Source organism: Paracoccus limosus (assembly GCF_009711185.1).
Taxonomy (GTDB): domain Bacteria; phylum Pseudomonadota; class Alphaproteobacteria; order Rhodobacterales; family Rhodobacteraceae; genus Paracoccus; species Paracoccus limosus.
In genome coordinates this window covers 1-55691 of sequence record NZ_WMIF01000022.1, presented here as the reverse complement: position 1 = coordinate 55691, position 55691 = coordinate 1, and the positions used below count along the sequence as shown (strand labels likewise).

Annotated in this window: 53 protein-coding genes and 1 pseudogene (1 of these 54 running past the window's edge); 27 read left to right on the top strand and 27 right to left on the bottom strand. The window is 66.2% G+C overall.

The features are described 5' to 3' along the window. Positions 1-1287, top strand: the 3' portion of a protein-coding gene (locus GL279_RS14520) for a peptide chain release factor 3 (RefSeq protein WP_155065362.1). It extends 309 nt beyond the left edge of the window; the window shows 1287 of its 1596 coding nt (coding positions 310-1596); its start codon lies beyond the left edge, outside the window; its stop codon occupies positions 1285-1287. On the opposite strand, the gene GL279_RS14515 is transcribed toward GL279_RS14520, so the two are convergent. Both GL279_RS14515 and GL279_RS14510 read right to left on the bottom strand, forming a co-directional pair. Next, on the bottom strand, positions 1284-2108 hold the full coding sequence (locus GL279_RS14515; RefSeq protein ID WP_155065361.1) for a transglutaminase-like domain-containing protein: 825 nt from the start codon (positions 2106-2108) through the stop codon (positions 1284-1286). The two genes, GL279_RS14520 and GL279_RS14515, sit on opposite strands and share 4 nt — an antisense overlap. Then, positions 2108-2530 carry an OsmC family protein gene (locus tag GL279_RS14510; RefSeq protein ID WP_155065360.1) on the bottom strand — a complete coding sequence of 141 codons (423 nt, stop codon included), beginning with the start codon at positions 2528-2530 and terminating at the stop codon, positions 2108-2110. Before GL279_RS14510 ends, GL279_RS14515 begins: the two co-directional genes overlap by 1 nt. A gap of 163 nt (positions 2531-2693) precedes the next feature. On the opposite strand from GL279_RS14510, the gene copM reads away from it, so the two are divergent. Beyond that, a complete protein-coding gene (gene copM / locus GL279_RS14505) occupies positions 2694-3050 on the top strand; it encodes a CopM family metallochaperone (protein ID WP_155065359.1) in 357 nt (118 codons plus the stop codon). Positions 3051-3183: 133 nt separating this feature from the next. On the opposite strand, the gene GL279_RS14500 is transcribed toward copM, so the two are convergent. Next, positions 3184-4320, bottom strand: coding sequence for a deoxyguanosinetriphosphate triphosphohydrolase (locus GL279_RS14500; protein WP_155065358.1), 1137 nt, complete (start codon positions 4318-4320; stop codon positions 3184-3186). 72 nt (positions 4321-4392) lie between these two features. Between GL279_RS14500 and GL279_RS14495 the strand changes: the two genes are divergently transcribed. Both GL279_RS14495 and xth read left to right on the top strand, forming a co-directional pair. After that, complete coding sequence (locus tag GL279_RS14495; protein ID WP_155065357.1) at positions 4393-4728, top strand: HesB/IscA family protein; 336 nt, start codon at positions 4393-4395, stop codon at positions 4726-4728. 38 nt (positions 4729-4766) lie between these two features. Beyond that, positions 4767-5552 carry an exodeoxyribonuclease III gene (gene xth / locus GL279_RS14490; protein WP_155065356.1) on the top strand — a complete coding sequence of 262 codons (786 nt, stop codon included), beginning with the start codon at positions 4767-4769 and terminating at the stop codon, positions 5550-5552. A gap of 133 nt (positions 5553-5685) precedes the next feature. On the opposite strand, the gene GL279_RS14485 is transcribed toward xth, so the two are convergent. The 4 genes from GL279_RS14485 to GL279_RS14475 form a co-directional block, all read right to left on the bottom strand. Further along, a complete protein-coding gene (locus GL279_RS14485; protein ID WP_155065355.1) occupies positions 5686-6039 on the bottom strand; it encodes a hypothetical protein in 354 nt (117 codons plus the stop codon). Next, a complete protein-coding gene (locus GL279_RS19595; protein WP_281348986.1) occupies positions 6039-6167 on the bottom strand; it encodes a hypothetical protein in 129 nt (42 codons plus the stop codon). Before GL279_RS19595 ends, GL279_RS14485 begins: the two co-directional genes overlap by 1 nt. A 2-nt stretch (positions 6168-6169) precedes the next feature. After that, entirely contained in the window at positions 6170-8026 is a 1857-nt protein-coding gene (locus GL279_RS14480; RefSeq protein ID WP_155065354.1) for an extracellular solute-binding protein, read from the bottom strand. A 271-nt stretch (positions 8027-8297) separates the two neighbouring features. After that, positions 8298-8882 (bottom strand): outer membrane protein, encoded by a 585-nt coding sequence (locus GL279_RS14475; protein ID WP_155065353.1) that lies wholly within the window; start codon positions 8880-8882, stop codon positions 8298-8300. 236 nt (positions 8883-9118) lie between these two features. On the opposite strand from GL279_RS14475, the gene GL279_RS14470 reads away from it, so the two are divergent. Continuing rightward, complete coding sequence (locus GL279_RS14470; protein ID WP_155065352.1) at positions 9119-9901, top strand: 3-hydroxybutyrate dehydrogenase; 783 nt, start codon at positions 9119-9121, stop codon at positions 9899-9901. Here GL279_RS14470 and GL279_RS14465 read toward each other — a convergent pair. The 6 genes from GL279_RS14465 to GL279_RS14440 form a co-directional block, all read right to left on the bottom strand. After that, entirely contained in the window at positions 9898-10386 is a 489-nt protein-coding gene (locus GL279_RS14465) for a dihydrofolate reductase (protein ID WP_155065351.1), read from the bottom strand. The two genes, GL279_RS14470 and GL279_RS14465, sit on opposite strands and share 4 nt — an antisense overlap. Further along, complete coding sequence (locus tag GL279_RS14460) at positions 10383-11198, bottom strand: thymidylate synthase (protein ID WP_155065350.1); 816 nt, start codon at positions 11196-11198, stop codon at positions 10383-10385. Before GL279_RS14460 ends, GL279_RS14465 begins: the two co-directional genes overlap by 4 nt. Positions 11199-11270: 72 nt before the next feature. Beyond that, positions 11271-12440 carry a glycosyltransferase gene (locus GL279_RS14455; RefSeq protein WP_155065349.1) on the bottom strand — a complete coding sequence of 390 codons (1170 nt, stop codon included), beginning with the start codon at positions 12438-12440 and terminating at the stop codon, positions 11271-11273. After that, positions 12437-13333 (bottom strand): glycosyltransferase family 2 protein, encoded by an 897-nt coding sequence (locus tag GL279_RS14450; RefSeq protein ID WP_155065348.1) that lies wholly within the window; start codon positions 13331-13333, stop codon positions 12437-12439. Before GL279_RS14450 ends, GL279_RS14455 begins: the two co-directional genes overlap by 4 nt. Then, positions 13323-14378 (bottom strand): glycosyltransferase family 2 protein, encoded by a 1056-nt coding sequence (locus GL279_RS14445; protein ID WP_155065347.1) that lies wholly within the window; start codon positions 14376-14378, stop codon positions 13323-13325. Before GL279_RS14445 ends, GL279_RS14450 begins: the two co-directional genes overlap by 11 nt. A 265-nt stretch (positions 14379-14643) precedes the next feature. Next, complete coding sequence (locus GL279_RS14440) at positions 14644-15351, bottom strand: sugar transferase (protein WP_246175327.1); 708 nt, start codon at positions 15349-15351, stop codon at positions 14644-14646. Positions 15352-15924: 573 nt separating this feature from the next. Here GL279_RS14440 and GL279_RS14435 point away from each other — a divergent pair. Next, positions 15925-16800, top strand: coding sequence for a sulfotransferase (locus tag GL279_RS14435; protein ID WP_155065346.1), 876 nt, complete (start codon positions 15925-15927; stop codon positions 16798-16800). A 6-nt stretch (positions 16801-16806) separates the two neighbouring features. Here GL279_RS14435 and GL279_RS14430 read toward each other — a convergent pair whose 3' ends face one another. Genes GL279_RS14430 through GL279_RS14410 form a run of 5 tightly spaced genes read right to left on the bottom strand, consistent with a single transcriptional unit; the run spans position 16807 to position 22099 of the window. Further along, the gene (locus GL279_RS14430) at positions 16807-17727 is read right to left on the bottom strand and encodes an SMP-30/gluconolactonase/LRE family protein (RefSeq protein ID WP_155065345.1); all 921 of its coding nucleotides are present in this window, start codon (positions 17725-17727) and stop codon (positions 16807-16809) included. Positions 17728-17731: 4 nt separating this feature from the next. After that, on the bottom strand, positions 17732-18694 hold the full coding sequence (locus GL279_RS14425) for an ABC transporter permease (RefSeq protein ID WP_155065344.1): 963 nt from the start codon (positions 18692-18694) through the stop codon (positions 17732-17734). Beyond that, positions 18691-19620, bottom strand: coding sequence for an ABC transporter permease (locus GL279_RS14420; RefSeq protein ID WP_155065343.1), 930 nt, complete (start codon positions 19618-19620; stop codon positions 18691-18693). Before GL279_RS14420 ends, GL279_RS14425 begins: the two co-directional genes overlap by 4 nt. Next, positions 19617-21077 (bottom strand): sugar ABC transporter ATP-binding protein, encoded by a 1461-nt coding sequence (locus tag GL279_RS14415; protein WP_155065342.1) that lies wholly within the window; start codon positions 21075-21077, stop codon positions 19617-19619. Before GL279_RS14415 ends, GL279_RS14420 begins: the two co-directional genes overlap by 4 nt. Positions 21078-21088: 11 nt before the next feature. Next, positions 21089-22099 (bottom strand): ABC transporter substrate-binding protein, encoded by a 1011-nt coding sequence (locus GL279_RS14410; RefSeq protein ID WP_155065341.1) that lies wholly within the window; start codon positions 22097-22099, stop codon positions 21089-21091. 229 nt (positions 22100-22328) lie between these two features. Between GL279_RS14410 and GL279_RS14405 the strand changes: the two genes are divergently transcribed. Both GL279_RS14405 and GL279_RS14400 read left to right on the top strand, forming a co-directional pair. After that, entirely contained in the window at positions 22329-23564 is a 1236-nt protein-coding gene (locus GL279_RS14405; RefSeq protein WP_343039819.1) for a GAF domain-containing sensor histidine kinase, read from the top strand. Then, positions 23561-24268 (top strand): response regulator transcription factor, encoded by a 708-nt coding sequence (locus GL279_RS14400; protein WP_155065340.1) that lies wholly within the window; start codon positions 23561-23563, stop codon positions 24266-24268. Before GL279_RS14405 ends, GL279_RS14400 begins: the two co-directional genes overlap by 4 nt. On the opposite strand, the gene GL279_RS14395 is transcribed toward GL279_RS14400, so the two are convergent. After that, positions 24265-25251 (bottom strand): GntR family transcriptional regulator, encoded by a 987-nt coding sequence (locus tag GL279_RS14395; protein WP_155065339.1) that lies wholly within the window; start codon positions 25249-25251, stop codon positions 24265-24267. The two genes, GL279_RS14400 and GL279_RS14395, sit on opposite strands and share 4 nt — an antisense overlap. A gap of 102 nt (positions 25252-25353) precedes the next feature. On the opposite strand from GL279_RS14395, the gene GL279_RS14390 reads away from it, so the two are divergent. From GL279_RS14390 to eutC, 14 genes are all read left to right on the top strand, one after another. Continuing rightward, complete coding sequence (locus GL279_RS14390; protein WP_155065338.1) at positions 25354-26409, top strand: Ldh family oxidoreductase; 1056 nt, start codon at positions 25354-25356, stop codon at positions 26407-26409. Between the two features lie 111 nt (positions 26410-26520). After that, positions 26521-27297: a FadR/GntR family transcriptional regulator gene (locus GL279_RS14385; RefSeq protein WP_343039820.1), complete on the top strand. Its 777-nt coding sequence runs from the start codon at positions 26521-26523 to the stop codon at positions 27295-27297. Positions 27298-27340: 43 nt separating this feature from the next. Continuing rightward, positions 27341-28312: a sialic acid TRAP transporter substrate-binding protein SiaP gene (locus GL279_RS14380; RefSeq protein ID WP_155065336.1), complete on the top strand. Its 972-nt coding sequence runs from the start codon at positions 27341-27343 to the stop codon at positions 28310-28312. A 59-nt stretch (positions 28313-28371) separates the two neighbouring features. Next, a complete protein-coding gene (locus GL279_RS14375) occupies positions 28372-28944 on the top strand; it encodes a TRAP transporter small permease (RefSeq protein WP_155065335.1) in 573 nt (190 codons plus the stop codon). 4 nt (positions 28945-28948) lie between these two features. Next, the gene (locus GL279_RS14370) at positions 28949-30355 is read left to right on the top strand and encodes a TRAP transporter large permease (RefSeq protein ID WP_155065334.1); all 1407 of its coding nucleotides are present in this window, start codon (positions 28949-28951) and stop codon (positions 30353-30355) included. 75 nt (positions 30356-30430) lie between these two features. Beyond that, on the top strand, positions 30431-31492 hold the full coding sequence (locus GL279_RS14365; RefSeq protein WP_155065333.1) for an L-idonate 5-dehydrogenase: 1062 nt from the start codon (positions 30431-30433) through the stop codon (positions 31490-31492). After that, entirely contained in the window at positions 31489-32688 is a 1200-nt protein-coding gene (uxuA, locus tag GL279_RS14360) for a mannonate dehydratase (RefSeq protein WP_155065332.1), read from the top strand. Before GL279_RS14365 ends, uxuA begins: the two co-directional genes overlap by 4 nt. Further along, complete coding sequence (locus GL279_RS14355) at positions 32685-34064, top strand: mannitol dehydrogenase family protein (RefSeq protein ID WP_155065331.1); 1380 nt, start codon at positions 32685-32687, stop codon at positions 34062-34064. Before uxuA ends, GL279_RS14355 begins: the two co-directional genes overlap by 4 nt. Continuing rightward, the gene (locus tag GL279_RS14350) at positions 34064-35161 is read left to right on the top strand and encodes a mannitol dehydrogenase family protein (protein WP_246175326.1); all 1098 of its coding nucleotides are present in this window, start codon (positions 34064-34066) and stop codon (positions 35159-35161) included. The genes GL279_RS14355 and GL279_RS14350 overlap by 1 nt, the downstream gene beginning before the upstream one ends. Beyond that, positions 35158-36168: a zinc-binding alcohol dehydrogenase family protein gene (locus GL279_RS14345; protein WP_155065329.1), complete on the top strand. Its 1011-nt coding sequence runs from the start codon at positions 35158-35160 to the stop codon at positions 36166-36168. Before GL279_RS14350 ends, GL279_RS14345 begins: the two co-directional genes overlap by 4 nt. 30 nt (positions 36169-36198) lie before the next feature. After that, positions 36199-37752, top strand: a complete 1554-nt coding sequence (locus GL279_RS14340) for a UxaA family hydrolase (RefSeq protein ID WP_155065328.1) — start codon at positions 36199-36201, stop codon at positions 37750-37752. A 92-nt stretch (positions 37753-37844) separates the two neighbouring features. Further along, complete coding sequence (locus GL279_RS14335; protein ID WP_155065327.1) at positions 37845-38492, top strand: HAD family hydrolase; 648 nt, start codon at positions 37845-37847, stop codon at positions 38490-38492. A gap of 113 nt (positions 38493-38605) precedes the next feature. Then, a complete protein-coding gene (locus GL279_RS14330) occupies positions 38606-39988 on the top strand; it encodes an ethanolamine ammonia-lyase subunit EutB (RefSeq protein WP_155065326.1) in 1383 nt (460 codons plus the stop codon). Further along, complete coding sequence (gene eutC, locus GL279_RS14325) at positions 39985-40770, top strand: ethanolamine ammonia-lyase subunit EutC (protein ID WP_155065325.1); 786 nt, start codon at positions 39985-39987, stop codon at positions 40768-40770. The genes GL279_RS14330 and eutC overlap by 4 nt, the downstream gene beginning before the upstream one ends. Here the strand turns inward: eutC and GL279_RS14320 are convergent. Next, positions 40767-41018, bottom strand: coding sequence for a hypothetical protein (locus GL279_RS14320; protein WP_155065324.1), 252 nt, complete (start codon positions 41016-41018; stop codon positions 40767-40769). The two genes, eutC and GL279_RS14320, sit on opposite strands and share 4 nt — an antisense overlap. A gap of 130 nt (positions 41019-41148) precedes the next feature. Between GL279_RS14320 and GL279_RS14315 the strand changes: the two genes are divergently transcribed. Together GL279_RS14315 and GL279_RS14310 are read left to right on the top strand one after the other, a co-directional pair. Then, positions 41149-41916: a M48 family metalloprotease gene (locus tag GL279_RS14315; protein WP_246175325.1), complete on the top strand. Its 768-nt coding sequence runs from the start codon at positions 41149-41151 to the stop codon at positions 41914-41916. 254 nt (positions 41917-42170) lie between these two features. After that, complete coding sequence (locus GL279_RS14310) at positions 42171-42512, top strand: hypothetical protein (protein ID WP_155065323.1); 342 nt, start codon at positions 42171-42173, stop codon at positions 42510-42512. Between the two features lie 67 nt (positions 42513-42579). On the opposite strand, the gene ilvN is transcribed toward GL279_RS14310, so the two are convergent. The 3 genes from ilvN to GL279_RS14295 all read right to left on the bottom strand — a co-directional run bounded on the left by ilvN (position 42580) and on the right by GL279_RS14295 (position 45928). Continuing rightward, on the bottom strand, positions 42580-43140 hold the full coding sequence (gene ilvN, locus GL279_RS14305; protein WP_155065322.1) for an acetolactate synthase small subunit: 561 nt from the start codon (positions 43138-43140) through the stop codon (positions 42580-42582). A gap of 21 nt (positions 43141-43161) precedes the next feature. Further along, positions 43162-44919 (bottom strand): acetolactate synthase 3 large subunit, encoded by a 1758-nt coding sequence (locus GL279_RS14300; RefSeq protein WP_155065321.1) that lies wholly within the window; start codon positions 44917-44919, stop codon positions 43162-43164. 181 nt (positions 44920-45100) lie between these two features. Beyond that, on the bottom strand, positions 45101-45928 hold the full coding sequence (locus GL279_RS14295) for an arginyltransferase (protein ID WP_155065320.1): 828 nt from the start codon (positions 45926-45928) through the stop codon (positions 45101-45103). A 237-nt stretch (positions 45929-46165) separates the two neighbouring features. Here GL279_RS14295 and GL279_RS14290 point away from each other — a divergent pair, with 237 nt between their 5' ends. Then, positions 46166-48985: a [protein-PII] uridylyltransferase family protein gene (locus tag GL279_RS14290; protein WP_155065319.1), complete on the top strand. Its 2820-nt coding sequence runs from the start codon at positions 46166-46168 to the stop codon at positions 48983-48985. 821 nt (positions 48986-49806) lie between these two features. On the opposite strand, the gene GL279_RS14285 is transcribed toward GL279_RS14290, so the two are convergent. Both GL279_RS14285 and carA read right to left on the bottom strand, forming a co-directional pair. Beyond that, the gene (locus GL279_RS14285; RefSeq protein ID WP_155065318.1) at positions 49807-51921 is read right to left on the bottom strand and encodes a glycosyltransferase; all 2115 of its coding nucleotides are present in this window, start codon (positions 51919-51921) and stop codon (positions 49807-49809) included. Positions 51922-52014: 93 nt separating this feature from the next. Beyond that, positions 52015-53184, bottom strand: a complete 1170-nt coding sequence (carA, locus tag GL279_RS14280; RefSeq protein WP_155065317.1) for a glutamine-hydrolyzing carbamoyl-phosphate synthase small subunit — start codon at positions 53182-53184, stop codon at positions 52015-52017. A 190-nt stretch (positions 53185-53374) separates the two neighbouring features. Here carA and GL279_RS14275 point away from each other — a divergent pair, with 190 nt between their 5' ends. Continuing rightward, complete coding sequence (locus GL279_RS14275; RefSeq protein WP_155065365.1) at positions 53375-53866, top strand: GatB/YqeY domain-containing protein; 492 nt, start codon at positions 53375-53377, stop codon at positions 53864-53866. Between the two features lie 175 nt (positions 53867-54041). Here GL279_RS14275 and GL279_RS14270 read toward each other — a convergent pair whose 3' ends face one another. Continuing rightward, entirely contained in the window at positions 54042-55178 is a 1137-nt protein-coding gene (locus GL279_RS14270; protein ID WP_155065316.1) for an alpha-D-ribose 1-methylphosphonate 5-triphosphate diphosphatase, read from the bottom strand. Positions 55179-55356: 178 nt separating this feature from the next. Here GL279_RS14270 and GL279_RS14265 point away from each other — a divergent pair, with 178 nt between their 5' ends. Next, positions 55357-55548 carry a hypothetical protein gene (locus GL279_RS14265; RefSeq protein ID WP_155065315.1) on the top strand — a complete coding sequence of 64 codons (192 nt, stop codon included), beginning with the start codon at positions 55357-55359 and terminating at the stop codon, positions 55546-55548. 21 nt (positions 55549-55569) lie between these two features. Here the strand turns inward: GL279_RS14265 and GL279_RS14260 are convergent. Beyond that, positions 55570-55691: pseudogene (locus GL279_RS14260) on the bottom strand (IS5/IS1182 family transposase); the annotation flags it as partial.

Genomic DNA, 55691 nt, shown 5'->3' with positions numbered 1-55691 from the left:
CTGACGGCGGTCGATGCGGCGATCATGGTCATCGACGGCGCCAAGGGCGTCGAAAGCCAGACGCAGAAGCTGTTTGAGGTCTGCCGGCTGCGCGACCTGCCGATCCTGACGTTCTGCAACAAGATGGACCGCGAATCCCGCGACACGTTCGAGATCATCGATGAGATTCAGGAAAACCTGGCCATCGACGTGGCGCCGGTCAGCTGGCCCATCGGCATGGGCCGCGACTTCGTCGGCGCCTATGACCTGCTCAACGACCGGCTGGAGATCATGGACCGCGCCGACCGCAACAAGGTCGCCGAAACCGTGCAGATCAGCGGTCTGGACGATCCGAAGCTGGCCGATCACGTCCCGGCCGAGCAACTCGCCAAGCTGCGCGAAGAGCTGGAGATGGCGCGCGAGCTTTTGCCGGCCTTTGATCGCAAGTCCTTCCTTGAAGGGCATATGACGCCGATCTGGTTCGGCAGCGCGATCAACAGTTTCGGCGTCAAGGAGCTGATGCAGGGCATCGGCGAGTTCGGCCCCGAGCCGCAGCCGCAGAACGCCGCCGAGCGTCAGATCGCGCCCGAGGAAAAGGCCGTGACCGGCTTTGTCTTCAAGGTGCAGGCCAACATGGACCCCAAGCACCGCGACCGCGTGGCCTTCGTGCGGCTGGCCTCGGGGCATTTCGAACGCGGGATGAAGCTTCTGCATGTGCGGACGAAAAAGCCGATGGCGGTGTCGAACCCGGTGCTGTTTCTGGCCGCCGACCGTGAACTCGCCGAGGAGGCTTGGGCCGGCGACATCATCGGCATCCCCAACCACGGCCAGCTGCGCATCGGCGATGCGCTGACCGAGGGCGAGGTGCTGCGCTTTACCGGCATCCCGTCCTTCGCGCCCGAACTGTTGCAGACCGTGCGCGCGGGCGATCCGATGAAGGCCAAGCATCTGGAAAAAGCACTGATGCAATTTGCCGAAGAGGGCGCGGCCAAGGTCTTCAAGCCGATGATCGGCTCGGGCTTCATCGTCGGCGTCGTGGGGCCCCTGCAATTCGAGGTGCTGGCCAGCCGGATCGAGATCGAATACGGCCTGCCGGTGCGCTTTGAATCTAGCCAGTTCACCAGCGCCCGCTGGATCGCCGGTCCGAAGGACAAGGTCGAGGCCTTTGCCCAGACCAACAAGCAGCACATGGCGCAGGACCATGATGGCGATCAGGTCTATCTGACCCGGCTGCAATGGGACATCGACCGCGTCAGCCGCGATCATCCCGAACTGCGTCTGACCGCCACCAAAGAGATGATGGTCTAGCCCGGCACACCCTCTGCCGTCACCTCATCGGTCCAGACGGTGAATTCGGTCAGCCGGTGCGGACCAAAGCTCGAAATCATCGCGGTATCGGCGGCGTCGCGGCCAAGACCCAGCACGATGCGGCCGATCCGCGCGGCATTGTTGCGCGGATCGAAGGTCCACCAGCGGCCCGACAGCCAGACTTGCATCCACGCGGCGAAATCCATTGGATCGGCAGATTTCGGCACGCCGATATCGCCAAGATGACCAAAGACATAGCGCGCCGGGATGTTCAGGCCACGGCAGAGCGCAATCGCCAGATGGGCATAGTCGCGGCAGACGCCCTTGCGTTCGTTATGGGCGCCCTTGGCGGTGCGGAACACATCCGCATCGCCATAGCCAAAGACCAGATGATCGTGAACGAAATCGCAGATGGCCTGCACCCGGCCCCAGCCCGGCGTCACATTGCCGAACAGATCCCACGCCAGTTCTGCCAGTAGATCGCTCTCGCAATAGCGACTGGGCGTCAGATAGGTCAGCGCCGCGTCGGGCAGATCGGCAACCGGCACCTCCTCGGCGGCCCGGCAGACCGGATCGGGCAGCCCGCTGTCGGCGATGATCGCATCGCTTTCCAGCACCAAGGCCCCGCCCGGCGCGGTCAGGCGGGTGCGCAGATTGCCGAACAGATCCAGATGCACCGCATGCGCCAGCCCCGGATCTGTGCGGAACCGCTCGGGGCCGCGCAGGTCCAGCCGGCGCTCGGGGCGGGCGGTCAGCTGCAGGATCAGCGGCAGCGGGCCGTCGCTTTCGATGCCGATGCGATATCCATAGCGGATCAGCATCAGACGATGGTGACATCCAGTGAGATCTCGGCGTTCAGCAGCTTGCTGATCGGGCAGCCTTTCTCGGCCTTGTGGGCGGCTTCCTCGATGGTGGCGTGCTCGCCTTGACCCGAGATCGTCGTGCTCAGATGCGCGGTCTTGACCGCAAAGCCGTCGCCGTCCTTGTCGAGCCCGATCTTCGAGGTGGTCGCGATGCTGACATCGGTGACGCCAGCCTCGGCCAGAATCGCCGACAAGGCCATGCTGAAGCAGGCCGCATGCGCCGCGCCGATCAGCTCTTCGGGATTGGTGCCGGGGGCGCCCTCGAACCGGGCCTTGAACCCATAGGGCAATTCGTTCAATGCGCCCGATTTGGTCGAAATCGTGCCCTGACCGTCCTTGAGGCCGCCTTGCCATTTGGCCGAGCCGGAATTGGTGATCATCGCCTGTCTCCTCATGGGTGATATGCCGGTCAACGCGGCCCGGCCCGGCCCGGTTCGCCCCGCACGCAGATTTTAGCCAAAGTGACGCCACTGCCCCGCCGGGCGCCTTGCATCCCTATGCCGAAGCGGCTTCCATCATCCCGACCCGAGCAAGGAGAGACCGATGACCCGTTTGCTTTCGCTGGCCGCCCTCGTGCTGCTGCCCAGCCTCGGCTGGGCCGAGGATGCGCATATGAACCACGACATGGCCAAGGTCGGTGCCGCCACCGGCTCGACCGCGGCCTATGAGGCGGCAACGGCCCGCATGCACAAGGACATGGTGATCGGCTACACGGGCGATGCCGATGCCGATTTCATGCGCGGCATGATCCCGCACCACCAGGGCGCCATCGACATGGCCAAGGTCGAGCTGGAACATGGCAAAGACCCCGAGGTGCGCAAACTGGCCGAAGAGGTGATCAAGGCCCAGACCGCCGAGATCGAGATGATGCGCAGCTGGCTCAAGACGCACGACAAGTAATGACAACGCCGGGGAAGCGGGGCACCCGCCGCATTTCTTTCGTGCCGAAATATCCTGGGGGAACGCCGGATCGCCCCGTCGAGGGGCGGGCCGGCGTGGGGGCAAAGCCCCCGGCCAACCTCGCCCGCGCGCCTCAGCCCAGCAGCCGTTCCGCCTCGTGGATGGCAAAGCGGTCGGTCATGCCGGCGACGTAATCGACCACGACCCGCGCCCGTCCGGTCTCGTCGCCCGCCGCCTCGGCCGCCGCGAACCAATGCTCGGGCATCTTCGAGGGGTCGTTCAGGAACAGCGGGAACAGCCCGTTCAGCATCTCGGTGACACGCTGGCGCTCGACCACGACCGAGGGCGCGCGATACATGCGCTGGAACAGGAACAGCTTGATCGCCTTGAGGTTCTGATACAGCGGCTTGGAAAAGCGGATGATCGGCCCGTCCATATCGCGGATTTCCTGCGCGCTGGTCGGGCGCAGGCTGGCCAGCCGGTTCTGCGCCACGGCGATCACATCCTCGACCATGACGCCAAAGACCCGGCGCAGCGCCTCATGCCGGCGCCGCATCGGGTCCAGCCCCGGATGCAGCCGGTCCACTTCGGCAAAGGCCTCGCCGATCACCGGCAGCTGCGCCAGATCATCCTCGGTGAACAGCCCCGCCCGCAGCCCGTCGTGCAGGTCGTGGTGGTTATAGGCGACATCATCGGCGACGGCGGCCACCTGCGCCTCGGCGCTGGCATTGGTATGCAGCTCCAGATCCCATTCGGCATTCACCTCGGCCAAGGCATAGGGCAGCTCGCCCGTCACCGGACCATTGTGCTTGGCGATCCCTTCAAGGCTCTCCCATGTCAGGTTCAGCCCGTCGAAATCGGCATAATGCCGCTCCAGCCGGGTGACGATGCGCAGCGCCTGCGCGTTGTGATCGAACCCGCCATAGGGCGCCATCAGCACCGCCAGCGCGTCCTCGCCGGTATGGCCAAAGGGCGGATGCCCCAGATCATGCGCCAGGGCCACGGTCTCGGCCAGATCGGGGTTCAGCCCCAGCACGCCCGCGATGGTGCGCGCCACCTGCGCCACCTCGATCGTATGGGTCAGCCGGGTGCGGTAATAATCGCCCTCGTGTTCGACAAAGACCTGCGTCTTGTGCTTGAGCCGGCGAAAGGCCGAGGCATGGATGATCCGGTCCCGGTCGCGCTGCCATGGGCTGCGAAAGGTCGACATGCGTTCGGGCCAACGGCGGCCGCGGCTGTCTTCGGGCTGGCAGGCATAAGATGCCGTCATGGGGGCGCTTCCTTGCGAGGTCTCGGCTGGAACCCTATATTCAGCACCAGACGACGAAAACCGGAACGCCCCATGAACAACGCCCTGAACCTGCCCCCGAAGGTGACCGAACGCGCCTTTGCACGCTTGGCTGAAATCAATGCCGATGGCCCGGCGCGGCCGTTGCGCGTGGCGGTGGCCGGCGGCGGCTGCTCGGGCTTTCAATATGACATCCGTCTGGATGAGCCGGCCGAGGACGATCTGCGGCTTAGCGGCGCCGGCCAGACGGTGCTGGTCGATCCGGTCTCGCTGCCCTTTCTGGCCGGGGCGGTGATCGATTTCAGCGACGAGCTCATCGGCGCGCGCTTCACCATCGAGAACCCGAACGCCACCTCGTCCTGCGGCTGCGGCACCTCTTTCTCGATCTGATCTGGCCTTGGCCCGGCGGGGCGGCTAACTTGCCGCCCATGAAGATCGCGACATTCAACATCAACGGCATCCGTGCCCGTATCGAAACCCTGACCGGCTGGCTGGCCGAGGCGCAGCCCGATGTCGTGGTCCTGCAAGAGATCAAGACCCAGGACGAGGCCTTCCCGCATGAGCCGATCGCCGATCTGGGCTACAATATCGCCACCCATGGCCAGAAAAGCTTCAACGGCGTCGCCATCCTGTCGAAATACCCGCTTGAGGACATGATGCGCGGCCTGCCGGGCGACGGCAGCGACGAACAGGCCCGCTATATCGAGGCGACGGTGGTGGGCGAACGCGCCGTCCGCATCGCCGGCCTCTACCTGCCCAATGGCAACCCGCAGCCGGGGCCGAAATTCGACTACAAACTGGCCTGGATGGAGCGGCTGCGCAACCATGCCCGCAGCCTGCGCGACAGCGAGCTGCCGGTGGTGATGATGGGCGATTACAACGTCATCCCCGAACCGCGCGACGCCGCCCATCCCGAAAAGTGGCGCGACGACGCGCTGTTTCAGCCCGAAAGCCGCGCCGCCTTCCGCCGCATCCTGAATGATGGTTGGGTGGATGCGATCCGGCTGCGCCATCCCGACAGCCTGCGCGGCCCCTTTACCTTCTGGGACTATCAGGCTGGCGCATGGCAGCGCGACAATGGCATCCGCATCGACCATATCCTGTTGTCACCGCAGGCCGCCGACCTCCTGGTCGATCTGGGCATCGACCGCGACGAGCGCGCCAAGGACAAGCCCAGCGATCACGTCCCGGTCTGGGCCGTGCTCGAAGCCTGAGCCGGGGGCTCTAACGGCGCCCGAACCGGCCGCGCCTTCTTTCGTGTGAAAATATCCTGGGGGAACGCTTTCCGGCCCCCGTCGAGGGGGGCGGGAAAGCGTGGGGGCAAAGCCCCCGCGCCAAGGCCCGCCGTCAGCGCGGATCGTTCAGATCGCCATCGCCTTCGATCTCGTCGTCATCGCCAAAGCGCGCGTCATCGTCATATTCATCCTCGCCCTCACCGACATATTTCGCCGAAAGCGCGATGGAATGGCCGTCATGCACCGGGTCCATCACCACGTCCGAGGGGATCTCGCCGGCCAGCCATTCGCGGATCTCGTCCTTGGTCTCGGCGATCTCCTGCCCGGTCACTTCCGAGATATATTTGATGAAGGCGCGCTGGTCGCCGTCGATCTCGTCCAGTTCATCCTCATCGGCCTCGGGCCATTTCTCGGTGATCGCGTCATAGAAGGCCGACCAATTGGCCTGAACGTTGCTCCAGCGCATCAATACCCCCCTCCGCCAATATTGCCTTGCACCATGCGCGAGGCGCCCGAGATGTCCTCACCGACACCCGCGACGGTATTGCAGCCAGCCAACGCCAGAATTGCTGCAAGGGTTGCGATCTTGATCACGTTCACTTCCTTTCCTCATACCACCAGGTTTCCGGCATGAATCCGGGCCAGTCGCCGTAAAGCGGTGTCTTTTCAGGATAATGCAGCTTGGTGCTGTGCGCCAAGCGGGAAACCCGCGAAAAACTGACCGGGATCACGTAGCGTCCGGCGGTCAGAATGCGGTCCAGCGCCCGCACCGCTGCGCGGTAATCCCCGGCCGAGCCGGCGTGGCCCATCTCGGCGATCATCGCCTCGGCTGCGGGCGAATTCATGCCCATCCAGTTCTTGGTGCCGGGCTTGGTCACGCCGTCATGGCCCCAGTAAAGCATCTGCTCATTGCCCGGAGACAGGCTCAGCCCGCGCTCATACCAGGTCATGTCGAACTGGTAATTGTTGGTGCGCTCGACATATTGCGCCGGGTCCAGCAGCGTCACCTGCGGCGTGATGCCCAGATTGCGCAGCGTCTCAACAAAGATATCGACGATCTGGCGCATCTCGGCGTTCGAGCGCATGGCGCTGCCGGCCTGGTTCAGCAGGATCTCGAAACGGAAAGGCGTGCCTGCGGCATTTTTCAATACGCCGTCCTGCACCGTCCATCCCGCCTGCGCCAGCAGGTCCAGCGCGGCGCGGATACTGGCGCGGTCGACGGCGCGCGGACCGCCCGGCGGCAGGCTGTAGCCTTCGAGCGTGCCGGGCGGCAGGTCGGCGGCATAAGGCGCGAGCAACTCGGCCTCGCGTCCGGTTGCCGGACCCGGCTCCATCGCCAGATCCGAGTTCGAGAAATAGCTGGTGATGCGTCGGTCGGTGCCGCCCGAAAGCGTCTGGTTGATAAAGCGGAAATTGAACGCCTCGATCATCGCCTGCCGCACCCGCCAATCGGCAAAGACCGGATTGCGGGTGTTCATCACCAGCCCCATGATCCCCGAGGGCCGTTCGTTTGCGATCTCGGACTTGACCACGCGTCCCTCGCGCACGGCCGGGAAGGTGAAGTCGCGGTCCCAGCGCGCCGCGATCAGCTCGCGCCAGACATCGGTTTCACCTGCCTTGAAGGCCTCGAACATGGTCGAGCTGTCGCCGAAATAGTCATAGCGGATCACGTCGAGATTGTTCAGGCCCCGGTTCAACGGCAAATCCTTGCCCCAGTAATCGGGGTTGCGCCGAAAGGTGATTGAACGCCCGGCATCGACGCGGTCGATGACATAAGGCCCCGAGCCCACCGGCGCCATCAGGCTGGATTGGCTGAAATCCCGACCCTGCCATTGCGCCTTTTTCAGGATCGGCCGCATGCCCATCAGCATCGCCAGTTCGCGGTCGGGCGTGTTGAAGGTAAAGCGCACCGAGCGCGGGCCGGTCTGCTCCATCTTCGCCACCTTGGACCAGACAGCGGTATAGCGCGGATGGCCCTTGGTCCCGAGCGTCTGATAGGACCACAGCACATCCTCGATAGTGACGGGTGATCCGTCTGAGAACCGCGCCTCGGGGCGCAGGGTGAATTCAACCCAGGAGCGGTCGGGCGCGGTCTCGACGCTTTCGGCTAGAAGGCCGTAAAGCGTGAAGGGTTCGTCCAGGGACCGCATCATCAGCGGCTCGGCCACCAGCCCGGGCTGGGTGAACAGCGGCCATGCCGGGTTGCCCATCAGGATCCACGGGTTGAGCGAATCGTAACTGCCCGACTCGGCCAGTCGAATCGTGCCGCCCTTGGGCGCGTCCGGATTGGCATAGGGCAGGTGGTCAAAGCCCGGTGCCAGCGCAGGTTCTCCATACATTGCAATGGCATGCATTGGTTCGGCGAGGCTTGCCAGCGGCATGGATGCAACACCCAGACACAGCGCCAGCGCCCGCCAAATCGCGGAATCGTTAGCAAATTTGTAGAATCGCATGCTCGATGGCCCTGTTTTCCGGGTCGCTTGGTTTGTTGCCTGTCAGATTAACCGCGGCTTTACCACGGTGCAAACTTACCCGTTGGACTCTCTGGGGGAAAAGCGTATAGATAACTCACTGCTCGATAGGTTTCTTGCCTGTATGAAACCTGCCTCATGACTTGCGCCCGCCTTGTGCGGGCGCTTTTTTTTGTCCCCACGACAGGCCTTGCAGACAAAGAAAAACGCCCCCGGAATGCGGGGGCGTTCTTTGACAAGATCGGGTCGCGTATCAGAAGTGATAGGCGGCGCGCAGCTGCACCAGATTGGTGTCCAGATCGGCGCCATCGACGTTCGCCACATCCTTGAAGTTGGTGCGCGAATATTCCGCACCCACGGTGACGCGGTCGGTGACCTTGAAGTCGGCGCCGATGCCATAGGTCAGGCCGGTTTCCGAGAGGTCGTCGTCTTTCAGATGCGCGGCGCCCAGGGTGACGTAGGGCATCACGCGGCCAAGGTCATAGCCGGCGCGGGCGCGCAGGCGGACCAGATCGCCCTTGCTGTCCGAGTCCTTGGGGTCGACGCGGTCATAGGACAGCTCGCCGCCGAGGACGTATTTGCCGAAGTCTTTCTGATAGCCGCCGTGGACACCAAAGGCGTCGAAATCGGCGTCGGCCGAGTCGCCTTGGTATTTCAGCTTGGCATTGCCCTTGCCCCACTGACCACCAGCGTAGAAGCCGGACCAGTCGACATCGGTGACCGGGGCGACGGGTTGCTGGGCGATCACGGGCGTTTCCACGACCGGGGCGACATAGCCGCCGGCATGGGCTGCCGAGGCTGCGGTGACAGCGATAGCTGCATAGGCTGCGAGTTTCATGTGAGTCTCGTTTCTCTTCAAAGGTAGCCCCGCTTAGGCCCGCCCCACCGCAGGGGAAAGCCGGGCGGGATCACAAGCGCGGTCACGCGGGTTCAATCGGGCGTGACGCCCTGCGTGAGCATTTCGTGAACCCGGCGTGAGCGGGCGGCCCCGCTTGCTGGGCACGCGCGCGGGCCTTGTGTCGCCCCGTCATATTCCCCATGCTGCGCGCGCAAGATCACGTCGGGAGGTTGGCGATGTTTGAAAAATTCCTGCAAGGCAAGGTGGCGGTGGTGACCGGCTCGAACTCGGGCATCGGTCTTGGCATCGCCGAAGAACTGGCGCGCGCGGGCGCCGATCTGGTCATCAACAGCTTTACCGACCGCGATGAGGACCATGCCCTGGCTGAAAAGCTGGCCAAGGAACACGGCGTCAAGGTGCGCTATATCCAGGCCGATATGTCCAAGGGCGAGGAGTGCCGCGCGCTGATCGAAAAGGCCGGGCAATGCGATATTCTGGTGAACAACGCCGGGATCCAGCATGTCGCGCCGATCGATGAATTCCCGGTCGACAAATGGAACGCGATCATCGCGATCAACCTCAGCTCGGCCTTCCACACCACGGCGGCGGCGTTGCCGATGATGCGCAAGGCCGGCTGGGGCCGCATCGTCAACATCGCCTCGGCGCATGGCCTGACCGCCAGCCCGTTCAAATCGGCCTATGTCGCGGCCAAGCATGGCGTGGTGGGCTTTACCAAGGTCACCGCGCTGGAAACCGCCGAGGAAAAGATCACCGCCAATGCCATCTGTCCGGGCTATGTGCTGACGCCCCTGGTCGAGGCGCAGATCCCTGATCAGATGAAGACTCACAACATGGGCCGCGACGAGGTCATCAAGAAGGTGATGCTGGACCGCCAGCCCTCGCGCGAGTTCGCGACAGTCGAGCAGATCGGCGGCACCACGGTGTTCCTGTGCTCGCCGGCAGCGGATCAGATCACCGGCACGACCATCTCGGTCGACGGCGGCTGGACGGCGCTTTAACGGCGCCGCACCAGTTCGCGATAGGTCGCCGCAGGCGTCCCCTCGGCGCCGCCCGTCAGCGGGCGGCGTGTCAGTTCCAGCCAGTCGCTTTCGTCGAAGGCCGGAAAGAAGGCGTCCGCACCCTCGATATCAAGATCGACCTCGGTCACCAGCAGCCGATCGCTCAGCGGCAGCATGTCGCGATAGATCGCCTGTCCGCCGATGCCCGAAATCCGGGTATAACCCTGCGCCTGTGCCAGCGTGATCGCCTCGGCCACGCTCGGCGCGACATGCTCGGCCAGCCCGGTGTCGCGTGACACCACGATGTTCAGCCGGTTCTTCAGCGGCTTGAACGGCAGGCTGTCCCATGTGCGCCGGCCCATGATGACGGCGCTGCCCAAGGTCTCGCGCTGGAACAGGCGCAGATCCTCGGGGAGGTGCCATGGAATGGTCATGTCCCGACCGATGGCGCCATTGCGCGCGCGTGCCACCACCAGCGAGATCATACCGCCACCGGTGCCTTGATCGTGGGGGCGGGGTCGTAATTCAGAAACTCGAAATCCTCGAAGCGGAAATCAAAGATCGAGCTCACGTCGCGGGTGATGCGCAGCCGGGGCAGGGCGCGGGGTTGGCGCGCAAGCTGGGTTTCGACCTGTTCCAGATGGTTCAGATAGATATGCGCATCGCCCATGGTATGGATGAAATCGCCCGGTGCGTAGCCGGTCACATGCGCCAACATATGCGTCAGCAGCGCATAGGAGGCGATGTTGAAGGGCACGCCCAGAAACATGTCGGCCGAGCGCTGGTAAAGCTGCAGCGACAGACGCCCGTTCTGTACCCGCACCTGCCACAGCGTATGGCAGGGCGGCAGCGCCATCCGGTCGACCTCAGCGGGGTTCCAGGCCGAGACGATCAGCCGCCGCGAATCCGGGGTCTCGCGGATGCGGCGTTCCAGTTCGGCGATCTGGTCCAACTCGCCCACGATGACGCGGCCATTCTCTTCACGCAGGCGCGGCCAGTGGCGCCATTGATGGCCATAGACCGGGCCAAGGTCGCCGTTATCATCGGCCCATTCGTCCCAGATGCTGACGCCATTCTGTTTCAGATAGGCGATATTGGTGTCGCCCGACAAAAACCACAGCAGCTCATGCACGATGGATTTCAGGTGCAGCTTCTTGGTGGTGACCAGCGGAAAACCCTGATCCAGCGAATAGCGGCTTTGCATCCCGAAATGCGAGATGGTGCCGGTGCCGGTGCGGTCGGTCGAGTGGCTGCCCTCGGTCAGCACTGTGCGCAAGGCATCAAGATATTGCCGCATGATTCACTCCTGCCGGTTCGGGACGCATCCGGGACTCAGGGGATAGCAGGCGCAGCCGCCAAGGGCAAAGCCTCAGCGCCCCAGCAGCGCGGGCGCCAGCATCGGCAACAGATCGGCCGGCGACTGCACAAAATCATCCGCGGGACGGGCCAGCAGCCGCGCGCGCGCCTCGGTCAGCGCCGGGACGGGCAGGCGGTCCAGAAGATCGGCCAGCAACTGCGGTTCCGGTGCGGCGATGGTCCAGCCGATGCCGGCCTCGCGGATGCGCTTGCCGGTCTGGGTGCTGTCCAGCGCGACCGAGGGGCAGCCGCACCAGCTGGCCTCATAGATGCGGTTCGGCAGCAGCCAGTCCGAATTGGTGCCGCGCTGCCACATGTCCTGCGCCCAGACCAGATCACAGGCGGCATAGGCCTCGGGCAGGCCGGTCGGATAGGCATAGGCGCCGGTCCAGACGGCGTTCGGGCGCCGGGCCAGTTCGGCGTGGAAATCCTTCAGTGCATGGTCATGCAGCGCGCCGGAAAAGCGGACTTGCAGGCGGTCGCCCATCAGATCGGCGGTGCGCAGCAGCAGTTCGACCGAGGCCTGACAGCGGATCGAGCCGACGAGACCGATGGTGATCGGCCGGTCCGGGCGCGGCGCAGGCTGCGGGCGCAGCAGATGCAGCGCCGGGTCCAGCCAAAGCTTGTTTTCCACCAGCGCCACCGGGCCTTGATAGCCCTGCACCGGGCGGAAGTAATTCTCGGTAAAGCCGGGCGAGGACACGGTGACCAGCGCGGCATTGGCCAGCACCCGCCGCTCGGCCAGACGCATGATCTGGCCCTTGCGGCCCGGCGCGGTCATCAGGTCGTGAATGTCGAGGCATTCATAGACCAATGGTGCCGGACGCTTGCCCGCGCGCAGCGCCGCCAGACGGCGGGCGGCCAGCGCGATCAGCGCCAGATCCAGATTGCGCGCGATGATCAGATCGGCATCGGCCAGGGCGCGCCATTGCGTCATCGCCCGGCGCACGGCATGGCCAAGCCCCAGCGCCCGGCCCTTGATGTCCTGATGCCGCACCAGCCCCAGTTCGACATTCGGCCATTCCGGGGTGAACTCGGGGCTGCCCTCGCGGCGCTGGCAGAATGAGGTGACCTGACAGCCGATGGCACGCAGCGCCCGGATGCGGCGGATCTGCGATGCCTCGGCCACGTCGAAGCCAAAGACCGCGACGCGCAGGCCGGTGGCGGGCAGTTGCGCGTTCATGCCGGGTCGCGCCCGTAAAGCTGGGCCTGCTTGCGCCCGGTCAGCAGCGCGGCGCAGACCCCGCGATGCAATTGCCCGCGCAGATACCAGAAATTGCGCTTGGTCTCGTTTCCGCCGGCCAGCACCTGCCGCAGCGTGCAGTAGCTGGCCTTGCTGCCAGCGCGCAGGAACAGCGACGCGCGCCCCGCCAGCCCTTGGGCGGTCACGGTATGGGTCTGGCCCATGCGGAAACGCCGGTTGGCCTGCCATTGCAGGGTCTGGCGCACAGCTGGCACGGTTTCGCGGGTGACCGCCAGGGGCGCTGCGACCATCTCCATGCCCAGCCGGTTCAGGCGCAGGAAGAACTCAGTGTCCTCGCCGCCGGTGGTGCCGCGCTGGATGTCATAGCGCTGATCCTGCCAGGGCATGCCCTTCCAGCGGATCGCCGCGTTGCCGCTGTTGGCAGTAGGCACACGCTCGGTTTCCGGGAAGGTCGAATGCAGATCGACCTCGCGCACCCATTTCGGGGTTTCTGGCGGATAGTCGGCCAGCACCTTGCCGATGGCGCAACTGGCGCCTGCCGCCTGCGCGGCGGCCAGCAGTTCGGCCAGCCATTGCGGATCGGCGCGTTCGTCATCGTCGATGCTGGCGAACCAGTCGGCGTCGGTCGCCGCATCCAGACAGGCATTGCGCGCGATCGAGATATTGCGCGCCGGCGCGTGGATATAGAGACAGGGAAAGGGCAGGGCGCGCGCCGCCTCGGCCACCACCTGCCGGGCGCTGTCGGTGTCGTCATTGTCAGCCACCACCAGCCGCAGCGAGATGCCGTCAAGCCCCGTCAGCCGGCCCAGCGAGGCGATGGCCTCGGCCACTTCGGGACGGCGAAAGGTGCACATGGTGATGTCAACGCGCATGGTCGGATTCCTTGCGCAGGATGCCCGAGAGGAAACCCGCCCCCCATGGGATATGCATGGCGGCCAGCGCCGGCCCGGCCCAGAGCCCGCACAGGCTGCGGTGCCGCAGAGCCATCGCCAGCGACGATCCGATGAGCACGGTAAGGTAAAGCGCGGGCCATGCCAGCCCCAGTGCGACCATGCCATTGCTGCCCAGAAGCAGCCCCAGCAGCGCCAGCAGCAGGCCGCCACCCAGCAGGATCAGGTTCACCGCCGGCGCGATCTGGCGCAGGCGCGGCGTCATCGCGTGTTTGCGCACGGTGCGCGCACGGCCCCGACCATAGTTCCAGTATTGCCGCGCCAGCGCGCGCGGCGTCGGGCGCATCCAGTAATCCAGCCGCAGATCGGCATCCAGCCAGATCCGGCCGCCGGCCAGCCGGATGCGGTGATCCAGTTCGGCATCCTCGTTATGGCTGAAGCTGGCATCATAGCCGCTGACGCCCCGGAACCATTCAAGGCTCATGGCGCAGTGATGGCCGTGATCGACCTCTTGCGACAGGCGCCCGCCGCGATGCGCCGAGCCGCCCGAGCCGACCTTGGTGTCGACGATCCATGCGGCAGCGCGCTGGAAACAGGTCTGACCGCGCGAATCCATCGGCACCACGACCGAGGCAAACTTACCCGCCACCAGTGCCTCGGCCGCGTGCATGGCATAGCCCGGCGGATAGACGGCATGGGCATCGGCGCGCACCAGCACCCGGTGCTGCGGCCGGGCGCAGAGCGCAACCGCGCGGTTGATGCCGGCCGATTGCAGCCGCTCGGGGTTGTCGATCAGGCGGATATTGGGGAATTTCTGCGCCAGCCGGGTGACGATGGCGCGGGTGTCGTCGCTGCTGCCACCATCGGCGACGATGATATCGGCCCGCTCCAGCCGCGCATCCCCCGTCAGCAGCGAACGCAGGCAGGCGTCGATCGCCTTGGCCTCGTTCAGGGCGGGCACGACGATCAGGATCTCGGCACCCGTCAGGCGTGTATCGGCCTCGGTAATCCGGTCGGGATGGTTCATTGTGCAGATATCATCGCGAGACTGGCGCGACGCCTTTGTTCATGCTTAGATTGAGCCATGATGGTCGGGATTATTCTCTTGGGCATGTGTGCCGGGCTTTTCGCGGGCCTGTCAACATGGCTGCTGTTCGGGGCGGGATGGCTGCTTTCCTTGGCAGTCTTCATCCTGGCCGCGAACCTTGCTGTCTGCGCCATCGCTGTTCTGGTGACGCTGCGCGACGACCGCAAAAGCCGCCGCCGCCGGCAAGGAGATGTCCCGGGGGCAGCTATTTCCCGTTGGGAGCAACGACGACCTTCACGGTCCGGATCAGAATAGACAGATCGCCGGTCAGCGAATGGTCGCGGGCATAATCGCGGTCCAGCCGGACGCGCTGTTCGTAGGAAAGGTTGTTGCGGCCGCTGACCTGCCATGCGCCGGTCACGCCGGGACGCACGGTCTGATAGGCGCCGGCATGATCGCCATAACGCTCGGTCAGCTCGGTCGGGGTCACCGGGCGCGGGCCGACAAGGCTCATGTCGCCGCGCAGGACATTCCACAGCTGGGGCAGTTCATCAAGGCTGGTGCGGCGCAGGGTCTGGCCCAAACGCGTGATGCGCGGGTCATTGTCCAGCTTGTGATGCTCTTCCCATTCCGCGCGGGCGGCAGGGTCGCGCTCCAGCAACTCGCGCAGCCGGGTTTCGGCATCCGGCACCATCGAGCGGAATTTGAAGCAGCGGAAGTGGCGGCCGTCGCGGCCCACGCGCTCGTGACCAAAGATCACGTTGCGGCCCTGCATGCGCACCAGACAGGCCACGAGGCAGATCACCGGCAGCAGCATCGCCGCCACCAGCAGCGCGCCGGTGACGTCAAGGCTGCGCTTGCCATAACGAACATAAAGATTGTTCGGATAAATGCCGCCGGCATCCCTTGCTTCTGCGGATTTCATCCGCCGCTCGATCGACTCGGGCTTGGCTTTGACGGCTTCCGACAACATAGCACTTACCTCGCGCTGCTTTACCCTAAAACACGACCGGCTCGCACGAGATTTTCGATACGGGCCGGATAAATAACAAAGTTTGTGGGCCAAAGTTCTTATTTTGCGTCCGACATGTCAATCACACGGGGCAGCTGCAGGGGCGGTTCGGCGGATTTCTGCTGCGGGTGCGAAAGCGCGCTACTGTGTCGCGGGTAGGCACATTCCAAAGTTGAGTGAGGCATGGGTGTGCCATCCGGGCGCCAGCAACCGGCAGGCGCAGAAGCATAAAAATTTAGAGAATTTTAGCTAATTGCCGTTGCGATTCGCCGATGAGATAACAACCAAAAGTAGAAGACCTGTCCATTTGAGGGTCGGCGGAATATTGCCGATATAAAAAGGTTTATAGGCGGAAATCCGTTCACGGAATAGTTTTGGCGCCGTGAGATGAACGTGTTAGTTTGTTAGGAAGCAAGGGGAAAAGCGGTCCCGGCGGGGGGTGCCGTCGATCACGCCCAGCTCAATCAGCAGCAGCCTGTGACGTTGCGTCACATGTGATTCCGACAGGAATTTACCCGGTCGAAAGGACAGGCAGTGCATCAATCTTTGGCTCTTTGCGCAAGCGGCGATGAGCGCACCTCGGCGGCAGTGGTCGATTTCATCGTCATCGGCGCCATGCGCGCGGGCACTACTATGTTGAATGACCTGCTGGCCCAACACCCCGAGATTGCGATGGCCCGGATGAAGGAAACAGATTTCTTCATCGATACCAAGAATTATCGCCTTGGAACTGATTGGTATGGCTCGCAATTTGCGCCCGGCGCACGGTTGCGTGGCGAGGTCAGCCCCAATTACAGCAAGGCGCGCGACTTTCCCGACGTGCCGCGCCGCATCCATGGCCATTGCCCCGCTGTGCGGCTGGTCTACATGCTGCGCGACCCGGTCGAACGCGCCCTGTCGCATTACGCCCATGGCTGGAGCATGGGGCGAATCACCCTGCTGCCCGACCAGCTGATCGGCGGGCCGCAATACGAAGGCATGGTCGATGCCAGCCGCTATGCCAGGCAGCTGGCGCAATATCACCGGCATTTCCCGGCCGAGCAGATCCTGATCCTTGATTTCGAGTCCTTCCGCGCCGATCCGCAGCCGCATTACGACGCCTTGCTGAGGCATATCGGCGCGGCGCCGATGCCGGTGCCCTCGGCCCGGCGCCAGAACGAAAGCAGCGAGCTGGCGCGGGTGCCCAAGCCTTTGCTCAAGCTGGCGCAGGGGCCGTTGCGCCCGGTTCTGACCCGTGTTTTCAACCCGGCCGTGCGCGGGCAGTTGCGCCGCCTGATGGCGCGTGGCCCGGCCCGCACCCCGCCGGAATTCACCCAGAAGTTGCGCGATCACTTGTGCGACGACCTGACCGAGGATGCCGCGACATTGCGCGCCATGACCGGCCAGGCCTTTCCCGATTGGAGCGTCTGACCGGGATCAGCCCGGCCAGCCGGCGGCGCAGGCATCGACCGCCAGCATGTAAAGGCTGCTGGTCGCGGTGATGAACAGTCGGTTGCCACGCGGGCCGCCAAAGCACAGGTTGGCCACCACCTCGGGGACAAGGATCTTGCCCAGCAGGGTGCCATCGGGGGCAAAGACATGCACCCCATCCGCCGCCGAGGACCACAGATTGCCATTGCCGTCGCAGCGGATGCCATCGGGCAGGCCGGCGTCGATACGGGCGAATTCGCGCCCGTTCGCCAGCCCCTCGCCGGTGACGTCATAGACCCGGATCACCGGCGGCACGGCGGCATCATGGCTTGCGCCGGATTCCGCGATATAGAGCAGCCGCTCATCGGGCGAAAAGCACAGCCCGTTCGGCTGGGCAAAGTCGCGGCAGACCGCCACGGCCGCGCCGCCTTCGGGCGGGATGCGCCAGACATGGCTGCCGGGCTGTTCGGGATCGGCCTTGTAGCCTTCGAGGTCCGACAGGATGCCGTAGGTCGGATCGCTGAACCAGACCGAGCCGTCGGATTTGACCACCACGTCATTGGGCGAATTCAGCCGCTTGCCATCGGCATGGCTGGCCAGCGTGGTCAGGCTGCCGTCGGCTTCGGTCCGGGTGACGGCGCGCAGCCCGTGGTGACAGGTCAGCAGCCGGCCCTGCGGATCGCGGGTATTGCCGTTGGAATAGCCGGAATCCTCGCGAAAGATGCTGCAGCCAGTCTGCGCGGTCCAGCGGATCATCCGATGCGCCGGGATGTCCGAGAACAGCAGCATCTGCGCCGCCGGGAACCATGCCGGCCCCTCGGCCCATTCAAAGCCCTGACCGATCTGTTGCAGCTGGGCATTGGGGTGGATCAGGGCACGAAAGCGCGCGTCGCGCTGGTCATAGATGGATGGTTTCACGCAGGACATGGGCTCAGCCCTTTCTGCCGCTGGCGGCGGCGACGATGGCGATGATGATGACCCCGGTCAGCAGCAGGCGCACGCCGGCCCCCAGCCCGTAAGAGTTCAGCATCGAGACGATCAGATACATGAAGAGCGCGCCGGCCCAGATGCCGGGCACGTTGGAGTTGCCCCCGGCGATGGACGAGCCGCCGATGACGGTGACGGCGATGGACATCAGCAGGAACTCGGCCCCCATGTTCAGCGCGGCCCCGCCCGAGAAACAGGCCAGCAGAAAGCCGGTCAGCCCCGCCATGGTGGCGCAGATCACATAGGTCATCGCGCTGATGCGGGCCACCGGGACGCCGGCCAGACGCGCGGCGCGCGGGTTCTGCCCGATGGCCGAAACCCTGCGGCCAAAGCCCGAGCGGTTCAGCAGCACCCAAAAGCCAACGCTGACCGCCAGCGCCGCCCAGGCAAGGTTCGGCATGCCAAGAAGCGCGCGGCCGGTGGTGAAATCGGCCAGAACCTCTGGCGGCTTGATGCGCAGCCCGCGGTTCGACCAGATCGCCAGCGACTGATACAGAAAGCTGGCCGAAAGCGTGGCGATGATCGGCGGAATGCGCAGCAGCCGGATCAGCGTGAAGTTCGCCACACCCACGGCGGCGCCGATCAGCAGGGCCGCGGCAAGTCCCGCCAGCACGATCAGCGCGACCGGCCCGGTCATACCGCCCATCAGCTTCAGCGACAGCGTGGCGGCCAGCGTCATCGTGGCCGGGATCGACAGGTCGGTATTGCCCGGTCCCATGGTGATGACCAGCATCTGGCCCAGCCCGGTCAGCACCGAGAAGCTGCCGAATGTCAGTGCCGCGACCAGCAGCGCCATGCCGCCGCCTCCGCCGCCGACCGACAGCGACCATGTCGCCAGAAAGGCCGCAAAGGCCGCCATCCACGCCCAGAACCAGGGCGCGCGGTGCAGGGAAAGCATCTGGGTCATGCGCGTTTCTCCGCCTGACGCACCAGCAGCCGCGCGGCCAGCACCAGGATCAGGATGGCGCCCTGCGCACCGATCTGCCAATCGGGCGACAGGCGCAGAAAGGACAGAAAGCTGCCGGCCAGCGTCAGCGTCAGCGCGCCGATGACGGCGCCGACGGGCGAGATGCGGCCGCCGGTGAACTCGCCCCCGCCCAGGATCACCCCGGCGATGGACAAGAGCGTGTAGCGCAGCGCGATATTGGCATCGCCCGATGTGGTCAGCCCGACCAGCGCCATGCCCGACAGCACGGCAAAGATCCCGGCAAGCCCATAGGCCGAGGCGCGCAGCGCCACGGTCGAGCGACCCGAGCGGGACACCGCGCGCGCATTGCCGCCCAGAGCCCGCAGCCGGACGCCAAAGCTTGAGCGCATGATCAGCAGATGCGCGACGGTCGCGATCAGGACGCTGGCGACGATGGCCATGGGAAACAGCGGGGGCTTCGATTTCATCAGCCAGACCAGCCAGCCGGGCGCGGTGCCGCCGGGCGAAGGCAGGATCAGCACCGCCGCGCCGCCCCAGACAAAGGACATGCCCAATGTGACGACGATGGCGGGCAGCTGCCGGATCTCGATCAGCGCGCCCAAAGCGGCATAGGCCAGCACGCAGCCCGCCAGAAGCAGCACGCCAAGGGCCGGATTGACCGGCAGGATTGCGGCGGTGATGCAGGCGGCCAGACTGACAAAGGCGCCCATCGACAGGTCGATGTCATTGACCATGATGATGATCATCTGCGCGATGGTCGCCAGCGCGATCGGCACGGCAAGATTGAACAGCAGGTTGATGCCGACATAGCTCATGGCGCGCGGTTGCAGCCAGAACACGGCGACGATCAGCACGACCAGCGACAGCACCGGCAGCGCAAGGCGCGGGTTGATCAGGCGGGTCATGCGGCGGTCTCGCCGAATTCGAAACTGGCGGCCAGCACGTTTTCCTCGGTGATCTGGTCACCTTCCAGCTCGGCCGAGATGGCGCCGTCGCGGAATACGAACACGCGGTCGCAGTTGCGGATCTCGTCCATTTCGGTCGAATACCACAGGAAGGTGCGGCCCTGCGCGGCCTCTTGGCGGATCATCTCATAGACCTCGGTCTTGGTGCCGATATCGACGCCGCGCATCGGATCGTCCATGACGATCACCGGCGCCGTGGTGGCCAGCGCGCGGGCGAACAGCGCCTTTTGCTGGTTGCCGCCCGAAAGCGACAGGATCGGGTTGCCCATATCGGGGGTGCGGATGCCGATGCGCTTGCGCCAGCTTTCGCCGATCTCGGTCTCGCGGTGCTGGTCGATCAGGCCGGAACGGGTCAGCCGGTCCAGCATCGCCAGCGACAGGTTGCGGCGGATCGACCAGACCGGCATGACGCCGTCGCGGCGCCGGTCGCCGGCGACAAAGGCCGCGCGCGGATCTGCCGCGCCACGCCAGTCCGAACTTTGCGACAGGTAGAACCGCGCCAGGGCCTCGGCCTGACCATGGCCGGCCAGCCCGGCCAGCCCGACGATCTCGCCCTTGCGGGCCTCGATGCCTTCGGGGGTGCGCAGGATGGCCTTGGCGCGGTCGCCCAGATTGCGCGGGGCTGTGGCGGCACTGCTGTCAGAGTGATCATCTGCCGCGACATGGCCCATCGCATCGACAAGGCTCTGGCGGGTAAAGGCATCGGCGGGACGGTCGGCGATATTGCGCCCGTCACGCATCACCACGATGCGCGTCGCCACGTCAAAGATCTCGCCCATCATATGCGAGATGAAGACGACCGCGCCGCCCTCGGCGCAGAAACGCCGCACATGGGCCAGCAACTGCGCCGCGATCGAGGCGTCCAGCGATGAGGTCGGCTCGTCCAGCACCACCAGCCGGGCCGGGGTCGCGCCTTCGGAAAAGCCGATGGCGATCTCGACCATCTGCTGCTCGGCCAGCGTCATGTCATGGACCAGCGCCTCGGGGCGGATGCGATGGCCGGGAAAGACTGCATCCAGCGCCCGGCCGATGCGCCCGGCGGCGCGGGCGCGCCAGCCCGGCCCGGTCAGGTCGCGCTGCACCACGGACAGGTTTTCCAGGACAGTCAGGTTCGGGCAAAGCGTGCCCTCTTGCGAGATGGCGCGGATGCCGGCCGCCAAAGGCCCCTCGGCGCCCGGATAGTCGACCCGCCCCTGCGAGGGTGCAAAGAGGCCGGTGATCAGGTTCACCAGCGTCGATTTCCCGGCGCCGTTATGGCCGACCAGCCCAAGACATTCGCCCGGGCTGATCAGCAGATCCACATGGTCCAGCGCCTTGACCGGCCCGAACGCCTTGCCGGCGCCGTCAAGCCGCACGATGGCCGGTGCCGGGGCGTTTGCCCCGGTCCGGTTGGTCATCTGCGTCCCCATTACTTGGTTCCGGCGATCACTTTCTGGGCGTCTTCCAGCGTGTAATCCACGTTGGTGACGCCGCCTTCGGGCGTGTCCTTCAGTGCCTGATCCAGCGTGTCCGGCGTGACCGACAGGAAGGGAACGGTCAGGTCCTTGGGCACATCCTTGCCATCCAGAATCTGCTGCGCCACCCAGAAGGCCAGCGTCGAGACGCCGGGCGCGATCGAGGTCGAGACGGTCTCATAGCCGTTCTTGGCGCGCTGCTCGCCCCACCATTTCAGCTCGTCCTGACGGTTGCCCATGATGATGATCGGGGTCGGACGGCCGGCGGCGGCAAAGGCCTGCGCCGCGCCATAGCCGTCACCGCCCTGCGTCACCACAGCCGCAATCTCGGGCAGCGAAGGCAGGATGCCCGCGACGGCCTTTTGCGCCACATCCTGCGCCCAGTCGCCGTTCACGCTGCCGACGATCTTGAACTTGGGATTGGCCTTGACCGCCTCTTCGATGCCGGCGTGGATCTGGTCATCGACCGAGACCCCGGCCAGACCGCGGATCTCCAGCAGGTTGCCGCCCTCGGGCAGGCGCTTTTCCAGATAGGCGATCTCATTGGCGCCCATCTTCTTGAAATCGACCGCGACGCGCCATGCGCAGGGCTCGGTCACGACGCCGTCGAAGGACACGACGGTGATGCCGGCATCGCAGGCTTCCTTGATGGCGCCGTTCAGCGCGGTGGGCGAGGCCGAGTTGATGACGATGGCGTCATAGCCTTGCAGGATCATGTTCTGGATCTGCGCGGCCTGTTCGGTCGCCTGATTCTCGGCGGTGGTAAAGGCATCCGCGCCGCCGACCACGCCATCGGCGACCGCCTTGTCGGTCACGCGCTTCCAGCTTTCCAGCATCGCCTGACGCCAGCTGTTGCCGGCGTAGTTGTTCGACAGCGCGATGCGCTTGCCCGAGGTGTCGGCCAAGGCGCCGCCGCCCATGGCCAGCACCATGGCGGCCGTCACAAGCAATCCCTTGCGGGTCATGTTCTCTCTCCCTGTCAGTGCAAGGCGCTCTCCCCAGCGCCCTTTCTCGGGGGCAAGCATAGGGGGCAGGGACGGGATCATGCAAAGTCCGCGGGGTGGTCATTCCTGCAGGTCTCCGCGAGTCGTTTGCGGGAACCCGCAAGCGCCGCCCGCATTGACTTGGCCGGTGTAGCGGTGTTGTGGCACAAGGATCGCAACGCGATCAGGGGCCGTGGGGAGGCGGCGCGCCGTGCAAGCCAGTCCTGACACCCCGCCGGCCGAGCTGCCCGAGCTTGACCCGCCCGAATTCGACCCGGCACCGCTGCTGCCGCATCTGTTCCGCATCTCGCGCGCGCTGGCGGGGCGGCTGGATTTCCTGTCGGCGATACAGGCCGTCGCGCAAGAGATGCGGCTGTTTCTGCCCTATGACCATCTCGATCTGTGCCTGCTGCGCCATGACGGGCGACTGTCGGCGGCCTATGAGACCGGGATCGACACCGCATGGGGCCGCTCGGGCGTGGTCGATGTCCAGCGCAGCCCGATCCGCGCCCTGCTTTGTGGCGAGGTCGGCCATCTGCTGACCGATGATGCGACGCTGGACCCGCGCTTTCACTTTCCGGGCGCGCTGACCGATCCGATCCATGACCACGACCTGCGCGCGCGGGTGCATGTGCCCCTGGTGGTGGCCGATGGCATTATCGGCGCGCTCAGCATCTCGCGCTTTGCGGCGGGGCGCTATGGTGCGGCGGATGTGGCGGCGGCGCGCTATGTCGCCGATCTGATCTCGCCCTATGTCTTTGCCCTGCGCGAGGCCGAGCGGTCGCGTCAGGCCGCCATCGTCGAGGCCGAGGCCCGCGCCCGCGAAGAAGGGCTGCGGCTGGGCGCGCGCGACCTGACGCAGGCTCTGGAGCAGGAACGCCAGCGCATCGGCATGGATCTGCACGACCAGACGCTGGCCGATCTGTCGCGGCTGATGCGCGATCTGTCGCGGCCGCGCCTGCTGGATGCCGAGGCGGTGCTGGCGCGGCTGGACGATTGCGTGGCCGACCTGCGGCGCATCATCGACACCGCCGTGCCCTCGATCCTTGAGATGTTCGGCTTTGCCCATGCCGTCCGGGTGCATCTGGAACGCGCCGGCGGCAGCGCACTGGTCGAGGTGCGCGACGAAAGCCGCGGCGCGCTTGACGCGCTGGAGCCGGTGGCGCGGATCGCGTTGTTCCGCATCGTGCAAGAGGCGATCAACAACGCCGGCCGCCATGCCCGCGCCAGCCGCATCGACGTGCGCATTGCCGCCGAGCCGCGGCTGCGCATCACCGTGGCCGATGACGGCTGCGGCCTGCCCGAGGAAGTCCGCCGCACCCGCCGCAAGGGCGGGTTGTCGCATATGCGCACCCGCGCCCAGTTGATCGGCGCCCGGCTGTCGGTGCGCTCGGGGCGGACCGGCACTAGCGTCTCGGTCAGCCTGCCGCAGGGAGATCAGCCATGAAGGTGCTTCTGGTCGAGGACGATCCGCTGCACGCGGCCTTTCTGCGCGATGCAGTTGATCAGGCGCTGCCCGAGGTCGAGCAGGTGCTGACCGCCGAAAACGGCCGCGAGGGCGAGGCCATGGCCCGCAAGGGCGTTGGCGCCGTGGTCATGGACCTGCAGATGAAAGAGCGCAACGGCATCGACGCGGCCCGCACCATCTGGTCCGAACGCCCCGAGACCCGGATCCTGTTCTGGTCGAACTATGCCGATGAGGCCTATCTGCGCGGGCTCAGCCGCATCGTGCCACCCGGCTCGCCCTATGGCTATGTGCTCAAGACCGCGCCGGTGCAGCGGCTGCATCTGGCGATGCGCGCCGTGCTGATCGAGGGGCAGGTGCTGGTCGACCGCGAGATCCACCGCCTGCAACAGCGCCAGTCGCGCCCGGCGCTGGCGCTGAACGAAAGCGAATATGCCGTGCTTCTGGACATGGCGCTGGGCCTGCCCGACCGCGAGATCGCGCGCAGGCGCGGCATGTCCGAACGCACGGTGCAAAACCGGCTGCTGTCGCTTTACGACAAGCTGGCGGTCGATCTGCAGAACGCGGCGCTGGGCGTGAACAAGCGCAACCGCGCGGTGGCCTGCGCGCTGATCAGCGGCGCGCTGAACGTCGAGGCGCTGCGCATCGCCGAACGCGAGATGCAGGACTGGCTGACGCGGGGCTAAAGCCGGGCGATCCATGGCAGCGGTGCGGGAGCGGGCATGTCCTGCATCGCCTCGATCCGCAACAGCGCCCGCCGGCGCGAGATGCGCAGATGCGCCACCAGCGCCGCCTTGGCCCGCGCGATGTCGCCCTGTCGCAGATGTTCGACGATTTCCAGATGTTCGTCCAGAAAGGGCTCGGTGCCGAACAGGTCCAGCGTCCATTGGTAAAGATAATGATGCGCCACCAGAATCGCCTGCGGCACGGCGATGGCGCGCATCAGCGCCACATTGCCGCAATGGCCCAGCAGCTCGACATGCAGCCGCTGCTCCAGCTGGTCCAGCAGGGCGCCGTCGCGGGCGGCATCCGGCGCCTTGGCCGCGCGCAGCTCGGCCGCCATGCGGTCCAGAAAACAGGCCGGCAGATGCGGTGCGGCCCGCTCCATCGCCAGCGGTTCCAGAATCCAGCGCAGCTCGTAAAGCTCGTGCATGCTGGCGGCGCTTAGTGCCGGCGCGATCCAGCGGCCGCTGCCATCCTTGCGGATGATGCCGCGCTGATGCAGCCGGGCGGCGATCTCGCGCGCGACGGTGCGGCTGGTGCCGTAATGGCGCGCCAGCACCGCCTCGTTCAGCCGCCAGTCGCCAAGCGCGGCGCGGGCGATCACCGCCATTTCCACCTCGGGATAAAGCATGTCGCTGCTGGAACGCGGCGCCAGCCGCTGCGGCTGGCGCTGGGGGCCGGGTGCCGGACTGGTCGCGGGCAGGGGCGGCGGGCTGCAGACATGATAGCGCCCGGCGACGCTGCGCGACAGCAGGCCCTGTGCCTCCAGCGCCTCCAAAGCCTGCCGGGCCGGGGCGCGGCTGATGCCGAAACGGCGGGCGATTCCCGGCTGGGTCAGCGGCGCGCCATCGCGTAGCGCGCCGCTGGCGATCTCTCGCGCCAGGGCCTCGGCGGCAAGCTGGTAAAGGCGCGGGGCAATGCCCGGAGATGGCGGTTGCGTCGGCATGGCGATCCTTTCGCGACAGTTTGCCCGGCCTGCATCCAAAGGACAATTGCCCCTTTGCGACAGTTGTGTCTAGTGTATGCACTGAACATATCAGGGGGCGTCATGACTGACAAGGAACGCATCTTACTGCCGGCGCTGGATCACTTTTGCCGCACCGTTTTTACCGCCTGCGGTGCCGATGCCCGCACGGCCGATGCCGCGACCCGCGCGATGATGCATGCCACCACGCTGGGCGTGGACAGCCATGGCGTGCGGCTGCTGGGCCATTACATCGCCGGGCTGGAAGGCGGGCGGCTGAACCGCCATCCGGACGTGCGCCGCGTCGGCGGTCTGGGCGCGGTCGAGACGATCGACGCCGATCACGCGCAGGGTGCCGTCGGCGCCTATGCCGGGATGGAGCGCGCCGTTGCGCTGGCCGGGCAGTTCGGCATCGGCGCGGTGGCGATCCGCAACAATTCGCATTTCGGCCCCGCCGGCGCCTATGCGGTCGAGGCCGCGCGGCACGGCATGATCGGCATCACCTTCTGCAATTCGGACAGTTTCGTGCGCCTGCACGAGGGGGCCGCGCGCTTTCACGGCACCAATCCGATTGCGGTCGCGGCCCCTGTCGCGGGCGGCGATCCCTGGCTTCTGGACATGGCGACCAGCGCCATTCCGCAAAACCGGGTCGAGCTTTATCAAAGCCTTGGGTTGGATCTGCCGCCCGGCACCGCCTCGGACGCGCAGGGGGCTGATACGCGCGATCCGAACCTGACCGATATGCTGGCGCCTTTGGGGGCGGCCTTTGGTTTCAAGGGCGCGGCGCTGGCCGGCGTGGCCGAGATCTTTGGTGCCGTGCTCAGCGGCATGCGGCTCAGCTTCGACATCCTGCCGATGGGCGGGCCGGATTTCGCCACGCCGCGCCAGATGGGCGCCTTTGTGCTGGCCGTGAACCCCGAGGCCTTTTTGCCGCGCGCCGAGTTCGATGCCGGCATGCGGCGCTATCTGCAGGTGCTGCGCCATTCGCCGGCGCGGCCCGATGCCCGCGTCATGGCACCGGGCGACCGCGAGTGGGACATGGCGGCGCTGCGCCGGCGCGAGGGGGTGATTCTGGACCCGGTGACCGCGCGCCAGTTCCGCGATCTGGCCCGACGCTATGGGCTGCCTGAACCGGTCTGACCGAAATCCCCGCGCGGTGATGCCGGCAACCTATTGAAAAACCGTATCTCTGCGGCGGACCAGATGGGAGAGCTACGAAAATCTTCTTGACGCTGCGGCTGACAGCTTTCTATCGTCCAGATTGGTCAAACCAGTTGGCCGCGCCGGGGGAGCGGCGCGTCACCGGATCAGGAGGGCCAGCTGCTGTTCAACGTATCCCGCCCGCACCGGCAATATCGTCTGGTTGCCGATCAGATTCTGGGCCTGATCGCGTCCCGGAATTTGCAGCCGGGCGACCGGCTGCCCTCGGAACGCGACCTTGCCGAACAGATGAGCGTGTCGCGCCCCTCGCTGCGCGAGGCGCTGATCGCCCTTGAGGTCGAGGGCCGGGTCGAGATCCGCATGGGCTCGGGCGTCTATGTCGCCGCAGGCGGCGCCGAGGCCGCGCGGCTGGAGCCGGGCGACGAGGTCGATGGCCCGGTCGAACTGTTGCAGGCGCGCTGCCTGCTGGAAAGCGCCATCGCCGAAGAGGCGGCGCGCCATGTCACGCCAGAGTTCATCGCCCGGCTGGATGCCTGCCTGCTGCGCATGTCCGATGCCGTGCATGACCGCGCGCTGGCGATCCAGCTGGACGGCAGCTTTCATGTCGAGATCGCGCAGGCCACCGGCAATTCGGTGCTGGCCAGTTTCGTTGCCACCACCTTCGAGCGGCGGCTGACGCCGATCTTTGCCCGCTTCTCGACGCATTTCGAGGGGCCGCGGACGTGGCGGCTGGCGATCGCGGAACATGGCGCGATCCGCGATGCCATTGCCGAGGCCGATCCCGCCGGTGCGCATGAGGCGATGCGCCACCACCTGACGCAATCGCAGCGCCGCTTCACCGAAAGCCTGCTGGCCGAGCCCGGCTAGCACCCGACGTCGAAAAAAACCGAATGCTCATGGGAGGAGTAGCATGAAGTTCACCATCAAGACCCTGCTGGGGGTGGCCGCGCTGATGGCCAGCGCCGCCGTCGCTCAGGCGCAGACCACGCTGAAATGGGCGCATGTCTATGAGATGAGCGAGCCGTTCCACACCGAATCCGTCTGGGCGGCCGAGGAAATCGCCAAGCGCACCGATGGCCGCTACAAGATCGACGTCTTTCCCGCCTCGCAGCTGGGCAAAGAGGCCGATCTGAACCAGGGCCTGAAACTGGGCACGGTCGATATCATCATCTCAGGCTCCAGCTTTGCCTCGCGCGAATACAAGCCGATTGGCGTGACCTATTACCCCTATATCTTTCGCGATCCGGCGCATCTGATCGCCTATACCAAAAGCGATGTCTTCAAGCGGCTGGCCGGCGGCTATGAAAAGGCCTCGGGCAACCACATCACCGCGGTGACCTATTACGGCACCCGCCAGACCACGGCGAACAAGGAAATCAAGACCTGCGCCGATCTTGACGGCGTCAAGATGCGGGTGCCGGACGTGCCGGCCTATCTGGCGATGCCGCGCGCCTGCGGTGCCAATACCACGCCCATCGCCTTTGCCGAGGTCTATCTGGCGCTGCAGAACGGCACCGTCGATGCGCAGGAAAATCCGCTGACCACCATCGAGGCGAAGAAGTTCTACGAGGTGCAAAAGAACATCGCCCTGACCGGCCATATCGTCGACCACCTCAATACCGTGGTGTCGAAAGGCCTGTGGGCCAGCCTCTCGGATGAGGACAAGCAGATCTTCAGCGAGGTGATGATGCAGGCCGCCGAGCGCGCGACCAGGATCGTCGAGGACCGCGAGGCCGCGCTGGTCGACAAGTTCCGCAAGGACGGCATCAACGTCACCGAGGTCGACAAGGCCGATTTCGAACGCAACGTGCTGGAAAAACAGCCGGTCGAATCCTTTGGCTACCAGCTTGCCGATTACGAGGCGATCCGCGCCGTCCAGTAAGGGCCGCCGGCCCGGGCCCCGCCGCCCGGGCCCTTTCCCGACATTCAGGAGCAACCCAAATGGCTGATCAGGAACACGCCCTTCTGAGCGTGGAAGAGATGGCGCATGCCTTCGAGGATGAATCCGGCCCGGTGGACCTGTCGCCCTATGCGCCCGAGGACTGGCTGACGCTGGCCGTGTTCTGGGGCATGGCGCTGTGCATCTTTCTGCAATTCTTTACCCGCTACGCGCTGAACAACAGCCTCGCCTGGACCGAGGAGATCGCGGCGAATTGTCTGGTGGTGGTGGTCTTCATGGGCTCGGTCATGTGCGTGCGGCTGTGCCGGCACATCACCGTGGATCTGATCTACAATTTCCTGCCCCGGCCGGTCAGCCGCGCGCTGCAGGTGGCGGTGGACGCCATCGTGATCGGCTTTTTCGGGTATATGAGCTGGCTCTTGTGGCGCTATATCGCCATCGTCGGCGATGAGCGCATGGTGACCGTCGACCTGCCGCGCGGCGTGGTCTTCTACACCGTATTCGCGGCCTTCGTGATGATGCTGCTGCGCGCTTTGCAGAATTTCTACAAGGACATGACCCGCAGCAAGACGGTCCGCGAAGAAGCGGCCGAAAGCGGCATCGAGGGAATTTGACACCATGCTTTTGCTGATCGGATCTGTCCTGCTGTTCATGTGCATCGGCGTGCCGGTGGCGGTCGCCATGGCCGTGGCCTCGCTGATGTATCTGGGCATCTACAATGTCGCCCCCGACATCATCGCCGCGCAGCGCATGATCGCCGGGGTCGAAAGCTTTCCGCTGATCGCCGTGCCGTTCTTTATCCTTGCCGGCAACCTGATGAATATCGCCGGCGTCACCGGCCGGATCTATCACTTTGCCCTGTCGCTGGTCGGCTGGATGAAGGGGGGGCTGGCGCAGGTCAACATCATCGGCTCGGTGGTGTTTTCGGGCATGTCGGGCACGGCGCTGGCCGACGCCGCCGGCATCGGCACCATCGAGATCAAGGCGATGAAGGACCACGGCTATCCGGTCGAGGCCGCCGTCGGCGTCACCGCCGCCTCGGCAACGCTGGGGCCGATCTTTCCGCCCTCGCTGCCCTTCGTGATCTACGGGATGATGGCCAATACCTCGATCGGGGCATTGTTCATGGCCGGGATCGTGCCGGGCATCGTGATGACGGTGCTGATGATGCTGACGGTCTATGTCTTTGCCCGGCGCAAGGGCTGGGGCTCGGACACGCCCTTCGATCTCAGGGAGCTGCTGGGGTCGGGGCTTGAGGTGATCATCGTGCTGAGCTTTCCGCTGGCGATCTATCTGCTGGTGATGGCGGGGCTGTCGGTGAACCTTGCGGTGCTGGTCGGGCTGACGGCGCTGATCGTGCTGGACTGGTATTTCGACTGGCACGCGGTCATGGCGCTGATGGCGCCGGTGCTGCTGATCGGCGGCATGACCATGGGCTGGTTCACCCCCACCGAGGCCGCCGTCGCCGCCGTGATCTGGTCGCTGTTCCTGGGGCTGGTGCGTTACCGGACCATGACCTTCAAGGGGCTGGCCAAGGCCACCTTCGACACGATCGAGACCACCGCCTCGGTCCTGTTCATCGTCACTGCCGCCTCGATCTTTGCCTGGCTGCTGACGGTCAGTCAGGCGGCGCAGATGTTTGCCGATCTGATGTTTTCGATCACCGACAACTGGTGGACCTTTCTGATCATCGTCAACATCATCCTGCTGGTGCTGGGCGCGTTTCTGGACACGATCGCGGCGATCTCGATCCTGGTGCCGATCCTGCTGCCGATCGCGGTCAAATATGGCGTCGATCCGGTGCATTTCGGGCTGATCGTGACGCTGAATCTGATGATCGGTCTGCTGCATCCGCCACTGGGCATGGTGCTGTTCGTGCTGGCGCGGATCTCGAAGATGTCGGTCGAGCGCACGGCCATGGCGATCCTGCCGTGGCTGGTGCCGCTGGTGATCGCGCTGGTGCTGATCACCTTCATCCCGGCGATCAGCCTGTGGCTGCCGACCCGAATGGGGCTGATCCGCTAGGCGATGAACTGCGACCCATGCGGCGAGCGGCTGCCGTCGCATGGGTATTTGAAAAATGGTGAAAGGCATCAGGACATGCGCACGCGGGTGGCGCGTCTATACGGCGCGCGGGACATCAGGATCGAAGAGCAGGAGGTGGCCGCGCCCGGCGAAGGCGAGGTGCTGCTGGCCATGGCTGCGGGCGGGATCTGCGGCTCGGACCTGCATTATTATCAGGATGGCGGCTTTGGCCCGGTGCGGGTGCGCGAGCCGATCATTTCGGGGCATGAGGCCTCGGGGCGGGTGGTTGCGGTCGGGGCGGGCGTTGATCTGGCGCCGGGCACGCTGGTTGCGGTCAGCCCGTCGCAGCCCTGCGGGGCCTGCGAATACTGCCTGAAGGGACTGCCGATCCATTGTCTGGACATGCATTTTATCGGCTCGGCCATGCGGCTGCCGCATGAGCAGGGGATGTTCCGCGACCTGTTCGTGGTGCCTGTGCGGCAGGTCTTTGCCTTTCCCGACGGGGTGGGCGCGGATGAGGCGGCCTGTGCCGAGCCGCTGGCGGTCTGTCTGCATGCGGTGGCGCAGGCGCGCGAGCTGCGTCCCGATCTGGCCGGATTGCGGGTGATGGTGACCGGGGCCGGGCCGATCGGGCTGTTGGTGCTGGCGGCGCTGCGCCATGCCGGGGCGCGCGAGGTGATCGTGACCGATCTGACCGATGCCGCATTGGCGCGGGCGCGGGCGATGGGTGCCGGGCAGGTGATCAATGTCGCCCGCGACGCTGCCGCGCTGGAGCCATTGCAGGCCGACAAGGGCCAGATCGACGTGATTTTTGACTGTTCCGCCGCCGGGCCGGCCCTGCGCACCGCCTTTGCCGCGATCCGGCCGCGTGGGCTGATCGTGCAGGTCGGCGTCACGGGCGACATCACCATTTCCCTGAACGCGCTGGTCGGCAAGGAGATCACATGGCGCGGCTCGCAGCGCTTTCATGGCGAATTCGCCGAGGCCGTGCGCCTGATCGGCAGCCGAGCCATCGACCTGCGCCCGATCATCAGCCACAGCCTGCCGCTGGCCGAGGCCCGGGCCGCATTCGAGCTGGCGGGCGACCGCAGCATCGCCTGCAAGGTGCAGCTGACCTTTGCGGAGGGCGCGGCATGAGGCACACTTGGCGTTGGTTCGGCCCGGTCGACCGGGTGACGTTGCGCGATGCCGTGCAGGCGGGCGTGCAGGGCATCGTCACCGCGCTGCATCACGTTCCGACCGGCGCGGCATGGAGCGTCGAGGCCATCCGCCAGCGTCAGGACGAGGTGCGCGCCGGCGGGCTGGCCTGGGAGGTGGTCGAAAGCATCCCGGTCAGCGAGGCGATCAAGACCCAGACCGGCGACTGGCGCGCGCATGTCGCGAACTGGGCGCTGACGCTGCGGCGGCTGGCGGATTGTGGCATCCGCACGGTCTGTTACAACTTCATGCCGGTGCTGGACTGGACGCGCACCGATCTGCGTTGGGAAACCCGGCAGCAGGCGCGGGCCATGCGCTTTGATCTGCCCGATTTCGTGGCCTTCGACCTGCATGTGTTGCAGCGTCCGGGGGCCGGCGAGGATTACCCCGAGGCGCTGGTCGACGAGGCCGGGCGCCGCTTTGCCGCCATGTCGGACGCGCGCATCGCCGAGCTGGGCCGCAATATCGGCGCCGGTCTGCCCGGCTCGGCCGATGGCTATACGCTGGCGCAGCTGGCCGAATGGCTGCGCAGTTATCAGGGCATCGACGCGGATCGGCTGCGCCGCCATCTGGTCGACTTCCTGACGCAAGTGGTGCCGGTGGCCGAAGCGGTGGGCATCAACCTGTGCGCCCATCCCGACGATCCGCCATGGCCGCTGCTGGGCCTGCCGCGCATTCTGTCCACCGGCGCCGATTACGCCCATGTGCTGGGTCAGGTGGATGTGCGGGCCAATGGCGTGACGCTGTGTTCGGGTTCGCTGGGGGCGCGGGGCGACAATGATCTGCCGCAACTGGCCCGCGCCTTTGCCGAGCGCATCCATTTCGTGCATCTGCGCAATGTCACCCGCGAGACCGCGACCATGCCCTGCTCGTTTTACGAGGACGAGCATCTGGAGGGCGGCACCGACATGGTGGCGCTGATCGCCGCGCTGCTGGCCGAGGAAAAGCGCCGCCGCGCCGAGGGTCGCGCCGATCACCAGATCCCGATGCGCCCCGATCACGGGCAAGAGATTCTGGACGATCTGACGCGCGGTGCGCAGCCGGGCTATCCGGCCATCGGCCGGCTGAAGGGGCTGGCCGAGCTGCGCGGCATCGAGCGCGCGCTGAGCCATCCGCTGCTGGGCGGTGCGGCATGAGGCTGTCGCAGGCGCATTGGCGCCGCTTTGATCGCGCCGCCCTGCAGCCGGGCGTGCTGCATCTGGGCCTTGGTGCGTTTCACCGCGCGCATCAGGCGGTGCTGACGCAGGCCGCCATTGAAGCCGAGCCGGGCCCTTGGGGCATCGTGGCGGTGAACCTGCGTTCGGCGCAGCCGGTGGAGGATCTGGCGGCGCAGGACGGGCTTTATACGGTGGTGACGCGCGGGGCCGCGGGCGATCAGGCGCAGCTGGTCGGGGTGACGCGCGACTGGCTGTGCGCGGCGGCCGATCCGGCGGCGGTGCAGGCGCGGCTGGCCGATCCGGCGATCCGGGTGGTGACGCTGACCGTGACCGAAAAGGCCTATGGGATCGACCCGGCGACGGGCGGGCTCGACCGGACCCACCCTTCGGTCGCGGCCGATCTGGCGCGGCCCGATGCGCCCTTGGGGCCGGTCGGGATTGTCCTGCGGGGGCTGGCCGGGCGACGCGACCGGGGGCTTGCGCCCTTTGCCGTGCTGTGTTGCGACAACCTGCCGGCGAATGGCCGCATGCTGCGCCGGCTGGTCCTGGAGATGGCGGCGGCGCAGGATCCGGCGCTGGCGGACTGGATTGCCCATACTGTGGCCTTTCCCTGCAGCATGGTCGACCGCATCGTGCCCGCCGCCACCGATGACAGCCGCGCCCGCGCCGCCGCGCTGATCGGCGCCGAGGATGTTCTGGCCGTCGAGGCCGAGCCCTTTATCCAATGGGTGATCGAGGATGACTTCCCGCAGGGCCGGCCGGCATGGGACCGGGCCGGCGCGGTCATAGTTGCCGATGTCGAACCCTATGAAAAGATGAAGCTGCGGCTGCTGAACGGCAGCCATACGCTGATCGCGCATCTGGGCATCCTGCACGGGCTCGCACATGTGCGCGACGTGATGGCGGTGCCCGAACTGGCGGCGCAGGTTCACAACCACATGAGCGCTGCCGCCCGGACGCTGGACCCGGTTCCCGGCATCGATCTGTCGGCCTATACTAGGCAGCTGATCGCCCGCTTTGCCAATCCGACGATCGCGCATCGCAACCTGCAGATCGCCATGGATTCGACCCAGAAGCTGCCGCAGCGCATCCTTGCCCCGGCCGTCGAGGCGCTGCCGGACGGGGCGGCGGCCTTTGCCCATGCCACCGGCGTCTGGATCGCGGCGCTGGTGTTGCGCGGGCAGGCCGACGATCCGCGTGCGGATGAGCTGATGGCCGCCTGCGCCGCCATGCCGCCGGACGATCCTTCGGCGCCCTTCCTTGCCCTTCCCGGGCTGTTTCCCGCCGCTCTGGTCGCCAGCCGCGACTGGCGCGACCGGGTCAACGCCACGATCCGCAGCTTTCGAGGCCAATGATGATCCTGCAATTCGGCACCAGCCGTTTTCTGCAAGCCCATGTCGATCTGTTCCTGCACGAGGCCCGCGTCGCGGGGCAGGAGGTGGCGCCGGTCACGGTGATCCAAAGCTCGGGCGCGCCGGAACGCGCCGGGCGGGTGCGGGCCTTTGACGATCCGGCCGGCTATCCGGTGATCATCCGCGGGCTGGAAAAGGGCCAGCCGGTCGAACGCCGCGTACAGGTCACCAGCGTCGCCCGCGGGCTGTCGGTGACCGAAGACTGGCCCGAGATCCTGCGGCTGTTCGCGCATGAGGCGCGCTTTGTCGTCTCGAACACCGGCGATGCCGGCTATGCCACCGATCCCGCCGATGCGGGGCTGGACGCGGCGCAACCCGCCCGCAGCTTTCCGGCGCGGCTGGCGCAGCTGTTGCACGCCCGCTATGTCGGCAATGGCGCGCCGATCACGCTGCTGCCCTGCGAGCTGGTGAACGGCAACGGGCCGGTGCTGCGCGGGCTGGTGCGCGATCATGCCGCTGCCGCCGGCGATGCCGCGCCCGGCTTTCTGGACTGGCTGGACCGCGCCGTGATCTTTGCCAATACGCTGGTCGACCGGATCGTGTCGGAACCCATTGCGCCCGTCGGCGCCGTGGCCGAGCCCTATGCGCTATGGGCGATCGAGAACCAGCCGGGGCTGGAGCTGCCCTGCCGCCACCCGGCGATCGTTCTGGCCGACAGCATCGAGCCGCATGAGCGGCTCAAGCTGCATATCCTGAACCTTGGCCACAGCTATCTGGCGCAGATCTGGCAGGACGAGGCGCGCCCGCCCGGCGAGACCGTGCGTGAGATCCTTGCCGATGCCGGGGTGCGCGGCCGGCTTGAGGCGCTTTATGCGCGCGAGGTGGTCCCCGGCTTTGCCGCGCGCGGGATGCAGGCGCAGGCGCGCGATTATGTCGCCACCACCATGGCGCGGTTCCTGAACCCCTATCTGGACCACCGCATCGTCGATATCGCCGGCAACCACGCGCTGAAGGTGCAGCGCCGGCTGGCGGCATTCATTGACTGGGCTGGCACGCCCGCGCCGGAACTGACGGCGATCATCGAAAGGAACCTGCCATGAGGGCGCTGATCTGCAACGAACCCGGCAGCCTTGCCGTTATCGACCGCCCCGAACCCGTGCCCGCGCCGGGCGAGGTGCTGGTGCGCATCCGCCATGTCGGCATCTGCGGCACCGATTTCCACATCTTTGGCGGCAAGCACCCGTTTCTGGAATATCCGCGCGTCATGGGCCACGAACTGTCCGGCACGGTCGAGTCCGCGCCCCAAGGCAGCGCCCTGCGCAAAGGCGATCCGGTCTATATCGTGCCCTATCTGTCCTGCGGGCAATGTCAGGCCTGCCGCATCGGGCTGACCAATGCCTGCTGCAACATCAAGGTATTGGGCGTGCATGCCGATGGCGGCATGGCCGAACTGCTGGCGGTGCCAGAGCAGAATGTCATTCCCACGGGCGACATTCCCCTGCGCGATGCCGCGATGATCGAGTTCCTTGCCATCGGCGCGCATGGCGTCAAACGCGGCGCGATCACGGCCCGCGACCGGGTGCTGGTCACCGGCTCGGGGCCGATCGGCATGTCGGCGATCATCTTTGCCAAGGCGCGCGGCGCCCATGTCACGGTGATGGACAACCGCGCCGACCGGCTGCAGTTCGCCCGCGACCGGCTGGGCGCCGATGCCGTGCTGGTTGCGGATGACAGCGCCGAGGCCGAGGCGGCGCGGCTGACCGGGGGCGAATTCTTTGACGTGGTGATCGACGCGACTGGTGCCGCAGCCCCCATCGAGCGCGGCTTTGGCTTTCTGGCCCATGGCGCGCGCTATGTGCTGCTGTCGGTGGTGCGTCAGGACATCCGCTTTTCGGATCCCGAATTCCACAAGCGCGAGGCGACGCTGATCGCCAGCCGCAATGCCCAGCCCGATGATTTCGCCGAGGTGGTGGCGCAGATGCGCGCCGGCAAGGTGCCGACGCAGGCGCTGAACACCCATCGCGGCGCCCTCGCCGATGGCGTGCATCTGTTTCAGGACTGGTCGCGCCCCGAGGCGGGCGTGATCAAGGCCATTCTGGACCTGTGAAGGTCGTGTTCGAGAAAGGAGAGCGCCGCCATGTCTGACGCCAAAGCCGCGCCCGCAACCGCCCCCCGCATCATCCGCCTGCGCCCCGAGGATGATGTGATCATCGCCACCCGGCCGATCCCGGCCGGCACCGAACTGGGCGAAGAGGGCGTCATCACCCGCGCCGATATTCCGCCCGGTCACAAGATCGCCACCCGCGCCATCGCGGCGGGCCAGCCGGTGCGGCGCTATAATCAGATCATCGGTCTGGCCTCGCAGGACATCGCGCCGGGCGACCATATCCATGTCCACAACCTCGCCATGACCGATGTCGAGATGGACCATGCCATCGGCGTGGACGCGCAGCCGACCCGGATGGTGACCGAGCCTGCCCGCTTCATGGGCTACCGCCGGCCCGATGGCCGGGCGGCGACACGCAATTACATCGGCATCATCTCGTCGGTGAACTGCTCGGCGCGGGTGGTGCGTGCCATCGCCGACCATTTCCGTCGCGATATCCATCCCGAGGCGCTGGCGGATTACCCGAATGTCGACGGGGTGGTGGCGCTGACCCATGGCATCGGCTGCGCCGTCGACAGCAAAAGCGAATCCATGCGCATCGTGCGCCGCACCATGTCGGGCTTTGCCGTGCATCCGAATTTCTCGGCGGTGCTGTTCATCGGTCTGGGCTGCGAGACCAACCAGATCGGCGAGATCATGCTGTCGCGCGGTCTGGCCGAGGGCAAGACGCTGGCCGCCTTTACCATTCAGGATCAGGGCGGCACGCAAAAGACCATCCGGCACGGCATCGAGCAGATCAAGGCGATGCTGCCGCAGGCCAATGCCGTCACACGCCAGCCGATCCCGGTTTCCGAGCTGGTCGTCGGGCTGCAATGCGGCGGCTCGGACGGCTATTCCGGCATCACTGCCAATCCGGCGCTGGGCCATGCCGTCGATATCCTCGTCAGCCATGGCGGCACCGCGATCCTGTCGGAAACCCCCGAAATCTATGGCGCCGAGCACCTGCTGACGCGCCGGGCCGAGACGCGCGAGGTTGGCGAAAAGCTGATCGCCCGCATCGACTGGTGGAAAGAGCACACCGCCCGCAATGACGCCGAGATGAACAACAACCCTTCGGCCGGCAACAAGGTCGGCGGGCTGACCACCATCCTTGAGAAATCGCTGGGCGCGGTCGCCAAGGCCGGCACCACCAACCTGCGCGGCGTCTATGAATATGCCGAGCCGGTGACCGAACATGGCATGGTGTTCATGGACAGCCCCGGCTACGACCCGGTCTCGGCGACGGGGCAGGTGGCCTCGGGGGCGAACCTGATCTGTTTCACCACCGGGCGCGGCTCGGCCTTTGGTTGCGTGCCGGCACCCTCGCTGAAATTCTCGACCAATTCGGCGACATGGATCCGTCAGGAAGAGGACATGGACCTGAACTGCGGCACCATCATCGAGGGTGGCGCCACGATCGAAAGTCTGGGCGAAGAGATCTTTCGCATGATGATCGACTGCGCCTCGGGGGTGAAATCGAAAAGCGAGCTGCATGGCTATGGCCAGGACGAATTCGTGCCATGGCAGATCGGCGTGGTGACCTGAGACCCTAGGCATAAAGACCGGCTTTGTCCCGGCAATGCTTGTGCCGGCCCGCGCGTCTTGGCAGGAAGGCGCGCGGAATTCAGGAGAGCGGCATGAAGGCCATCATTTTCGACTGCGACGGGGTTCTGGTGAATACCGAGATCCTGAGCGCGCGCGCCTATCGCGATGTCTATGCCCGCCACGGGCTGACCATCACCCCCGACATGTTCCTGCGCATGATCGGGCTCAAACAGGCCGATATCCTCAAGCAGCTGCGCGGGATCGAAGGGGGGCTGTTGCCGCCCGAGGGCGACGCCGAGCTGACCGAGATGGTGCTGGGGCTGATCCGCGACGAGGTCGCCGCGACCGAAGGGCTGGTCGATTTCGTGCATGGCTTGCAGGTGCCGTTCTGCGTCGCCTCATCCTCGGACGTGCCGCGCATCCGGCTGTCGCTGGAAACTGCCGAGGTGATAGGCTGGTTCGAGGGGCGGATCTTTTCCTCGACCATGGTGTCGCGCGGCAAGCCGGCGCCGGATCTGTTCCTGCTGGCGGCGCGCCAACTGGGCGTGGCGCCGGGGGATTGCGTGGTCTTTGAGGATTCGGTTGCGGGTATCACCGCCGCGGTCGCGGCCGGCATGACCGGCATCGGCTATACCGGCGGCGGACATCTGCCGCCCGAACAGGCCGAACGGCTGCGCGCCGCCGGGGCGAGCGCGGTGATCGGGCATTGGCGCGAGGCGCCGGGGGTATTTGGGAATTGATGAAAGGGCCGGCGCTGCCCAAGGCTTGGGCGGGCTGGCCGGTTCGGGGCGTTGCGGGCTTGCTTTCGTGACGGCGGGCCGGTTTTCTGGCTGAAACGGCCGGAGAGGTGGTCATGCCGAATTATGTGCATAGCCTTGGCGGGCAGGTCTGGCGCTTTGGCTCGCTGGCCGAGCTGATGGCCAAGGCCAGTCCCGCGCGGTCGGGCGACCGGCTGGCCGGGATCGCGGCGCTGGATGCCGAGGAGCGCGCGGCGGCGCAGATGGCCTTGGCCGATCTGCCGCTGGCGAGTTTTCTGCATGATGCGGTGGTGCCCTATGAGGCCGACGAGGTGACGCGGCTGATCCTTGACGGGCATGATGCGCGCGCGTTCCAGCCAGTGGCGGCGCTGACGGTGGGCGGGTTTCGCGACTGGCTGCTGTCGGATCTGGCCGATGCGACGGCGCTGGCGGCGCTGGCGCCGGGTTTGACGCCCGAGATGGTGGCGGCGGTCAGCAAGATCTGCCGCAATCAGGACCTGATCCTGATCGCGCGCAAGGTCGAGGTGGTGACGCGGTTTCGGGGCAGCATCGGCCAGCGCGGGCGGCTGTCGACGCGGTTGCAGCCCAACCATCCGACCGATGATCCGGCGGGGATTGCCGCCTCGATCCTTGATGGGCTGATGCTGGGCAATGGCGATGCGGTGATCGGGATCAACCCGGCCTCGGACAGTCTGCCGGCGGTCGAGACGCTGCTGCATATGCTTGATGAGGTGATCCGGCGCTATGACATCCCGACGCAGGGCTGCGTGCTGACCCATGTCACCAATTCCATCGCCCTGATCGAACGCGGGGCGCCGGTCGATCTGGTGTTCCAATCCGTCGCCGGAACCGAGGCCGCCAACCGCAGCTTTGGCATCGACCTGGCCCTGCTGCGCGAGGGCCGGGCGGCGGGCCTGTCGCAGGGGCGCGGCACGCTGGGCGACAATGTCATGTATCTGGAAACCGGGCAGGGCTCGGCGCTGTCGGCCAATGCCCATCACGGCGTCGATCAGCAGACGCTGGAGGCGCGGGCCTATGCCGTGGCGCGCATGTGCGAGCCTTTGCTGGTCAACACCGTGGTCGGCTTTATCGGGCCAGAATATCTATATGACGGCAAGCAGATCATCCGCGCCGGGCTGGAGGATCATTTCTGCGGCAAGCTTCTGGGTCTGCCGATGGGCTGCGACATCTGTTACACCAATCATGCCGAGGCGGATCAGAACGACATGGACGATCTGCTGACGCTGCTGGGCGTGGCCGGGATCAATTTCATCATGGGCATTCCGGGATCGGATGACGTGATGCTGAACTATCAGACCACCTCGTTTCATGACGCGCTGTATCTGCGCAAGGTGCTGGGCCTGCGCCCCGCACCCGAGTTCGAGGATTGGCTGCAGCGCAGCGGCATCCTTGTCGGCGCCCGGCTGGCCGAGACACTGCCCCCCGCCTTTCGCCGCGCCATCGCGGGGGCGGTATGAGCGGGCAGGAGGATCGCGGGCCGGTCACACAGATGCCCTGGACCGGGTTGCGGGCCCTGACCCCGGCGCGGATCGCGCTGGGGCGGGCGGGGACCAGCCTGCCGACGGCGCCGCATCTGGCGTTCCAGATGGCCCATGCGCAGGCGCGCAAGGCGGTGCAGCTGGAGTTGCAGGCCGAGGCGCTGGCGGATGGGTTGGGCGCGCTGGGGCTGCAGGTCATGCAATTGCACAGCGCGGCGCCGGATCGGCCCAGCTATCTGCAACGGCCCGATCTGGGGCGGCGGCTGGACGCGGCCTCGCGCGCGGTGCTGCCAGCGGCAGGCGAATGCGAGCTGGCGCTGGTGATCGGCGACGGGCTGTCGGCCACGGCCATCCATGAAAACGCCCTGCCGTTCCTGCGCGTGCTACTGCCGGCGCTGGCGGGCTGGCGCATCGGCCCGGTCGCCGTGGTGCGGCAGGCGCGGGTGGCCATCGGCGACGAGATCGGCGCGGGGCTGGGTGCGGGCAATGTCGTGGTGCTGATCGGCGAGCGGCCGGGGCTGAGCAGCCCTGACAGCATGGGCCTGTATCTGACCCATGCCCCGCGCCCCGGCCTGACCGATGAGGCGCGCAACTGCATCTCGAACGTGCGGCCGCAGGGGCTGAGCCATGCCGAGGCCGCGCACAAGCTGGTGTTCCTGCTGACCGAAGCGCGGCGGCGCGGCCTGTCCGGTGTCGCGCTGAAGGACGAGGCCGAGGCGCTGGCCACCCCGGCGCGGCGCAATTTCCTGCTGGAGGATTAGTTGCGTTCCAGCCGGTAATTGCCCTCGGGTAGGTTCAGCGCGGCGCGCAGCTCTTCGAGCTGTTCGATGGTCAGCACGATCTGCGCCAGCTCGCCCGAGTCAGGGTCGTATTGTTCAATGATGACGCGGTCGTCAAAGGTCTGGATCACGACATCCTCGTTCAACGGCCGCGACCCGATGCTGTTTTCGGGCAGTTCGTCGACAAGGGTGATCACGGTCGCGTCGAAATCATGCTCGATGGTGAACATCGCGGGTCCTTTCTGGCACTCTGCCACAACCTTCGCGTCAAGTTCTGTCGGGGGCAAGCCCGGTCTTGGCAGAGACCGGGCTGCGCGGCTAGAGTGGCGCGAATATGGAATGCATACGGCTGACGGGGCCATGGCAAATCTGGGGGCGCGGATGGTCAAGTCATGGCGGGCGGCAGTGGTTGCGGCGCTGATGTTGTCGGGTTGCGTGGCGCAGCCCGGTCTGCCGCCGGGACAGGCGGTGCCGCCGGTGCCGGTGGCCGCTCCGGCGCCCGATACGCCGGCGGGGGCGCGGGCCTCGGCGCGGACCTTCATCTCGGTCATCAGCCGCATGGAGCCCGCGGTCGAGCGCGAATGCGTGCAGCGCCGCACCCAGCCGATCAATTGCGATTTCCAGTTCGTGGTCGATGACCGTCCGGGGCTGGAGCCGAACGCCTTTCAGACCGTGGATGCCACCGGCCGGCCGATCATCGGCTTTACGCTGGCGCTGATCGGCGAGGCGCGCAATGCCGACGAGCTGGCCTTTGTCGTCGGCCATGAGGCCAGCCACCACATTCTGGGCCATATCAACCGCAAGAGCAGCGCCGCCACGGTGGGCTCGGTGATTCTGGGCGGGCTGGCCAGCGCCTATGGCGGAAATCCCGACGCCATCCAGAACGCCCAGGCCATGGGTGCCCAGTTCGGCGCCCGGTATTATTCAAAGGATTGGGAGCTGGAGGCCGACTATCTGGGCGCCATCATCGCCCTGAACGCCGGCTATGATCCCGAACATGGTGCGCTGTTTTTTGCCCGCATCCCCGATCCGGGTGATAAAATTTTAGGCAGTCACCCGTCGCGGGCCGCACGTATGGCGCAGGTTGCGCGGGCGGTGGCGGACTATCGCGCAGGTCGTGTCCGATAATGCTGCGGATGTGGCAGCTTTGCAGCACTGCAACCCATCTGCCGTAGCATATTGAAGAGAAACAGATTTATCAGACGAATTTCGCCTGAAAGGTAAAATTGGCCGCTCAAGGACAGTTGAAGATCGCTCGCGCTCCCGTGATAGTGGTAAAGTCGCAGAGATTTCGCTTTCGTAAGCGAGAGTTCGCCGATAACTTCGGCTTGAATTTAACTGGTGGCCCGCCGCAATAGGGCAGGATTTTTTGGGGGCATTTGATGATCGGGGTCACTCTCTGGAGCAGCGCAAGCAAGGAAAAGGCCGTGATCTGGTGCGAGGATCATGCGGCGCTGGCTTATCTGCAGGGGCGTGACAATCTGGCCCCCGGAAACGTTTGGCCCGAGGCGGGTGATCTGGTCGAGCTGGAATGCGAAACCATCGAAGTATTGCGCCTTGCCCGCAACGTGTCGCTGGTGTCGGGGATCAAGCGCTCGGAGCTGCCCAGCCTGCTGTCGGAAATGGGGCAGGGTACCAGCGCGGGCCAGCCGGTGCTGCGGGTGATTTCCAACAGCGCCTTTCCGGGCAAATCGCAGGCGCCCGACAAGATCGCCGTGGCCTGAAACGCCGTGGCCTGATCAGGATCGCGCGACCGGGAATCAAAAGGGGGGCTAAGCCCCCTTTTTCGTTTCAGGCGCCGCGCGACAGCGCCGCGACTCCGGTGCGCGCCAGATCGGCCAGACCCAGCGGCCGCATCAGATCGGCAAAGGCGTCCAGCTTTTCCGGGGTGCCGGTCATCTCAAAGACAAAGCTCTCCAACGTCGAATCGACGACATTGGCGCGAAAGATCTCGGCGATACGCAGCGCCTCGACCCGTTTGTCGCCCTTGCCCGCCACCTTGAACAGGCCAAGCTCGCGCTCGACGCTGGGGCCTTCGACGCTGAGATCATGGACCTCGTGCACCGGCACGATCCGACCCAGCTGCGCCTTGATCTGTTCGATCACCGCCGGCGTGCCGCGCGTCACGATGGTGATGCGCGAGCGGTGGCCCAGATGGTCCACCTCGGCCACGGTCAGGCTGTCGATGTTATAACCCCGGCCCGAAAACAGGCCGATGACGCGCGCCAGCACGCCGGGTTCGTTTTCCACCAGAACGGCCAGCGTATGGCTTTCGATGACCTGGGCATTCGGGTCGCGCAGGTCATAGGCCGAATGGCTGGATGCGCCCTTCTCGATGTTCAGTGCCGCCATGTTCTTCTCGCTTTCCGTAAATCAGACCAGAGCCGCGCCGGTGCCGGTGATGGCGCCCTCGGTCGAGGCTTCGCCCAGAAGCATTTCGTTATGCGGCTTGCCCGAGGGGATCATCGGGAAGCAGTTCTCGTGCTTTTCGACCATCACATCCAGGATGAAGGGGCCGTCGTAATCCAGCATCTCCTGAATCGCGGCGTCCAGATCGGCCGGATCGCTGACCACGCGGCCCTTGCAGCCGAAGGCCTCGGCCAGCTTCACGAAATCGGGCAGGCTTTCCGACCAGCTTTGGCTGTAGCGTTCGCCATGCAGCAATTGCTGCCATTGCCGCACCATGCCCAGACGTTCGTTGTTCAGGATGAACTGCTTGACCGGGGCGCGGAACTGCACCGCCGTGCCCATTTCCTGCATGTTCATCAGCCAGCTGGCTTCGCCCGCGACGTTGACCACCAGCGCCTCGGGATGGGCGACCTGCACCCCGATCGAGGCCGGCAGGCCATAGCCCATCGTGCCCAGACCGCCCGAGGTCATCCAGCGGTTCGGATCCTCGAAATGCAGGAACTGCGCCGCCCACATCTGATGTTGGCCGACCTCGGTGGTGATGTAGCGATCCTTGCGATGCGCAGTCAGCGCCTGAAGCCGCTCCAGCGCGTGCTGCGGCTTGATGACCTTGTCCGAGCCGCGATAGGCCAGACAGTTCCGCGAGCGCCATTGTTCGATCTGCACCCACCATTTGCGGACGGGTTCGGCATTGATCTTGCGGCCACGCGATTTCCAGACCTTCAGCAGGTCCTCCAGCACATGGCCGACATCGCCGACGATGGGCAGGTCGACATGGATGACCTTGTTGATCGAGCTGGGGTCAATGTCGATCTGCGCCTTGACCGAGCCCGGGCTGAAATCCGCCACGCGGCCGGTGATGCGGTCGTCGAACCGCGCGCCGACGGCGATCATCAGGTCGCAGTCATGCATCGCCATATTCGCCTCATAGAGGCCATGCATGCCCAGCATGCCGATCCAGCCTTTGCCCGAGGCCGGATAGGCGCCCAGACCCATCAGGGTCGAGGTGACCGGAAAGCCGGTGGCATCGGCCAGTTCGCGCAGAAGCTGGCTGGCCGCAGTGCCCGAGTTGATGACGCCGCCGCCGGTATACAGGATCGGACGTTCGGCCTTTTCCATCAGTTCGACCAGACGGGTGATCTGGCCCAGATCGCCTTTCTTGACCGGCTGATAGCTGGGGGTCGCGATCTGCTTGGGGCCGACATATTCGCCGGTGGCGAATTGCACGTCCTTGGGGATATCGACCAGAACCGGACCCGGACGGCCCGAGGTCGCGACATGGAACGCCTTGTGGATCGTCGCCGCCAGCTCGTCGGTCTCCTTGACCAGCCAGTTGTGCTTGGTGCAGGGCCGGGTGATACCGACGGTATCGGCCTCCTGGAACCCATCGGTGCCGATCAGGAAGGTCGGGACCTGACCCGACAGCACGACCAGCGGGATCGAATCCAGCAGCGCATCGGTCAGCCCGGTGACCGCATTGGTCGCGCCGGGGCCCGAGGTGACCAGAACGACGCCCGGCTTGCCGGTGGAGCGCGCATAACCCTCGGCCATGTGGACCGCGCCCTGTTCGTGGCGGACCAGAATGTGCTTGATGTCGTTCTGCTGGAAAATCTCGTCATAGATGGGAAGTACCGCGCCGCCCGGATAGCCGAATACGGTGTCGACGCCCTGATCGCGCAGAGCTTCGATAACCATCCTTGCACCCGTCATGCTTCGGGACATCCCCATTCTCCATCATTGAACCTTGATGCGACGGTGCCCTCATGGCCTCCTGCCGTCGCGTCGCCGGAACCTATGGGGCAAGCCCGGCAGGGTCAATGGCCATTATCCAAGAAAATGACGCCAAATCCCGATTTCTTGTAATTTTATTGCGAAAACTGCACGATTTCGGCAATTCTGCGTTTCAGCGCGGCTTTTGCGGCAAAGTGATGCGGGCAACCTGCTCGACGATGGGGTCCACGGACAGCGGATGGATGTCCAAACTGTGCTGCGCCGGGTCGCCGATCGGCTGCCAGACGCCGCCCTTGTAGATCTCCAAGGCCGAAAACCGGGCCTTGTAATCCATCTTGCGGCTGCCCGGCACCCAATAGCCCAGATAGACAAAGGGCAGCCCGGCCGAACGCGCCAGCTCGACATGGTCAAGGATGATATGGGTGCCAAGACTCAGCGGTTCCAGCAGCGGGTCGTAGAAGCTGTAGACAAGGCTCAGCCCGTCATCCAGCACATCGGTCAGGCAGACCGCGATCAGCCGGTCGGCCTCGGCGCTGCCCGGTTCGGCCTGCCGGTATTCGATGACGCGGGTGCGGACCGGCGTTTCCTCGATCATGGCGGCGAATTCGAAGATGTCCATGTCGGCCATGCCGCCATCGGCATGACGCTCGTCCAGATAGCGGCGAAACAGCTCGTATTGCTCTTCGGTGGCCCAGGCGCTGGTCGGCAGCCGGCGCAGCCCGGCATTGCGGCGCCAGACCCGGCGCTGCGTCCGCGTCGGCACGAATTCCGACACCCGGATCCGCGCCGACATGCAGGCCACGCAGCTTTCGCAGCTGGGCCGGTAAAGCACGTTCTGCGAGCGGCGAAAGCCCTGCCGTGACAGGGCGTTGTTCAGGTCATTGGCGGCATCGCCTGCCAGCGCGGTGAACAGCTTGCGCTCGGCCCGGCCATGCAGATAGGGGCAGGGCTGCGGTGCTGTCACATAGAATTGCGGCGCATGGGGCAGGCTGTGGCGCATCAGACGCGGCCTTTTCCGGTCTGGCCGGCCCGGGGCCGGCGATGGGGGGGCAATGCACGCATGACGGTGGTGGGCAAGGCTTTACTCGGATATGGGCGCCGGCAGAGCCTAGCAACAGATCTGCCACTCGCCAAGCACGGAAACCCGAAGTTTTTCACCACCGGGACCGCCCGCGCGCCGGGGTGCTGCGCAGCGGCGGGCCATTGACCTTGCTCGGGGCAAGGCTAGGTTCGCGCAATGAGCTTTTCATCCCAGATCACCCGCTTGCCGATTCCCGTCGACGCCGCCCGCGGACAGTCCGCGCTGGCCTTGACCGGGATAGAAGATGCCCCGCTTTGCGACCTGATCCGGGGGGCTGCGGGCTGCAGCCCCTATCTGGCCGGGTTGATCGGGCACGAGGCCGGCTGGCTGGCCGAGCGGCTGACCGCCCCCGGCAGCACCGCTCCCGACCTGACCCTGCGCGAGACCGAGGGCTTCGAGGCGCTGTCGGCCGATGCGCTTGGCCCGGCACTGCGGCGTGCCAAGCGGCGGGTGGCGCTGTGGACGGCGCTTTGCGATCTGGGCGGGGTCTGGACGCTGGAACAGGTCACCGGAGAGCTGACCGCACTGGCCGACCGCGCCACCGATCTGGCGCTGCGCGTCCATGTCCGGCACGAGATCGCGCGTGGCAAGTTGCCGCAGACGGATTCGGACGCCGGTGGGCTGACCGCGCTTGCCATGGGCAAGATGGGCGCGGGCGAGCTGAACTATTCCTCGGACATCGACCTGATCGTGTTCTTCGACGATCAGGCCTATGCGCCCGAGGACCGGCAAGAGGCGCGCGCCAGCCTGATCCGCGCCACGCGCCGGGCCGCAGCCACGCTCTCGGACGTGACCGATCAGGGCTATGTGTTCCGCACCGATCTGCGGCTGCGCCCCGATGCGGCGGTGACGCCGGTCTGCATTTCGGTTTCCGCAGCCCTGGCCTATTACGAGGCCGAGGGGCGCACCTGGGAACGCGGCGCCTATATCAAGGCGCGGCCCTGCGCCGGCAATATCGCCGTGGGCGAGGCCTTCCTGCGCGACCTGACGCCCTTTGTCTGGCGCCGGCATCTGGATTTCGCCACCATTCAGGATGCCGACGACATGCGCCGCCGCATCCGCGAGCACAAAGGCCTGAACGGCCGCATCGAGGTGCCGGGCCACAATATGAAGCTGGGCCGTGGCGGCATCCGCGAGATCGAATTCTTTACCCAGACCCGGCAGCTGATCGCCGGCGGGCGCGATCCCAGCCTGCGCGTGCGCGGCACGGTCGAAGGGCTGGCCCGACTGGCCGAGAAAGGCTGGGTGCCGCCCGAGGTCGCCGATGAGCTGACCGCGCATTACCGCGAGCATCGTGACATCGAGCATCGCATCCAGATGGTCAACGATGCCCAGACCCATGCCGTACCCGCCTCGGCCGAAGGGGTCGCCACCATTGCCGCGCTCAGCGGCACGGGCGATGCGGCCGCCTGGTCGGCACGGCTGGCCGAGCGGCTGGAACGGGTCGAGGCGCTGACCGGCGAGTTCTTTTCGACCAGCGAGCGCGCCGAGCGCCCGCAGCTTTCGCCCGAGGCCGAGGCCATCGTCGGCGGCTGGCGCGCCTATCAGGCGCTGCGCACGGAACGCGCGCGTCAGGTCTTTGCCCGGATCGAGCCCGATCTGCTGGCGCGGCTGACCGCCGCCACCCATGCCGGCGAGGCGCTGGCGCGGTTCGACGCCTTTCTGGCCGGTCTGCCGGCGGGGGTGCAGCTGTTTTCGCTGTTCGAGGCCAATCCGCAGCTGATCGACCTGATCGTGGACATCTGCGGCACGGCGCCGGGTCTTGCCGCGCATCTGGCGCGCCATCCCGAGGTGCTGGACGCGGTGCTGGGCGGCAGCTTCTTTCACGAATGGCCGGGGGCGGCCGCATTGCGTCAGGATCTGGACCGCAAGCTGGCCGAGGAACTGGCCGCGCCCGCCGGCGGCTATGAGCGCGCGCTGGATGCCGCCCGCCGCTGGGCGCATGAATGGCAGTTCCGCACCGGCGTGCATCACCTGCGCGCGCTGATCGGCTCGGAAGAGGCGGGCGGGCAATATGCCGATATCGCCGATGCCGCCGTGGGCGCGCTGTTTCCGCTGGTCGCCGACGAATTCGCCCGCCGGCACGGGCCGGCACCGGGGCGCGGCGCGGTGGTGCTGGGCATGGGCTCGCTGGGGGCGCGGCAGCTGAATGCGGCCTCGGATCTGGACCTGATCGTGATCTATGACGCGGCGGGGGCCGAAAGCTCGGACGGGCCCAAACCCTTGGCGACGCGGCCTTATTACGCGCGACTGACGCAGGCGATGATTACGGCGCTGTCGGCACCGACCTCGGCCGGGCGGCTTTATGAGGTGGACATGCGGCTGCGCCCCTCGGGCCGGCAGGGGCCAGTCGCGACCTCGGTGCAGAGCTTTCGCGACTATCAGATGACCGAGGCCTGGACTTGGGAGCATCTGGCGCTAACCCGCGCCCGGGTCATCGGTGGCTGCGGTGCCGAGATGGCGCAACTGCCCGATGAGGTCGAGGCGCTGCGCGTCGAGGTGCTGCGCGACCGCGGCTGCGATCCGCGCGTCCTGCCCGATCTGGCCGAAATGCGGGCCCGGATCTTTGCCGCTAAGGCCCCCGATGGCGCGTGGGAGGCCAAGATCGGTCATGGCCGGTTGCAGGATATCGAGCTTTTGGCGCAAAGCTTTGCCCTGCGCACGGGCAGCCCGGCGCGGGCGGCGGCGGCGCAGCTGCGCACGGGCGCGCGTGCGGGGTTGATTGATCGTGCCAGCGCCGAGACGCTGGCCACGGCCCGCCGCTTTCTGTGGAGCCTGCAATGCGCTGGCCGGCTGCTGACCGAAAAGCCGCTGGATATGGAGAGCATCGGCAAGGGCGGGCAGGCCTTTTTGCTGCGTGAAACCGGCGCCGACAGCCTTGAGGCGCTGGCAGCCCGTTTGGCCGGCGCCGTAGAGGCAAGCGGCACCGTCATCGAAGCCGCGATCGCCGAAAGACAGGCCGCGCCGATCGGCTGAGGTTTGGCGGGGTGTGAGGTGAGGGTCTACCGATCTGCTACCTGCTACCTGCTACCTGCTACCTGCTACCTGCTACTGGGGGTATCGCGCGCCGGGTCGCAGGACGAGGCTGGCCGTAATCGCCGGACCACAGCCGGCACAGAGATGAGCCCGGTCCAAGCGCAGGGGCACCGAGTTCCGCAATCAGATGGGCAGTTTTTCGACGGGTTGGTCCGCGCAACAAGGCGAGGCGTTTCGCCGGATCGCTGTCCCGTTCAGTCCCTTGGCTGGCCTTGCTGCGCCACGCGGCCGGCGCAACGCCTCGGAAGCAGCCGTCGTAGTCGGCTGGTCCATGTGCGACGTGGAGCAGGAGGCTGACACGTTGCGATCCGGCGGCTGCTTCAATCGCGCGAGGGCGCGCTGATCGATTCGGCGATGCGATGCCGGCGGACGCCGGCTGCTGCGCGGCAGCATGATACACCCGCTCGGCGACAAACGTCTGTGCGCTAGCTCCACACGTGGGGGGATGCATACCCACGGCCTCGCACTGGGCACTGACCCAGCTACTCCTCGCGCACGGGGATGAGTTCCCGCCTAGACCGACCCGATCGGCAATCTGAAAGGCTAGTCCCCTTGCGAGGGGGCGCGGTCTGACATGGCGCTTTCTGAACCCTATCCGCCTAGTCCCCGCGCGCGAGGGGGAGGCGATGCTGGAGCCGGGCCCGCTGGGCCCGCACGAAGCCAGTCCACCGGCGCGAGGGCGAGATGCCGGCGGTCAAGATCAACACAGCGGTGCAACCGGCTAATACAAGCCCGCAAAGGCGCGACCGCGAGGCGCCTCCTCAGCCAATCCGGCCCAAAAGCTGCACCGGCCCGGCGGCGGCCGTGGTTCCGGCGGCGACGGCAAGGGGTTGCGGGGCGCTGACCGACTCTGCGGCAATGGTATGGCCCGGGCGCGCCAGCGGGATCAGCGCGACGTTGGCCTCGGCCGGTTTCGGCTGGTCCTCGCCCGCGTCGAACAGCCCGTGCTGGGTCTTGTCCCAATAGAACGGCTTGGCCACCACCTCATAGATCGCCTTCCAGGCAGCCAGACAGCCCAGCGGGAAATACAGGTGAAGCGTCGGCACGAAGGGCCAGAGATGGCGGTGATCGCGGCCGCGTACCGCCCATGCCGCGATGGTCATGTTCAAAAGCTCCGAGGCCACGAACAGCGAAAACAGCGCCGGGATGGCATAGCCGCCAAGCCAGCCCTCCAGCACCGGGCGCATGGGATGCGGCAGGCCAAGGCTGAGCAGCCAGAAGCTCCACAGAACCGGCGCGAACAGATATTGCGACACCGAAGCCGCCAGCTGCACCTGCAGCGCCAGAAAGCGCCGTGCGCCCAGATCCCGCCACAGCGCGACCGGATCGCGCATATGCACACCCCAGGTCATGGCAAAGCCCTTGAGCCAGCGCGAGCGCTGCTTGACCCACGGGACCAGCCGGCAATTCGCCTCTTCATGGGTGACAGTGTCCAGCATCTCGGTGCGATAGCCGCGGCGGGCTAGGCGCACGCCCAGATCGCAATCCTCGGTCACGTTCCAGGCGTCCCAGGCATCGACCTTGTCCAGAAGGTCGCGTCGAAAGAACAGCGTCGTGCCGCCCAGAGGTACCACCAGATCCAGCGCCGCCGCACCCGCGAGCGTGCCCCGGAACCACGCCGCGTATTCGATGGTGAAGGCGCGGGCGAGCCAGTTGCTGCGCGGGTTGTAGTAATCCAGCACGCCTTGCAGACAGGCCACATCAGGCGCCGCGAAATGAAAGGCGCGGGCGACCTTGTGCAACTGTTCGGGTTCGGGGCGGTCCTCGGCGTCCCAGATGCCGATGATCGATCCACGGCAGAAGTTCAGCGCATAGTTCAGCGCGCGCGGCTTGGTGCGGATCGGGCCGTCCGGCACCCGGATCACCCGCATCCAGCTGGGCAGGCTGGCTGAGGCGAGGGCGGCACAGGTCACCGCGTCGCTGTCCTCGATGACGATCAGCACATCCATCAGCTCGCGCGGGTAGTCGACGCGGGCCAGACGTCCGATCAGCCGGTCGGCGATATCGGCCTCGCCAAACATCGGCACCATGACCGAGATCACCGGCAGCGGCCCTTTCATCTCGGGGCGGGCGACCAGACCATGCGCGACGGCGCGGCCCAGATCGCGTTCCTGCCGGTGCTTGCGCAGCACGGCCTGAAACGACATCAGCTTCAGCACCATCGAGGCCAGCAGCGTCAGCACCGCCCATGCCGTCAGCAGCGACAGGATCAGGATCGGCTGCACCAGTGTCCCCAGCGCGGCCAACGCGCCCAGACCCAGCGCGATGCGGCCAAAGCGGCGCTCGTTGCGGGTGCGGCAGCTTTCGCATGCCGGAACGCGCAGCTCGGCCTGACGGATCAGCGCGGTGCGGCGGTTGCGCAGGATGGCGTCGCGCGCCGCCTGCTCTGAACAAAGCAGCATGCGCACCGTGCCGAAATGCGCCGGCATCTGCGCCTGCAACGCCGCAAAGGCGTCGGGGCGTGCGGTCGCAACAAAGGTCACGCCGCCCACCCGCCGCCACGGCACGATCCCCTCGGAAAGACACAGCCGCGCGCCCAGAGCGTCGATCAGGCGCGGGTCGGGGGGCAGGGCGTCGAGGTCGATCTCGGACGTGCGCCATTGCCGCGACAGGGCGCGAGTCAGCGCGGCCTCTTTCACCCAGCCATGGGCCAGCAGAATCTCGCCCAGCCGGGCCGATTGGCGCTGCCGCATGACAACTGCGCGCAGCAGGTTGCGCGGATCGACCGCGCCATCTTCCAGAAGGATCTGGCCCAGCGGGCGCAGGTCGCGTTCGGCGATCACCGCTGCCTGTGGCGGGGGCGCCGAGGGCAGGACGGGCGCCGGATCGGCCCCGGCCGTGGTCCGAAGAGGTCTTATCAGCACTGTTCCGGCCATGACGCGATTCCCTGCCTTTTCGCCCTCATGCCATGCCGAGGGTTAAGGAGGGGTTAATCGCCCGCGCGGGCAGCGCCGAAAAGCCGCGCCCGTTCAGCGACGGGCGCGCATCGCCTCGGCAAAGCGATCAAAGAGATAGGCGCTGTCCTGCGGGCCGGGGCTGGCCTCGGGGTGGTATTGCACCGAGAACACCGGCCGGTCGCTCATGCGCAGCCCGCAGTTCGAGCCGTCGAACAGGCTGACATGGGTCTCGATCACGCCTTGCGGCAGGGTCTGGGCATCGACGGCGAAACCGTGGTTCATCGAAGTGATCTCGACCTTGCCGGTTTCCACATCCTTGACCGGATGGTTGGCGCCGTGATGGCCGTGGTTCATCTTGATGGTCTTGGCGCCCAGTGCCAGCGCCAGCATCTGGTGGCCAAGGCAGATGCCGAAAATCGGCAGATCCTGTTCCAGCAGCGACCGGATCATCGGCACCGCATAGGCGCCGGTCGCGGCCGGATCCCCGGGGCCGTTCGACAGGAACACGCCTTCGGGGTCATGCGCCAGCACGTCCTCGGCACTGGCGCTGGCCGGCAGCACGATCACCTCGGCACCGCTTTGCGCCAGCGAGCGCAGGATGTTGCGTTTCGCGCCGTAATCGACCGCAACGACGCGGAAGGGTTTCTTTTCCCCGGAGGTGCCGAACTGGCCCGGCCATTCCCACAGCCCCTCGGCCCAGCGATAGCTTTGCCGGGTGGTGACCTCTTTGGCCAGATCCAGACCGACAAGGCCCTTCCAGTCGCGGGCTTTCGCCACCATGGCGGCGATGTCGAAACGCCCCTCGGGATCATGGGCCAGCACCACATGCGGCGAGCCCTGCTGGCGGATCGCGCGGGTCAGGCGGCGGGTGTCGATGCCGCCGATGCCGATGCGGCCGCGCCGCTCCATCCATTCGACCAGATCACTGCTGGCGCGCCAGTTCGAGGGCTCGGTCGGGTCCCATTTCACCACGATGCCCGAGGCGACGGGCTCGGGGGCCTCGTCGTCCTGCTCGGTCACGCCGGTGTTGCCGATATGGGGAAAGGTAAAGGTGACGATCTGGCTGGCATAAGAGGGATCGGTCATGATCTCCTGATAGCCGGTCATCGCGGTGTTGAAGACCAGCTCGGCCACCACCTCGCCACGGGTCCCGAAGCCATGCCCGTAAAAGACGGTGCCATCGGCAAGCGCAAGGCATGCGGTCGGTTTCTGCGCCGTGTGTTGCGCCGGACTCTGGGCCATGATCGTTTCTCCGGGTAAATCGGCGGCAACCTAGGGAAACTGCCCTGCGAGGTCAAGGCGGCGCCGCGCAGGAAAGCCATCGCGCCGGGGGAGGGCAGGGTCTGGCAGGCGGGAACCGGGCCGGGTGCTGCGGGTTGACGCCAGATGCGAAGCCGGGGACAAGGCAGGCCACAGCATGAACGAGGCTCAGATGGATCAGAATGTGGCAACCGGCCAGCCCGGCCTGCGCGAGCGCATCGCCGCAGACACCAAACTCGCCATGAAGGCCAAGGAGACGGCGCGCCTGTCGACGCTGCGGTTGATCTCTGCGGCGATCAAGGATCGCGAGATCGCGGCGCGGGGTGAAGGCGGCGACGAAACCGGTCTTTCGGATGCGGACCTGACCGCGATCCTGTCGCGCATGGTCAAGCAGCGGCAGGAATCGGCCAAGGCCTATGAAGAGGGCGGGCGGCTGGAGCTGGCCGAGCGCGAGCAGGACGAGATCAAGGTGATCCAGTCCTATCTGCCGCGCCAGCTGGACGGTGCCGAAACCGAGGCCGCCATCGCCAAGGCCATCGCCGATCTGGGCGCGGGCTCGATCCGCGACATGGGCCGGGTCATGGCCGAGCTGCGCGCCCGCCATGCCGGGCAGATGGACTTCGGCGCGGTCGGCCCGATGGTCAAGGATCGCCTGATGCAATGACGGCACGGGCTGCGCCGGCGGGGCACTGTCCTGCATCTGCGGCCCGACCGAAAAAGTTGAGGGCGAGGCCAGGCCCCGCCCTCCAGGCTGCCGCAAGCCCCCTCAGATCTGGGCAGCCAATTCATATCGTCGAATTAGCGCGTGATTCGGGATCGAACGTTGATCCAGATCAAACTCAGACGCGATTGCCCGCCACCCAGGTCGCCTTGAGCACCGCGACATCGCCCAGCATGCCAAAGCGCATCAGATCGGCGCGCGCGTCCGGGCGCAGGCTGCCGCGATCGGTCAGACCGGCGGCGCGGGCGGGATTGGCGGTGACGGTGGCGATGGCGCGGGGCAGATCCTGCCAGATCCGTGCCAGAATCAGCGCGCCCGTCAGCAGCCCCGAAGGCACGTAATCCGAGGACAGGATGTCCAGATGCCCCGCGCGCGCGAGCTCGGCCGCCGAGACATTGCCCGAATGCGAGCCGCCCCGGATCAGGTTCGGCGCCCCCATCATCACCATGATGCCGGCGTCATGGCAGGCGCGGGCCGCCTCGGCCGTAGTCGGGAATTCGGCCAGCCGCACGCCATGGCCGGCCGAGGTGGCTACCTGCCCGGCGGTGGTGTCGTCATGGCTTGCCAGCACCGCGCCCAGCCGGTGCGCCACCTCGACCGCCGCCGCCTCATGTGCATCGCCGTAACGCGCCCGCAGCGCCTGCATGCGGGCGACATGCTCGGCGAATTCGGCATCGTCCAGCTTGTATTTGCCCTGCACATATTGCGCGAGCTTGCTCACGTCGCGGAACTGGCGCTGGCCCGGAGTGTGATCCATCAGGCTGATGATGCCGACGTCATCGGCGGGGCCGAATTCGTCCAGCTCGGCGATCAGGGTTTCCGAACAGACTTCGGCGCGCAGATGCAGGCGGTGGGTCAGCTTCAGCACGCCCTGTGCGCGCAGCGCCAGCAGTTCCTGCGCCAGAGGGCGGGCGTATTTCTCATAATCGCTGTCCGGTCCATGCGAGACGACCGAGCCCACCCGCATCGCGTCAAAGACCGTGGTGATGCCGCAGCCCGCCAGTTCCCGGTCATGCGCAAGGATCGCCTGCGCATGCGGCCAGTCGACGCCGGGGCGCGGGCGCATGTGCCGTTCCAGATTGTCGGTGTGCAGCTCGACCATGCCGGGGGCAAGGTAATCGCCCTGCATGTCCAGCGCGCCATCGGGAAAGCTGTCGGGCAGGATCTGGGCGATGCGCCCGTCCTCGATCTCCAGAGCGCCGGAGATGACGGCATCGGGCAGGATCAGGCGGGCATTGGCAAGGATCAGCGGCATGAAATGTCCAGAGTGCAACGCAAGATGGGTGGCGCATGTGCGCTGCAAGGTCAAGCGCGGCCAGATCACGCTTCGGTCTGAGAGCCGCGCGCGACGCTTGCCCAAAGCGCGATGAACGGGCACCATGATGGGACCGTGCCGCAGCCCCGCCCCCTTGGCCCCCGACCCGGAGATCGCGATGAAAAACCCTTGGATGAGCGCCTGGCTCTCGAACGCCAACCGCATGACCAACACCGCCCGCAGCCAATCCATGGCCGAGATGCAGCGCATGCAAAAGCGCATGATGCTGGATTGGCAGAAAGCATGGATGGACGCCTATATGGGCGCGTGGTTCCCGGGCGCGAAACCGCCGGGGAAGAAGAAAGAGTGAGGGCGGCTTTAGATCGCTAGGTCATGTTGACAAATGGCGGAGCCAGAGCCTGATGCAGGCGACGTCTACGAAGCCGAGGAAACTGTCTGCGGTTTTGTCGTAGCGGGTTGCCAGCCGGCGGCTGTTTTTCAGTTTGCTGAAGC

What these genes read in the sequence shown, in the direction of transcription:
- GL279_RS14515 (WP_155065361.1), bottom strand. Translation starts at nt 2,108, where the DNA reads ATGCTGATCCGCTATGGATATCGCATCGGCATCGAAAGCGACGGCCCG.
- GL279_RS14510 (WP_155065360.1), bottom strand. Translation starts at nt 2,530, where the DNA reads ATGATCACCAATTCCGGCTCGGCCAAATGGCAAGGCGGCCTCAAGGAC.
- copM (WP_155065359.1), top strand. Translation starts at nt 2,694, where the DNA reads ATGACCCGTTTGCTTTCGCTGGCCGCCCTCGTGCTGCTGCCCAGCCTC.
- GL279_RS14500 (WP_155065358.1), bottom strand. Translation starts at nt 4,320, where the DNA reads ATGACGGCATCTTATGCCTGCCAGCCCGAAGACAGCCGCGGCCGCCGT.
- GL279_RS14495 (WP_155065357.1), top strand. Translation starts at nt 4,393, where the DNA reads ATGAACAACGCCCTGAACCTGCCCCCGAAGGTGACCGAACGCGCCTTT.
- xth (WP_155065356.1), top strand. Translation starts at nt 4,767, where the DNA reads ATGAAGATCGCGACATTCAACATCAACGGCATCCGTGCCCGTATCGAA.
- GL279_RS14485 (WP_155065355.1), bottom strand. Translation starts at nt 6,039, where the DNA reads ATGCGCTGGAGCAACGTTCAGGCCAATTGGTCGGCCTTCTATGACGCG.
- GL279_RS14480 (WP_155065354.1), bottom strand. Translation starts at nt 8,026, where the DNA reads ATGCGATTCTACAAATTTGCTAACGATTCCGCGATTTGGCGGGCGCTG.
- GL279_RS14475 (WP_155065353.1), bottom strand. Translation starts at nt 8,882, where the DNA reads ATGAAACTCGCAGCCTATGCAGCTATCGCTGTCACCGCAGCCTCGGCA.
- GL279_RS14470 (WP_155065352.1), top strand. Translation starts at nt 9,119, where the DNA reads ATGTTTGAAAAATTCCTGCAAGGCAAGGTGGCGGTGGTGACCGGCTCG.
- GL279_RS14465 (WP_155065351.1), bottom strand. Translation starts at nt 10,386, where the DNA reads ATGATCTCGCTGGTGGTGGCACGCGCGCGCAATGGCGCCATCGGTCGG.
- GL279_RS14460 (WP_155065350.1), bottom strand. Translation starts at nt 11,198, where the DNA reads ATGCGGCAATATCTTGATGCCTTGCGCACAGTGCTGACCGAGGGCAGC.
- GL279_RS14455 (WP_155065349.1), bottom strand. Translation starts at nt 12,440, where the DNA reads ATGAACGCGCAACTGCCCGCCACCGGCCTGCGCGTCGCGGTCTTTGGC.
- GL279_RS14450 (WP_155065348.1), bottom strand. Translation starts at nt 13,333, where the DNA reads ATGCGCGTTGACATCACCATGTGCACCTTTCGCCGTCCCGAAGTGGCC.
- GL279_RS14445 (WP_155065347.1), bottom strand. Translation starts at nt 14,378, where the DNA reads ATGAACCATCCCGACCGGATTACCGAGGCCGATACACGCCTGACGGGT.
- GL279_RS14440 (WP_246175327.1), bottom strand. Translation starts at nt 15,351, where the DNA reads ATGTTGTCGGAAGCCGTCAAAGCCAAGCCCGAGTCGATCGAGCGGCGG.
- GL279_RS14430 (WP_155065345.1), bottom strand. Translation starts at nt 17,727, where the DNA reads ATGTCCTGCGTGAAACCATCCATCTATGACCAGCGCGACGCGCGCTTT.
- GL279_RS14425 (WP_155065344.1), bottom strand. Translation starts at nt 18,694, where the DNA reads ATGACCCAGATGCTTTCCCTGCACCGCGCGCCCTGGTTCTGGGCGTGG.
- GL279_RS14420 (WP_155065343.1), bottom strand. Translation starts at nt 19,620, where the DNA reads ATGACCCGCCTGATCAACCCGCGCCTTGCGCTGCCGGTGCTGTCGCTG.
- GL279_RS14415 (WP_155065342.1), bottom strand. Translation starts at nt 21,077, where the DNA reads ATGACCAACCGGACCGGGGCAAACGCCCCGGCACCGGCCATCGTGCGG.
- GL279_RS14410 (WP_155065341.1), bottom strand. Translation starts at nt 22,099, where the DNA reads ATGACCCGCAAGGGATTGCTTGTGACGGCCGCCATGGTGCTGGCCATG.
- GL279_RS14400 (WP_155065340.1), top strand. Translation starts at nt 23,561, where the DNA reads ATGAAGGTGCTTCTGGTCGAGGACGATCCGCTGCACGCGGCCTTTCTG.
- GL279_RS14395 (WP_155065339.1), bottom strand. Translation starts at nt 25,251, where the DNA reads ATGCCGACGCAACCGCCATCTCCGGGCATTGCCCCGCGCCTTTACCAG.
- GL279_RS14390 (WP_155065338.1), top strand. Translation starts at nt 25,354, where the DNA reads ATGACTGACAAGGAACGCATCTTACTGCCGGCGCTGGATCACTTTTGC.
- GL279_RS14380 (WP_155065336.1), top strand. Translation starts at nt 27,341, where the DNA reads ATGAAGTTCACCATCAAGACCCTGCTGGGGGTGGCCGCGCTGATGGCC.
- GL279_RS14375 (WP_155065335.1), top strand. Translation starts at nt 28,372, where the DNA reads ATGGCTGATCAGGAACACGCCCTTCTGAGCGTGGAAGAGATGGCGCAT.
- GL279_RS14370 (WP_155065334.1), top strand. Translation starts at nt 28,949, where the DNA reads ATGCTTTTGCTGATCGGATCTGTCCTGCTGTTCATGTGCATCGGCGTG.
- GL279_RS14365 (WP_155065333.1), top strand. Translation starts at nt 30,431, where the DNA reads ATGCGCACGCGGGTGGCGCGTCTATACGGCGCGCGGGACATCAGGATC.
- uxuA (WP_155065332.1), top strand. Translation starts at nt 31,489, where the DNA reads ATGAGGCACACTTGGCGTTGGTTCGGCCCGGTCGACCGGGTGACGTTG.
- GL279_RS14355 (WP_155065331.1), top strand. Translation starts at nt 32,685, where the DNA reads ATGAGGCTGTCGCAGGCGCATTGGCGCCGCTTTGATCGCGCCGCCCTG.
- GL279_RS14350 (WP_246175326.1), top strand. Translation starts at nt 34,064, where the DNA reads ATGATCCTGCAATTCGGCACCAGCCGTTTTCTGCAAGCCCATGTCGAT.
- GL279_RS14345 (WP_155065329.1), top strand. Translation starts at nt 35,158, where the DNA reads ATGAGGGCGCTGATCTGCAACGAACCCGGCAGCCTTGCCGTTATCGAC.
- GL279_RS14340 (WP_155065328.1), top strand. Translation starts at nt 36,199, where the DNA reads ATGTCTGACGCCAAAGCCGCGCCCGCAACCGCCCCCCGCATCATCCGC.
- GL279_RS14335 (WP_155065327.1), top strand. Translation starts at nt 37,845, where the DNA reads ATGAAGGCCATCATTTTCGACTGCGACGGGGTTCTGGTGAATACCGAG.
- GL279_RS14330 (WP_155065326.1), top strand. Translation starts at nt 38,606, where the DNA reads ATGCCGAATTATGTGCATAGCCTTGGCGGGCAGGTCTGGCGCTTTGGC.
- eutC (WP_155065325.1), top strand. Translation starts at nt 39,985, where the DNA reads ATGAGCGGGCAGGAGGATCGCGGGCCGGTCACACAGATGCCCTGGACC.
- GL279_RS14320 (WP_155065324.1), bottom strand. Translation starts at nt 41,018, where the DNA reads ATGTTCACCATCGAGCATGATTTCGACGCGACCGTGATCACCCTTGTC.
- GL279_RS14315 (WP_246175325.1), top strand. Translation starts at nt 41,149, where the DNA reads ATGGCAAATCTGGGGGCGCGGATGGTCAAGTCATGGCGGGCGGCAGTG.
- GL279_RS14310 (WP_155065323.1), top strand. Translation starts at nt 42,171, where the DNA reads ATGATCGGGGTCACTCTCTGGAGCAGCGCAAGCAAGGAAAAGGCCGTG.
- ilvN (WP_155065322.1), bottom strand. Translation starts at nt 43,140, where the DNA reads ATGGCGGCACTGAACATCGAGAAGGGCGCATCCAGCCATTCGGCCTAT.
- GL279_RS14300 (WP_155065321.1), bottom strand. Translation starts at nt 44,919, where the DNA reads ATGTCCCGAAGCATGACGGGTGCAAGGATGGTTATCGAAGCTCTGCGC.
- GL279_RS14295 (WP_155065320.1), bottom strand. Translation starts at nt 45,928, where the DNA reads ATGCGCCACAGCCTGCCCCATGCGCCGCAATTCTATGTGACAGCACCG.
- GL279_RS14290 (WP_155065319.1), top strand. Translation starts at nt 46,166, where the DNA reads ATGAGCTTTTCATCCCAGATCACCCGCTTGCCGATTCCCGTCGACGCC.
- GL279_RS14285 (WP_155065318.1), bottom strand. Translation starts at nt 51,921, where the DNA reads ATGGCCGGAACAGTGCTGATAAGACCTCTTCGGACCACGGCCGGGGCC.
- carA (WP_155065317.1), bottom strand. Translation starts at nt 53,184, where the DNA reads ATGGCCCAGAGTCCGGCGCAACACACGGCGCAGAAACCGACCGCATGC.
- GL279_RS14275 (WP_155065365.1), top strand. Translation starts at nt 53,375, where the DNA reads ATGGATCAGAATGTGGCAACCGGCCAGCCCGGCCTGCGCGAGCGCATC.
- GL279_RS14270 (WP_155065316.1), bottom strand. Translation starts at nt 55,178, where the DNA reads ATGCCGCTGATCCTTGCCAATGCCCGCCTGATCCTGCCCGATGCCGTC.
- GL279_RS14265 (WP_155065315.1), top strand. Translation starts at nt 55,357, where the DNA reads ATGAAAAACCCTTGGATGAGCGCCTGGCTCTCGAACGCCAACCGCATG.